Origin of the sequence: Pseudomonas caspiana (assembly GCF_040224095.2) — a bacterium.
Lineage (GTDB): Bacteria > Pseudomonadota > Gammaproteobacteria > Pseudomonadales > Pseudomonadaceae > Aquipseudomonas > Aquipseudomonas caspiana.
This window is the reverse complement of record NZ_CP167995.1, coordinates 4,078,845-4,136,515: the sequence shown is the minus strand read 5'-3', so window position 1 is coordinate 4,136,515 and position 57,671 is coordinate 4,078,845. Positions and strand designations below refer to the sequence as shown.

Sequence of the window (57,671 nt, the reverse complement as noted above, 5' to 3'; positions counted from 1 at the left end):
GTTTGCATCTGCTGGGCCTGACCCTGCTGTTCAGCGCTGTTTCCAACACTATTCAATATCAGTTTGGCGGTGCCAGCCTGTTTGGTGGCTTGTCCGGCGTGCTGTATGGACTGTTGGGTCACTGCTGGATCTTTCAATTGCTGGCGCCCAACCCCATCTATCGTTTACCGCGCGGTGTGCTGGTGATGATGCTGGTCTGGTTGGTGCTGTGTCTGTCAGGGCTGGTCGGCATGCTGGGTTTTGGCGAAATTGCCAACGGCGCGCATGTCGGCGGACTGATCATCGGTTGTGTAACGGGTCTGATTGGTGGGGCAATTGCCCGGGTCAGAGCCTGATTTTTGAATGCTGTTTAATTGAGAGCCAGGAGTGCGCTATGTCCTCTTTTGCCGAAATGATTGAAAACATCACCCCGGACATCTACGAAAGCCTGAAGTTGGCGGTAGAAATCGGGAAGTGGTCCGATGGCCGCAAGCTGACTCAGGAGCAGCGTGAGTTGTCCTTGCAGGCGTTGATCGCCTGGGAAGTGCAGAACCTGCCGGAAGACCAGCGCATCGGTTACATGGGCCCGCAGGAATGTGCGTCCAAGTCCACCACTGTGCCGAATATCCTGTTCAAGTCGGATGCCATCCATTGATTGAGATTGGTCGCGGAGCAGTCAACAAAATGTCGGCGCGGCTTAATGCCTCGCAGGTTGAATATGCGTTTCGTCTGGGCGATACCGAAATTCCGGTCAACCCGCTGATTGGCAAAACGGTGCGTCTGGAGTTCCTGGGTGCGATCCATTGCAGCCATTGCGGGCGCAAGACCAAGTCCAGCTACAGCCAGGGTTATTGCTACCCGTGCATGCTCAAGCTGGCGCAGTGCGACATCTGCATCATGAGCCCGGAAAAATGCCACCACGAGCACGGCACTTGCCGCGACCCGGCGTGGGGCGAGCAGTTCTGCATGACCGATCACGTGGTATATCTGGCCAACTCGTCGGGCGTCAAAGTCGGTATCACCCGTGCCACCCAGTTGCCGACCCGCTGGCTGGATCAGGGTGCCAGTCAGGCGCTACCGATCATGCGCGTTGCGACCCGTCAGCAGTCCGGTTTTGTCGAGGATCTGCTGCGCAGTCAGGTTGCCGACCGCACCAACTGGCGCGCGCTGCTCAAGGGTGATGCGCAGCCGGTGGATCTGGCCGCTATTCGCCAGCAGCTGTTTGAAAGCTGCGCTGAAGGGCTGGCCGGATTGCAAGAACGATTCGGCTTGCAGGCCATCCAAATGCTGCATGACGTCGAACCGATCGAGATCCGCTACCCCGTCGAGGCGTACCCGACCAAGATCGTCAGCTTCAATCTGGACAAGAACCCGATCGCCGAAGGCACTTTAATGGGGGTCAAGGGCCAGTACCTGATCTTCGATACCGGCGTGATCAATATTCGTAAATACACGGCTTATCAGCTCGCCGTGCATCAGTAAGAGGACTCATCATGCGCACCGAACAACCGCAAATGATCTACCTGAAGGACTATCAGGCTCCTGAGTACCTCATCGACGAAACGCACCTGACGTTCGAGCTGTTCGATGACCACTCGCTGGTTCACGCGCAATTGGTGATGCGCCGCAATCCCGAGCGTGGCGCGGGTTTGCCGCCGCTGGTGCTGGACGGTCAGTTGCTGGAACTGCTGTCGGTCAAGCTGGGCGACGTCGAACTGAGCGCTGCTGATTACCAACTGACCCCGGATCACCTGACCCTGCACCCTACGGCCGAGTCGTTCACGGTCGACACCAGCGTGCGCATCCATCCGGAAACCAATACCGCACTGGAAGGGCTGTACAAGTCCAGCGGCATGTTCTGCACCCAGTGTGAGGCCGAAGGCTTCCGCAAGATCACCTATTACCTTGACCGTCCGGACGTGATGAGCAAGTTCACCACGACCCTGAGTGCCGACAAGCACAACTTCCCGGTCTTGCTCTCCAACGGCAACCCAATTGCCAGCGGCCCGGAAGATGACGGTCGGCACTGGGCGACCTGGGAAGACCCGTTCATGAAACCGGCGTACCTGTTTGCGCTGGTGGCTGGTGATTTGTGGTGTGTCGAGGACAAGTTCACCACCGTGAGCAACCGCGAGGTGACACTGCGCATTTACGTCGAGCCGGAAAACATCGACAAATGCCAGCACGCCATGACCAGCCTGAAAAAGTCCATGCGTTGGGATGAAGAAGCCTACGGCCGTGAGTACGACCTGGATATCTTCATGATCGTCGCCGTGAATGACTTCAACATGGGCGCCATGGAGAACAAGGGCCTCAACATCTTCAACTCCAGCGCGGTGCTGGCTCGCGCCGAAACCGCTACCGATGCCGCACATCAGCGGGTCGAGGCTATCGTTGCCCACGAATACTTCCACAACTGGTCGGGCAACCGTGTCACTTGCCGCGACTGGTTTCAACTGTCGTTGAAAGAAGGCTTTACGGTTTACCGCGATGCGGGTTTTTCGTCAGACATGAACTCGGCCACGGTCAAGCGCATTCAGGACGTGGCCTACCTGCGTACCCACCAGTTCGCCGAAGATGCCGGCCCGATGGCTCACGCCGTGCGCCCGGACAGCTTTATCGAGATTTCCAACTTCTACACCCTGACCGTGTACGAAAAAGGCTCGGAAGTCGTGGGCATGCTTCACACCTTGCTCGGCGCACAGGGTTTCCGCAAAGGCAGTGATCTGTACTTTGAGCGCCATGACGGCCAGGCCGTGACCTGCGATGACTTCATCAAGGCCATGGAAGATGCCAATGGTGTCGACCTGACCCAGTTCAAACGCTGGTACAGCCAGGCCGGTACGCCACGTCTGGCGGTCAGCGAGTCTTACGACAGCGCAGCAAAAACCTACAGCCTGACCTTCCGCCAGAGTTGCCCGACCACACCGGGTCAACCGGGCGATGCGAAGAAACCGTTCGTGATTCCCGTAGAGCTAGGCTTGCTGGACAAGCAGGGCGGCGAAATCCCGTTGCGCCTGCAAGGCGAAGACGCAGCCGCTGGCACCACGCGGGTGATTTCCGTCACCGAAGCCGAGCAGACATTCACCTTCGTTGATATCGCTGAACAGCCGTTGCCGTCGTTGCTGCGTGGTTTCTCGGCGCCGGTAAAACTCAGCTTCCCGTACAACCGCGACCAGTTGATGTTCCTCATGCAGCACGACAGCGACGGCTTCAATCGCTGGGATGCGGGCCAGCAATTGTCCGTGCAGGTACTGCAAGAGTTGATCGGCCAGCATCAGAAAGGCCAGCCGCTGGTCCTCGATCAGCGGCTGATTACCGCATTGGGCACCGTTCTGGCGGATACCTCGCTGGATCAGGCCATGATTGCCGAGATGCTGTCGTTACCGGGCGAAGCCTACCTGACTGAAATCAGTGAAGTGGCTGACGTCGATGCGATCCACGCTGCCCGCGAATTTGTCCGCAAGCAGCTCGCCGACAGTCTGTTCGACGGTTTGTGGGCTCGCTACACGGCCAATCGCAAGGTGTCGAAAGCCACCGAGTACCTGGCTGAAGCCGAGCATTTCGCACGTCGTGCTTTGCAAAATATTGCACTGTCGTACCTGATGCTCAGTGAAAAACCCGAAGTGTTGGCCGCGACCATTGAGCAGTTCGACACCAGCGACAACATGACCGAGCGCCTGACGGCCCTTGCCGTGCTGGTCAACTCGCCGTTCACCGCCGAGAAAGACAAGGCGCTGGCAGTGTTTGCCGAGAACTTCAAAGACAACCCGTTGGTTATGGATCAGTGGTTCAGCGTCCAGGCAGGCAGCCCGCTGCCGGGTGGGCTAGAGCGGGTCAAGGCGTTGATGCAACACCCGGCGTTCAACATCAAGAACCCGAACAAGGTCCGTGCACTGATCGGTGCTTTTGCCGGGCAGAACCTGATCAACTTCCATGCGGCGGACGGCTCGGGCTACCGCTTCCTGGCCGATCTGGTGATCCAGCTCAACGGCTTCAACCCGCAGATCGCCTCGCGCCAATTGGCGCCCCTGACTCGCTGGCGCAAATACGACAGCAAACGTCAGGCACTGATGAAGGCCGAACTGGTGCGCATCCGTGACTCGGGTGAGCTGTCCAGCGACGTGTTCGAAGTGGTGAGCAAAAGCCTCGCCGAGTAATGATGCCTGTGATGTAGGGGCCTTCCGTGCAAGCGGTAGGCCCCTTTTTATGGGCATGTAGATGAGGGCCAGGCTCTTCAGGATATTCTGCGTTGGCCTGCTCTCGCTCTTGTTGGACTGGCTTTAGCCTATCAGTTCTGACCTTCGCAGGCCGGAGCGTCAATCCCGGCCTACACTGGGATGGCCACACTTCCTACAGAGGCGTGTATTGCCAGCATCACCCCAACTGATAATCCACCAATCACGCAAGAGGCCTCGACCAAAGATAGCCATATGTCGATTGTCATGAGTTTCCAAAGCTGGATAGGATAGGTCGGCTTCCAGAAGTCCAAGGCTAGAGCGCTTCGCCAGGGTTTTCTGATAAAAGTCGCCTAATAAAAATAATGGAAAGGGGACGCTTCATGAGTGAGCCTGTTAATCGGCGCACGCAGTCCGATGGGCATCCGGCAGTCGGACGGCCATTGGCATTACGAATGGGCAAGCCCTTGGCGACAGCCTGGTCGCTGTTCGCACTAATGGCTTTATCAAGTGTTGGCGTGTCATCAATGGCGGCCACCGAAAGTGTGAGCCAAAGCCCTGACTCGACTCAGAGCACTCTTTATTCCATTGAATCTGCCAAATCCTCTCGCAGCCTGTTGCTGGACGTCGCCCATGCGGGTGCGCGCCTGGTCGTGGTGGGCGAGCGCGGACACATTTTGTATTCCGACGATCAGGGCAAGACCTGGACCCAGGCCAAAGTGCCCACCCGTCAAATGCTGACGGCGGTGTATTTCGTCGATGACAAACACGGCTGGGCCGTCGGCCACGATGCGCAGATTCTTGCCAGCAACGATGGCGGCGTCAGCTGGGTCAAGCAGTTCGAAGACCTTTCCCGAGAAGCGCCGTTACTGGATGTCTGGTTCAAGGACACCACGACCGGTTTTGCCCTCGGTGCTTACGGCATGTTGTTGACCACTCTGGATGGCGGCCAACACTGGGAAGACGTCAGTGATCGTCTCGACAATGAAGACCAGTACCACCTCAACGGTATCGCCCACGTCGCAGACAGCGGTCTGTTTGTGGTGGGTGAGGCGGGGGCAATGTTCCGTTCGGGTGACGATGGCGAATCCTGGGAAAAGCTTGAAGGGCCGTATCAGGGCTCGCTGTTTGGGGCGATCGGCACCGGCCAGCCCGGCACGCTGCTGGTTTACGGGCTGCGCGGCAATCTCTATCGCTCCAGTGATTTTGGCGATACCTGGGAGCCCATCGAATTGAAGGCCGCGCGCGGGCCGCTGGAGTTCGGGCTGTCCAACGCGACGCTGCTGGCGGACGGCTCTCTGGTCCTGGTGGGTAACGGCGGCAGCGTGATGCGCAGTACCGACAATGGTCTGAGCTTTCAGGTTTTCAACCGTCCCGACCGGATTTCGCTGTCCGGGGTGACGGCCGATGCGCAAGGCAATCTGATTCTGGTTGGACAAGGAGGCGTGCGCGTCACCTCGCCGACGGGCGCCGAGTCTAGCCAACAATAAGAACGATCAGGGCGGGGAAATTCCGGCATGAGTAATCTGCACGACACTCAGCAGCACAGCGGCGACAAGGCAACCTTTCTTGAGCGCTTGATCTTCAATAATCGACCAGCAGTGATCGTCATCTGCTTGCTGGTCAGTATCTTTCTGTTCTGGCAGGCGACCTTGGTTCGGCCGTCGACCAGCTTTGAAAAAATGATCCCGCTGGATCACCCCTTCATCCAGAAAATGATGGAGCATCGCAACGATCTGGCCAACCTGGGCAATACAGTAAGGATCTCTGTCGAAGCGCTGGATGGCGACATATTTTCGAAGCAGTACATGGAGACCTTGCGCGAAATCAACGACGAAGTCTTCTATATCTCCGGCGTCGATCGCTCTGGCCTGAAATCCTTGTGGAGCCCCAGCGTGCGCTGGACCGAAGTGACCGAGGAGGGTTTTGCCGGTGGCGAAGTCATCCCGCAGAGTTACGACGGTTCCGACGACAGCCTCGATCAACTGCGTAACAACGTACTCAAGTCAGGCCAGGTCGGGCGTCTGGTGGCCAACGACTTCAAGTCGAGCATCGTTGATGTGCCGCTGCTGGAGTCCTACCCGGACCCACAGGATCAGGGCAAGCTGATCAAGCTCGATTATCAGCAGTTTTCCCACCAGCTCGAAGAGAAAATCCGCGACAAGTACCAGGCGCAGAACCCCAACATCAAGATTCATATCGTAGGCTTCGCCAAGAAGGTCGGCGACCTGATCGACGGCCTGGTGATGGTGGTGTTGTTCTTTGGCGTCGCCTTCGTGATTACTCTGGTCCTGCTGATCTGGTTTACGCGCTGCATCCGCAGCACCGTTGCCGTATTGAGTACCACGCTGATTGCGGTTGTCTGGCAGTTGGGGCTGATGCATGTGGTCGGGTTCGGTCTGGACCCGTATTCGATGCTGGTGCCGTTTCTGATTTTTGCTATCGGCATTTCCCACGGCGTGCAGAAGATCAATGGTATTGCCTTGCAATCCAGTGACGCCGACAACGCCCTGACCGCAGCGCGGCGCACCTTCCGCCAATTGTTCCTGCCGGGCATGATCGCGATTCTTGCGGATGCGGTGGGTTTCATCACGTTGCTGATCATCGATATCGGGGTTATTCGCGAACTGGCGATTGGTGCATCGATAGGTGTAGCCGTCATCGTCTTCACCAACCTGATTCTTCTCCCTGTCGCGATTTCCTACGCCGGTATCAGTAAAAAGGCTATCAGCCGTAGCAAGGAAGACGCAGTGTCCGAGCATCCGTTCTGGCGTTTGCTGTCGAACTTTGCCAGCGCCAAAGTCGCTCCGGTGTCCATCGTGCTGGCGTTGCTGGCCTTCGGCGGCGGGCTTTGGTACAGCCAGAACCTGAAGATCGGCGACCTTGATCAGGGCGCTCCGGAACTGCGTCCCGACTCGCGCTACAACCAGGACAACAGCTTCATCATCAACCACTATTCCACCAGCTCCGACGTGTTGGTCGTGATGGTCAAGACGCCACGCGAAGGCTGTTCGGCTTACCCGACCATGTCTGCCATCAACGAACTGACCTGGAAGATGGAGAACACGCCGGGCGTACAGTCGGCGATCTCGCTGGTGACAGTTTCCAAGCAGGTCATCAAGGGCATGAACGAGGGCAACCTGAAATGGGAAGCGCTGTCGCGCAATAAAGACGTGCTCAACAGTTCCATCGCCCGGGCTGACGGCTTGTACAACAACGATTGCTCGTTAGCGCCGCTGCTGGTTTTCCTCAATGACCACAAGGCCGAAACCCTGGACCGCGCTGTGCATGCTGTGCAGGAATTCGCTGCCGAGAACAATCGTGAAGGCCTGGAGTTCCTCCTGGCTGCCGGTAACGCCGGGATTGAAGCCGCCACCAACGAGGTGATCAAGCGTTCCGAGTTGACCATCCTGATTCTGGTCTACATCTGCGTGGCGGTGATGTGCATGATCACCTTCCGCTCGTGGGCGGCGACCCTGTGCATCGTGTTGCCGCTGGTACTGACCTCGGTGCTGGGCAACGCATTGATGGCGTTTATGGGTATCGGCGTCAAAGTCGCGACTTTGCCGGTGGTGGCGCTGGGTGTAGGGATTGGTGTCGATTACGGCATTTATATCTACAGCCGTCTGGAAAGCTTCCTGCGCGCGGGCTTGCCGTTGCAAGAGGCGTACTACGAAACCCTGAAATCCACCGGTAAAGCGGTGCTGTTCACCGGCTTGTGTCTGGCGATTGGCGTGTGTACCTGGATCTTCTCGGCGATCAAGTTCCAGGCTGACATGGGCCTGATGCTGACCTTTATGCTGCTGTGGAACATGTTTGGCGCACTATGGCTGCTGCCCGCGCTGGCGCGGTTCCTGATCAAACCGGAGAAAATGGCGGGCAAGGTGGGGAATTCGTTGTTTTCACATTGAGATCAGAGGACATGCGGTTTAACTGTGGGAGCCGGGCTTGCCCGCGATAGGGTGTGAATCCAATCGCGGGCAAGCCCGGCTCCCACAATGTAACGCAATTAACAGGGTTACAAGCCCAACTCCCGCCCCAACACCACGCTCAACGCATTCCTCGCATCATCAAGCTGCACCAGCGTTGCATGCCGTGCGCCCAGTGCGTCACGGTTTTCGATGGCGGTGAGGATTGCCTTGTGACGCGGCAATGCCAACTCATGCAAATTGGGCCGCTGGTTGGAGTGCTTGAGCGCTTCACGCAATGCCAGTGAAAGCATGTTGCACAGGTGTGCGAGCAAGTCGTTGTGAGTCGCGTCGGCTATCCGGCTGTGGAAGTCCAGGTCGGGTTGCAACAGCGCCTCAGGAGTTGGCGCGGCTTCCATGCGTTGGTAAGCCTCACCAATCGAAGCGATTTCTTCATCAGTGGCATGTTGCGCGGCGAGGGCGGCAACCGCGGGTTCGATGACCGCACGGACGCTGGTCAGCAAATTGAAGAATTCATTTTGTGGGGTGCATTGCATGATCCAGTGCAATACATCCGGATCGAGCAGATGCCATTCGCGACGGGCCTTGACCACCGTTCCGACGCGCGGACGCGAGTAAACCAAACCCTTGGCCACCAGCACTCGGGTGGCTTCGCGCAACACCGGTCTACTGACAGCGTACTCCTCACAAAGCAAGGCTTCGGCAGGCAGCTTTTCATCAGGCTTGAAACGTCCGGAGACGATCTGCATGCCCAGCTCCTGAACGATGCGGGCGTGCATGCTTTTACGGTCGGAAGGCTTTCGGTAATCCATGGGGACGCAAGTCGATCCTGAGCGATGAGTGCGGGGCATCATAGCATCGGCGTTGTGTGGGAGCAGAGCTTGCTCGCGATAAGGCTGGATGCGATTCGCTGTAGATCGCATGTACCTTATCGCGAGCAAGCTCTGCTCCCACTTTAGATCGCGCCCTTCTGTTGGGGCTGGGCTTTTCTATCGATCAGTGAGAATGCCTTGGCACCTCAGCCCCGCGCATGCCCACCAGGAAGTCGAAGTCGCAACCCTGATCGGCCTGCAGCACATGCTTCACATACAATTCGCGATAGCCGCCGACCAACAGTTGCTGTTGTTGCGGTGGCTGCCAGTCGGCCAGGCGGGCGGCGAGTTCTGCTTCGGGAATGTCCAGATGCAAACGGCCGCTGGCGCAATCGAGCTCGATCCAGTCACCTTCCTGCACCACCGCCAATGGACCGCCGGCGGCTGCTTCGGGTGCCACGTGCAAAACCACCGTGCCGTAGGCCGTTCCGCTCATGCGCGCATCGGAAATCCGCACCATGTCGGTCACGCCCTGTGCCAGCAGTTTGGCAGGCAAGCCCATGTTGCCGACTTCGGCCATGCCCGGATACCCCTTGGGGCCGCAGTTTTTCATGACCATGATCGAGTTTGCGTCGATGTCCAGATCCGGATCGTTGATCCGTGCCTTGTACATGTCGAAGTTTTCGAACACCACGGCGCGACCCCGGTGTTGCATCAATGAGGCAGTAGCCGCCGAAGGCTTGAGCACTGCACCCAATGGCGCCAGGTTGCCGCGCAATACACAGATGCCGCCGTCAGCGCGGATCGGATTATCGAGGGCACGGATCACTTCGTCTTCGCCATAAATCGGCGCGCCTTGAGTATTCTCGCGAATGGATTTTCCGTTGACGGTCAACGCATCCGGGTTAGGCAGCAAGTTGGCTTCGTCCATACGGCGCAGCACGGCGGGCAGGCCACCGGCGTAGTAGAACTCCTCCATCAGGAAACGCCCGGAAGGCTGCAGGTCAACAATGGTCGGCATGCCGCGACCCATGCGGGTCCAGTCGTCCAGCTCCAGATCGACGCCGATGCGCCCGGCGATGGCTTTCAAATGGATCACCGCGTTGGTTGAGCCGCCAATCGCCGCGTTGACGCGGATCGCGTTTTCGAACGCCGCTTTGGTCAGAATCTTCGACAGGCGCAGGTCTTCTTTGACCATTTCCACGGCGCGCATGCCCGACATATGGGCCAGCACATAACGTCGTGAGTCCACGGCTGGAATCGCCGCGTTGTGGGGCAGGGAAGTGCCAAGCGCTTCAGCCATGCACGCCATGGTCGAGGCGGTGCCCATGGTGTTGCAGGTGCCTGCCGAGCGGGACATGCCGCCTTCCGCCGCGAGGAAATCGTCGAGGGTGATTTGCCCGCCTTTATAGGCTTCGTGCATTTGCCAGACCACGGTGCCGGAGCCGATGTCCTTGCCTTTGTGTTTGCCGTTGAGCATTGGCCCGCCGGTGACCACGATGGCGGGCACGTCGCAACTGGCCGCGCCCATCAGCAGGGCCGGTGTGGTTTTGTCACACCCGGTGAGCAGCACTACGCCGTCGATGGGGTTGCCGCGAATCGCCTCTTCGACATCCATGCTAGTCAGGTTGCGGGTAAACATCGCCGTGGGGCGCAGGTTGGATTCGCCGTTGGAGAACACCGGGAATTCCACAGGCCAGCCGCCTGCTTCAATCACGCCACGTTTGACGTGCTCGGCGATTTGCCGGAAATGGGCGTTGCAAGGGGTGAGTTCCGACCATGTGTTACAGATGCCGATGATGGGCTTGCCCTGAAACTGGTGATCGGCGATCCCCTGATTCTTCATCCAGCTGCGGTACATGAAGCCGTTCTTGTCGGCAGTACCAAACCATTGGGCAGAACGCAGGGGGTTTTTATCGGAATCAGACATGATCGGCTCTCTTATTGTAAGACTTAATGGCTTTTCTGATGGCTAAGTTAAGCGCAAATTCGCGTCATGGGAAGAGTTGTTAGCTAAATAGTAATACTATATAGTCGATTTTCAGTGAGGGGCCGACCCTGGCAAAAGCATCTGATTTGCTCCAGGCCAGAGGCGATCTCCACTCCATAACAAGAACAATTGGAGATCGCACACATGAGCCAGGAACTCAGGCTTATTCGCCGCATCACCCTGAAATTGATTCCCTTCCTGATCCTGCTTTACCTGATCGCTTATGTGGACCGCTCTGCCGTGGGCTTCGCCAAGTTGCACATGGGCGCGGACATCGGTATCGGCGACGCGGCCTATGGGCTGGGCGCCGGGTTGTTTTTCATCGGCTATTTCCTGTTTGAAATCCCCAGCAACCTGATGCTTGAACGCTTCGGCGCCCGCCGTTGGTTCGCGCGGATCATGATTACCTGGGGCGCTATCACCATCGGCATGGCCTTCGTGCAGGGGCCGCACAGCTTTTATGTGATGCGCTTTCTGCTAGGCGCGGCCGAGGCGGGCTTCTTTCCGGGCGTGCTGTACTACATCACGCAGTGGTTCCCGGTTCGTAATCGCGGCAAGATCCTCGGTCTGTTCATCCTTTCCCAACCTATTGCCATGATGATCACCGGGCCCGTGTCCGGTGGTTTACTGGGCATGGATGGCGTGCTGGGTCTGCACGGTTGGCAGTGGCTGTTTATCGTGATCGGCACCCCGGCCATTCTGCTGACCTGGCCGGTGCTGCGCTGGTTGCCGGACGGTCCACATCAGGTTAAATGGATGAATGAGACCGAGAAAAACTGGCTCACCGGTGAACTGAAAAAGGACCTGGAAGAGTACGGTCAAACGCGTCACGGCAATCCGTTGCACGCCCTGAAGGACAAGCGCGTTCTATTGCTGGCGCTGTTTTACCTGCCCGTGACCTTGAGCATTTATGGTCTGGGCCTCTGGCTGCCAACGCTGATCAAACAGTTCGGCGGAACGGATCTGGTCACTGGCTTTGTGTCCTCGGTGCCTTACATCTTCGGGATCATCGGCCTGCTGATCGTCCCACGCAGTTCCGACCGACTGAATGACCGTTACGGACACCTCGCGGTGCTTTATGTGCTGGGTGCCATCGGTCTTTTCCTCAGTGCCTGGCTGTCATTGCCGGTCGCGCAACTGGCGGCGTTGTGTCTGGTGGCCTTCGCGCTGTTTTCCTGCACCGCCGTGTTCTGGACCTTGCCCGGCCGTTTCTTCGCGGGGGCAAGTGCGGCGGCCGGTATCGCCCTGATCAATTCAGTGGGCAATCTCGGTGGCTACATCGGTCCGTTCGTGATCGGCGCGCTCAAGGAATACACCGGCAATCTGGCTTCGGGTTTGTACTTCCTGTCCGGGGTGATGGTCTTCGGCCTGGTATTGACCGGCGTGGTTTACCACTTGCTGGAACGCAAACATGTGCTACCCGCCAGCGACTTCGCCGCCAGCGCCCGCAGCCGCCAAGCCTGACACGGGATGGCGCGGATAAATTTCCAATGGCTTGAGTTGGAATACAGTTTTTGTGGGAGCAGAGCTCGCTCGCGATAGGGCTCGCAATTCACTTTAGATCGCGTGGACCTTATCGTCGGAATGCCGCCCAGACCAAGCTCTGCTCCCACAAGGGGCATTCGTCGCCTGCAATGAATCTGAAAGGAGAAACCCATGAACCTAGTGCAATTCGAACTCAGCAATGGCCAGCGTCGTGTCGGTCTGGTAGACGGCGATCTGATCCGTGAAGTGCAGGGCGCACGCAGCGTGCGTGATCTGGCGTTATCCGCCATCGACGCAGGTACCGGTCTGGCTCAGCAGGTCGATAAACAGGGTCTCGGCGAAAGCCATGATTACGCGCAATTGTTGCAGGACCTGCGGATTCTGCCGCCGCTGGACCATCCCGATCCTTCGCATGTGCTGGTCAGCGGAACCGGTCTGACTCATCTGGGCAGCGCCTCCGCGCGGGACAAGATGCACCAGCAGGCGGGCGACGAAGCGTCGATGACCGACACCATGCGCATCTTCAAGTGGGGCGTGGAGGGCGGTAAGCCTCAAGCCGGGCAGGCGGGCGTGCAGCCTGAATGGTTTTACAAAGGTGATGGCAGCATCGTCGTGCGCCCCGGCGCGGACTTCTCGCTGCCGCCGTTCGCCGAAGATGGCGGCGAAGAGCCTGAACTCAGCGGCCTGTATGTGATTGGCAACAACGGCAAACCGTATCGCCTGGGTTTCGCCATCGGCAACGAGTACTCCGACCACATCATGGAGCGTCGTAATTACCTGTATCTGGCCCACTCGAAATTACGCGCCTGTTCCTTTGGCCCGGAACTGCGGATTGGCGAGTTGCCACAGAACCTGTCCGGAACCAGCCGCGTGCTGCGCGGCGGTGAAGTGATCTGGGAGAAGGAGTTCCTCAGTGGCGAGGCCAACATGTGCCACAGCCTGGAAAACCTCGAATACCACCACTTCAAATACAGCCAGTTCCTGCGTCCTGGGGACGTGCATGTGCATTTCTTTGGCACCGCGACTTTGTCCTTTGCCGATGGCGTGCGCACCCAGCCGGGGGATCAGTTCCAGATCAGCCAGGCGGAGTTCGGCAAGCCTTTGGTGAACGGGATCGAGAAGACCGAAGCCGCGTTTTTGCCGGGCGGGATTGGGCAATTGTGAGGGGCTTGACCCGTTGGAATGCGATTTAACCTGTGGGAGCTGAGCTTGCTCGCGATAAGAGCACTGCAGATATCAGGTCAATTTGCGTCCAGCCTTGTCGCGAGCAAGCTCAGCTCCCACAGATAAATCGCGTTTTAGTTCAAGTCAGTACCAACATCCGACACTCCAATAACAACAAGGAGGTGCGCACATGACCACCCACACTTCGCCAATCGAAGCGTTCGACGAGGACGCTTTCGAAGACAAGATCTATCGCAAGGTTAATTGGCGGATCATCCCGCTGTTTATCCTCTGCTTCCTGTTTGCCTATCTGGATCGGGTCAATATCAGTTTCGCCAAGCTGCAGATGCAAAGCGATCTGGGTTTCAGCGAGACGGTCTATGGTCTTGGTGCCAGCCTGTTTTTCGTTGGTTACTTTCTGTTCGAAGTGCCGAGCAACATGCTCCTGCACAAGATCGGTGCCCGGGTTTGGATTGCGCGGATCATGGTCACGTGGGGCATCACCTCGGCGTGCATGATGTTTGTGCAGACCGAGTTCTGGTTCTACACCCTGCGTTTTCTGATCGGGGTCATGGAAGCCGGATTCGTGCCTGGCGTGTTGTACTTTTTCACTCAGTGGTACCCGAGCAATCGTCGTGCCCGGGTCAATTCCTATTTCAAAAGTTCTATTTGCCTGTGCGGCATTGTCGGCGGGCCCATCGCCGGTCTGATCCTCGGCCATTTCGACGGCGTGCTGGGCATGCCCGGCTGGCGTTGGCTATTTCTGCTTGAAGGCCTTCCTTCGGTCCTGCTCGGCATCGTGGTGTTCTGGTTCGTCTGCGATCGCATCGAAGACGCCAAGTGGCTCAACGACGCCGAGAAGAAAGTGGTGCTGGCGCGCATGGCCCGGGAAGTACAGCCCGAGACACCGCAAAGCTTCAAGGACATCTGGAAACACCCGACTACCTACGTGATGTCGGTGATTTACCTGTGTCTGGTCATGGCCCTGACCGGTTTGCTGTTCTGGATGCCGCAGCTGATCAAAAGCGCCGGTGTTGCTGACACCATGACCATCGGCTGGCTGACGGTGATTCCCTACGTGGGCGCAGTGGTCGGCAATTTGCTGATCGGTGCGAGCTCCGACCGACGCGGTGAGCGGCGTTGGCACATGGCGGGCTGTGCGTTATTCACGGCGGCGGGGTATCTGGTGTGTGCCGTCTTCCCCGGTCAGTTGCTGCCCTTGATGGTCGGCATGACCATGATCATGACCGGCATCATCGCCTGGATGCCGATTTTCTGGACCATCCCGCCACGCTTCCTCAGCGGTCTTGCGGCGGCGGCAGGTATTGCGCTGATCAACTCCATTGGACAACTGGGCGGGATCATCGCGCCGTTCATGGTCGGGCGGGTCAAAGATCTGACCGGTGCAGCGACTCCGGCGTTGTACGTGCTGTGCGCAGTCTGCGTGCTGGCCATGGCACTGATTATCTGGGGGATTCCGAACCGTTATTACGTGCGCGAAACCACTCACGACAAACCCTCGGCGGGCGCAGTTGAAGCGACTGCCTGAAATTTACGGTGGTTCTGTCCAAGGTGGTTTTGGCCTATCATTCGCGCTTTTACACAGACGAAGACTGCCATGACCACCACCCCGACGACGATGAGCGCAGCCCTGAAAGACGCCACGATGCTGGAAATTGACGGGCTGCATGCCTGGGATTTCTTTCTGGGCGACTTTCTGACCCTCGAGTGCATGGATGGTCGCGAGCGCAAGACCTGGCGTTTCACGATGGAGCAGGTCAATGCTGCGACGTTCGATGAAGTTCAGGACTGCTGGCTGATCACCGACGGTACCCATGATTACCGCATGAAATGCCTTGAAGCGTTCACCCCGACCAAGGATGACGAGGACGACGCGCAGGAGGACTGACCCCCGATAAAACCAATCAGCGGCAAGCCTGTCTTAACGTTGTTCGCGCGTCGATGGCGCCCAATAACAACCTGAAAAAAGAAGGCTCTGCCCATGACTCGTACATTTCTGCCTTGGCTGGCACTGGCCGGCGCAATGAGCGCTTTTCCCATACAGGCGCAAAGCATGACTGAATACGACGTACTGATTGGCTCTTACACCCAGGCTTCCAGCGAAGGTATCTATCGATACCGCTTTAACAGCCAGACCGGCCAGCTGGATGCCAAACCCCTGCAAGTGATCAAGACTGACAACCCGTCCTGGCTGACCCTTTCCAAGGATCAGCGCCATCTGTTTGTGGTCAACGAGAACGGCCCCGGTGGTAAGGATGTAGTCGGCAAGGTCAGCAGTTTTGCGATTGATGCCAAGACCCATCAGGTCACGCCGATCAATCAGGTCAAGAGCCGGGGTGACGAGCCGACGCATTCCAGCCTCAGCCCGGACCAGCGCTTCCTGTTCGTGTCCAACTATGCCGTGCAGCCTGATCCGGGTGGTGCGCTGGCGGTGATCCCGGTGGGCAAGGACGGCAAGCTGTCCGAGGTTGTTCAGGTCAGCAATGATCATGGCGCGAGCAAGGTCAATCCTGAGCGTCAGGCATCATCCCACGTGCACTCCGCGATCCCGACGCCGGATGACAAGTATGTGGTGACCAGTGATCTTGGTGCCGACAAAATGCTGGTGTTCAGCTATGACGGCAATCGCGCCAAGCCTTTGCAACCGGCCAAAACGCCGACCGTGCAATTGCCTGCTGGCAGTGGTCCGCGTCACCTGCTGTTCAGCGAGGACGGCAAGCACGCCTGGCTGACCCTGGAAATGGTCGCGCAAGTCGCGGTGTTTGATTATCACGATGGTGTGTTCAAGCAAACCCAACTGGTGGACTTGAAGAACAAGGATGCGCAGCAGAAAGTCGGCGCGGGTGGCTTGCACTCCTCGCCGGACGGTAAATTCCTCTATGTGGCCAACCGCGGCGAAGCCAACCAGGTGCTGGTATTTGCCATTGATGCCAAAGGGCAGCTCAAGGAAGTGCAACGTCGTTCCGTTGAAGGTGTGGAGCCGCGTGAATTCCGCATCGATCCGAGCGGGCAGTTCATGCTGATTGCCAATCAGAAGAGCAATCAGATCGTTACGGTGAAGGTTGATCCGAAAACCGGCCTGCTGGGTGATACGGTGCAAAAGCTCGACTTTGACTCGCCTTCGGATTTCCGTTTCCTGACCGGCAAGTGATCCTGAAGAACCTCAAGCCCTTGATTTACGCGGGCCTGGGGTTCTATCAATTCAAGTGATATGAGCTAGTGCTACAAAACATTTCGACTGAAGCGCTCTCGGGGGTAAGTTTGAGTCACGGCCAAGACGGTCAAGACTTGAAACCTAGTTCCACTTAGCATCCGAGGGTTAACGCCATGAACTTCAATATCTTCTCCATCATTGCCGCGTCTGCCATTTCCGCCACTGTTGCATTGCCCGCTCAGGCCAGTGTTGATGTGACAGACAAAAAGAATCACGCGACTCAGACTTACACCCCTAAATACTTGCAGCAAAGTGCTAATTTCTACGCAGCACTGGATCACAAGACTCAACAATGAATAAGCGATTGAATCCATTCCCGGTTAACGAATGTATCGCTACCCGGGAATGGATTCGCAAAAAACACTGTTGTTGATGGTTGTTTGTTAATAGATCACGCCGCTTTCGCGAGCATGTTCGCTTACCCAGGTTTTTGCGACCGTCTGATCATCGCGTATCAGAGCCATGCAAATTCTGCCAGTGAGCCTGCTCGCGAAAGCGCCGAATGAGTCCCTCTTGGCCCGCGTCTCTCATAGGATGCGGGCTTTTTTTATGCGAATTTTTTGTGGCGTTCATATGTGGGAGCGATGCTTGCCCGCGATTCGGTTCAAACTCTATCGCGGGCAAGCACCGCTCCCACAAAGGATCGGGTTTCAAGGCTGGATGTTTAATAGGGCTAATTAAGGCGCTCAATAATCAACCCAACTGATATTCGCTATCTCCAGCCATCGTTTTTCAATACTCCGGTTTTCCGCGATCCTGTCGGCCTGGAAACACAACACTGGAAATTACGGAGTTACACCCATGGCCACTGCCATTCTTCATTCAATCAAACAAGGCGCTTACATCGCCATTTCGCTTTATGTGGTTTTTATTGCAGTGGTCACTGTTACCAGTATGAATCCGCAACTGACAACACCCTCAACTCAAACCCTGGTTGATCGCGCAGCGCTGACTACTCAGGAGCGTGCGTCGTGAGTGGCGGCAAAATGTGGGTCACTGCGGGCCTTGCAGTCATGATAAATGGCAGCACGTTGTTGGGCATTGGTCAGAACTCGGTAGGCGGGGTGGCGCGCAATATCGAATGCCGTTATGAGATTGCGCAGGCTATCGAGTTATCAAGGGCGCAGAAAGTGCAGGCGGGGAACCGGCCGGAGAAGGTTGGGGTGGTTGTTTGATGGACGGGACGATGGATTTCTCTGTGGGAGCGAGGCTTGCCCGCGATAAGGCTGAATACGATAGTCCTGATATCTGCGGTGCCCTTATCGCGGGCAAGCCTCGCTCCCACAGGGACAGTGTGCTCCTGAAATCCGTTTTTACTTCACCATCACCGCTTTAAACAATGCTGACTGAATGAACCGATCCAGCCAGCCACGCAACTTCGGATACGGACTCGTCGCGAACCAATCCGGATCCACCGCGCTGAACTGCCGTATGAACGGCGCTAGCGCGATGTCGGCCAATGTCACCTGATCCGTTATCAGAAAATCCCGGTGCTGCAAGCGCGCTTCCAGTTTCTGCAAGAAAACCTCGCCCAGTTGCCGGTAATGTCCCTGGGGATATTCCGGGTGGCGCACGAAGTATTTGTAGCGATCCAAGTGTTGCTTGAACGCCTGATCGTTCTCTTCGATCAGCGCCTGAATGTCCCGGCGGCCGTCGCCGTCGTCGATCAATAGCCAGTTGTCCGTGTCGTTTTGCGCCAGTGCCCAATGCATGATGTCCAGACTCTGCTCCAGCACCTGGTCTTCAAGCACCAGTACTGGCACCGTACCTTTCGGCGAGCGCTCAATCATCTCCGGCGGTTTGGCCTTTAGGCTGACTTCGTGGATCTGCACTGTGCAGCCTGCGTAGCGCAAAGCCATGCGAGCGCGCATGGCGTAAGGGCAGCGACGGAATGAGTAAAGCACGGCCGTCATCAGTGGCTGACCTCGACCGTACTCAAGCCATTGCCCTGACGCTTAACCTGAATCTGCACTGGAATCCGTTCGTGCATCTCCTGTACGTGAGAGATCACGCCAACCTTACGACCTTGAGCCTGCAAACCATCCAGCGCATCCATGGCCAATTGCAGGGATTCCGGGTCAAGGCTACCGAAGCCTTCGTCGATAAATAACGATTCGATTTTCAGTGTGCTCGACGCCATTGAGGCCAGACCCAGGGCCAGTGCCAGTGACACCAGGAAGGTTTCGCCGCCAGACAACGAATGCACCGAGCGCAGTTCGTCGCCCATCTCCGTGTCCATGACCAGCAAGCCAAGCATGCTGCCACCGCGCTTCAAGCGATAACGCCGTACCAGTTGCTTGAGCTGGGCGTTGGCGTGATGCACCAGCAAATCAAGGTTGTAGGCCTGGGCGATCTTGCGAAACTTGTCGCCTTCGGCCGAGCCGATCAGCGCCGCCAGTCTTGCCCAGCGCAGGTATTCACTGTGGGCATTGGCGATCTTTTCCTGCAATTCGCGGCTGGCGTTGTTGCGGCGTTCGTCTTCGCTCAGTTGGGCGCGCAGATCAGCACATTGCTGTTCCTGTTCAGCGCACAGCTTTTGCGCCTCCAGCAAGGCGGCGTTCAATTGTTCGACATCCGTCACATCGCTGTGATGGGCCTGATGCTGTTGCAGTTGTTTGTCCCGTTCCTGAAGCAGGATGCGGGTTTGCTCCAGGGTCTTTTCGCTCTGCTGCAATTGTTGGCGCAGCTGGCTGACACCTTCGTCGCTGTAACCGAGCAGCACTTCCAGGGCGGCATCATCCAGTTCGGGATGAGCGCTGCGCCATTGAGTGATTTGTTGATCGAGTTCGGCCAACTCTTGCTGCAATGCCTGCAAACGCGACTGTTCGCTTTCCAGCCCGGTGGCCAGTTTGATCAACTCGCTGCGTGCCTGTTGCAGCTCATCGCTGGCGGCAGTTTGAGCGCGGCGCGCATGTTCCAGCGCGGTCTCGAGTTGCTGTTGCCATTGTTCGGCACTGGCGTGGCCATCCAGCATTTCAGTCAGGCGTTGCTGGCTGGCGTGTTGCTGGGCTTGCAGGTCGGCGAGGCGTTGTTGCTGCTTCACGCGCTCCTGTTCCAGATTGTGCTGGCTGTCCTGTTCGCGTTCGATCCGGCGTGCGCGCTCGGTGTGCTCCTGTTGCTCTTCCTGCTGGCGGTCCAGTTGTTCCAGACGCTGAGCAATGTCGTTGTCCAGTTGCATGAAACTGTCGGTGGCCGCTTCACGCCAACGTTGCAAGCTTTCGGCGGGCAGCAGCGGTTCGAACTCTTGCAGTGCGGCCTCAAAGGCTTGATTGTCCAGCGCGATATTGCGTTGCTGATCGTCAAGCATTTTCATCGCGTGCTGGCTGGCATCACGGGCGCTTTGTACGTTTTGCTGCAACTGTTCGGCGTCTTGCTGCACTTTGAGCAACACTCGCTGGCGTTGCTCGCTGGTGGCGATTTCTTCCGTCAGCGCATGCAGCCGCTCGCTCAACCAGTCACCGCGAATCGGCTCGGGTTGTTCCAGCAAGCGCGCGTAAAGCGGATGCGCTTCAAGTTCAGGCGCGAGCTTTTGCAACTGCTCTGTAAGTTGTTCCAGTTGCGGCCGGGCCTGTTTGAGACGGGCATTGAGTTCGGTGACTTCGGCACGCAACTCGGCGAGTTTTTCGCTGAGCTGACTGACCTTCAACCGCGCACTGTTTTCCTCGCTGTCGTCATGGCCGGACAGCGCCTGGAGCAGGGCGTCGGACTGATGATAAGGATGGTCTTCGCTGCCACACACCGGGCACGGTTGTTGATCAACTAACTGACCGCGTAGCTCTTCAACGCTGGCGCTGCGGGCCAGACGCTGACGTTGCAGCAACTCGACGGTGACTTTCAGCGCCTGCTCGGCAGCTTCGTGTTCGGTCTTCAGTTGCAGGCCGCTGGCAATGCTTTTATTGCGCTGCTCGTTAGCTTGCTGTTGCAGCAACTCGACATCCTGCAGACGTTTCTCGATGTCCTGATGGCGTTGCCAGATGCGCTCTAGTGAATCGATCGCGATGTGTTGCTGACGATTGTCGTGGAGCAACTGACCCAGGCGCTGGATCTCGGCATTGACCGCTTCGGCCTTGACCTGCGCTTCGCTGTACAGCGCTTGCAGGGCGTTGCGCCGGTCCGTCAGTTCCTGCTCGGCACGGGTCGAATTCTTTTCCAGCTCCGGCAGTTCTTCACGGCCTTTATTCAATCGGGCGCTGAGTTTCACGGCTTCCTGCAAGCGCGGCCGATAGGCCGTCCACGCTTTGCTCAACGGGGCGAGTACGGCGCTTTTTTCCAGTTGCTCGGCAATGGTTTGCAGGCGCTCATCCAGCAAGCGCTGCTGATCGAGCAACTGATTCAACGCCGCATGGCTGTCGGCCTTTGTCCGCTCGGCTGCTTCGGCATGGAGCGTTGCGTCCTGCACTTCTTTGTTCAGGTGGGTGAGGTTGCCTTGCTGCTCGAACGCCTGACCAATGATCGGTGCGGCGGTTTTTTTCTGTTGCTCGGCCTGTTCGAGCGCGCCATTGGCGCTGAGCAGCTTTTCTTCAAGGCCGGTTTGTATCGCATGCAGGTCATTCTGGCGTTGCGCGTGTTCAGCGATTTGCGCACTGAGCGGGCTTAACTGTGCTTCGAGTCGATGGCGCTGGGCGAACAGGTGCCGTTGCGGGGCGAGACGTTCCAACTGGCCGAGCAACTGACGCTGGCTGTTCTGGTTTTCCCAGTCTTGCTGGGCGCTGGCCAGTTGTTCACTGGCGCTCTGGTGTTCGTCACGCAAGCGTTGTAGCTCGGTCAGCCACTGCTGTTTGAGTTCCAGCTGACGCTGTTGCGCTTGCTGGGTCTTGAGCTGTTGCTGGGCTTCGCTGAAGTGTTGCTCCAGTTCTGCGCGCTGCTCCGGCGGCATGGGCGCGATGCCCGTCGCCATTAGCTTGAGATCCTCGTGGATCTTTTCTGCCTCTTTGCTCTTGCTGAAAGCCCGGCGTCCCAACTGACTGTAGATCGCCGTGTCGGTGAGCTTTTCCAGCAGTTCACTGCGCTCTTTGTCATCCGCCTTTAGGAAGGCGCTGAATTCGCTCTGGGCGAGCATGACCGCCCGGGTGAACTGCTCGAAGTTAAGGCCCAGACGGGCTTCGAGCATGGTTTTGTATTCGCTCTTGTTCTGCGTGCTGAGGATCTGCTCGCTGTCCAGATCAGTCAGGGTCTGGCGGCTGGCCTGGAGTTTTTTCGTCGCGTTGTCCCGTGCGCGGTTGGTTTCCCAGCGAGCGCGGTAGCGGCGTTTGTCGATGCCGACGAAATCCACCTCGGCATAACCGCTGCCGGTGCCACGCCGTAGCAAGGTGCGCGGATCGTTGGTGCTGATGTCGCCGTCGATTTCCGGAACCCGCGACTGGCCGATGTTGCTCAGGCGTGGAATCGCCCCGAACAGTGCCAGGCACAACGCGTCGAGCAAGGTGCTTTTGCCCGCGCCGGTAGGACCGGTGATCGCGAACAAGCCAGCGCTGGCCAGTGGTTCTGCGGTGAAATCCAGTTCAAACGGGCCAGCCAGTGAGGCAAGGTTTTTCAGGCGGATGGCGAGAATTTTCATGGTTGTTCGCTCTCCAGCTGGACTTCCTGCAGCAGCGTGGCGAAGTCGCTCAGGGTTTGTTCGTCGACCTCGCTGCCATAGTTATCCAGCCATGCGCGGCTGAACAATTCTTGCGGGCTGAGCTGATCCAGTTCGATCAGGTCTTCGTCGTTGTCGCCACCGTCACTGCTGCCTTTACCGGCATATTCCGCACCGATGCGCACCAGTCGCACGGCTTTGCCTTGCAGGGCCTCTTCGATCTGGTTACGCAGGTCCGGCTGTGGCTCGTCCAGGCGCACCCGAACTTCCAGCCATGGCTGACGATCAACGTCGGCCAGCAGGTCGATGTCCGGTAAGTCCTTAAGCTGCAACAGCAACTCGGCCAACGGTGCCGGACCGATTCGTTGCAAGTTGACGGCGCGGGGGATCAGCAGGGTTTCGACGCTGCGCAGTTGTTCGCCGTCGCAGTCGATCTCGAGAATCTGGTGCTGATAGCCAATCTCCGAAAATGACAAGGGGATCGGCGAGCCGCTGTAACGAATACGCTCTTCGCCATTGACCCGCTGCGGCTTGTGCAAATGGCCAAGGGCGACGTAAGTGATGCTCGGACCGAACAGGCTGGCGGGCAGGGCTTCGGCGTTGCCGATGATCAGGCTGCGTTCGGAGTCTTCTGAGACCGAACCACCGGCCATGTGCGCGTGGCTGATGGCGATCAGGGCCTGACCTGGCTGACGCTTGAGGTTGGCCGCCTCGATCAGCAGTTCATGCACGCGGCCAATACCGCGCAAGTAGTCGTCGCCCAGGGTTGCGCCGGTGACTTCAGCGGGGCGCAAGAAAGGCAGGGCCAGGCACCATGCGCCGATTTCGCCTTTGGCGTCCGGCAGTGGCAGCAGCAGGCGCTCGACATCCAGGGTGCCGTCATCGAGCCACAGCACGCGACCCAATGCATGGGTACGCAAGCGGCGCATCAAGGGCGCGGGCAGTTCGATTCGCGAACCGGAATCGTGGTTGCCAGCGATCATCACGATGGTCAGCAGCGGTTGCTGCTCGTGGGCGCTGACGATGAAATCGTACAGCCGCTCCTGGGATTTAACCGGCGGGTTGACCGTGTCGAAGATGTCGCCAGCGATCAACAGCACATCGGGCTGCCGCTCTTTCAGTCGGGCCAGCAGCCAGGTCAGAAAGCTGGCGTGTTCGAAGTCCCGCTCCTGGCCATGAAGGTTCTGGCCGAGGTGCCAGTCGGAGGTGTGGAACAGTCGCATGGGTAATCTCAATCCTGAAATGGTGACTTGGCGGGGTGAATGCGCTTTTGAACCTGTGCAATTTTTATGTGGTAGCGAGGCTTGCCCGCGATAAACGATAACGCGGAGTCTCTACCACCTGCGTCTCATGTATCGCGGGCAAGCACCGCTCCCACATGGAACCGGGTTTGCCGCGAGTTAGCGCGGTACCACAGGCCATGCGCAGTCGGCCAAGGTTTTCTATTTTGGATACAACGGCGGCAAGCTCTGCTCGGTCGTCGGGTCCTGAATGTTTTCGGCGGCGGGCAGTGTACGTACTGCTCGCCAGAGTTGTTCGCCCAGCCACAGTTGGCCGGTTTCGCTGTACAGCGCGCCATTGAGACCATCCAGTGCGTCGGACAGCGGCACGAAGCGGGCGGCCATGTCGGCCAGGGTTTCCGGTTGCTGCCGCGCCCAGGCATCGAGTGCCTGACGAGTCGCCTGCGGATCATTGGCCAGGCTGGCGCGCTTGAGGTCATCGAGCACCGTACGCGGGCTTGGCCCGGTTTGCACGGCGCGGGCGACGGCGGGCTGACTACGTGCACGCCACCAGAGAACAAAGCCGATCAGCGTGGTCAGGGCAAAAAACAGCGTGCTCATCTGCCATGGCCATACCGGCGGGCCAATAACGGTAACGCCGTTCAAATCGCTGCTGACCGGCGTGTCTATCGCCAGGCTGGGGTTGATGCTGACCTGCAAGGCTCGGGCGGGCAGGCTGGTATGTTCCAGATGGTCTTCAAGGGTGTTCCACCAGACCACGTCCACGCTTGGCAAATCAATGGCACCGGGACGAGTTGGCACCAGTGCCTCGCGCTCTTCGCGGGTGCCGGTCAGGCCTCGGTCGCTGGTCACGTTGGCCAGCTTCGGCTGATCCGGATAACGTCGCAGAGCGCTGACTTCAGTGGCAGGCAAGGGCGGCAGTTGTGCACCGGACAAGCCTTCGACCTTGAGGGTAATGGTGCGTGTCAGGGAGTCGCCCACCTGACTGCGGCCCGGCTCCGGGCTCCAGCTTTCGCTCAGGTTGACGCTGCGCGCGGGCAACCAAGGCGCATCGGCAGGGTAGTTGGCGGGTTTGGCTTTGACCGTCAAAGGCAACTGCGCAGAGCTGACGCGCATGACTTTGCCCGGCTGCGGCCCGAACGGTGTGCCTGGCTCATTGTTGGATGGTCCGTCACTGTTAGGCTGGACCAGCGTGGCGCTGAACGTCTGCGGCGGGATTACCAGCGTGCCGCTCTGTTGCGGATAAATCGCGTAGCGCATCTCGATCACGCCGTGACGGATGCCATTGATGAGCTTTTCATAGGTGCGCGATTCGCCGAGCTTTTCGACCCGCGCTTCGGGCACTTCCAGCGGGCTCAGGTTGCTGTCATCGAACAGCGACACCGAGTGATAGACGCGCAGGGTCAATACAGCCTGGGCCTGAACGTAAACGTTGTCTTTATCCAGGGTCGCTTCGACGAACACTGGAGCCTGTTGGCTGGCGTGATCCGGGTTTTCGCTTTGCACGACTTGCAGGATGATCGGCTGGCTTTTCAGTGCGCCCAATTGCAGTGAAGGCACCTCGACTGAGCCGGTCTGTTTCGGTAACAGGGTAATGATCCAGCGCGTAGTGGCCTGATTTCCGCCGTCCAGCGTGTTGAGCCGGTTGATCTGGCGGGTGCCGCCTACGTCAAAGCTGCCTTCAAGAGCGCTCAGGTCAGGTTTGCCGAACTGGGTGACGTCGCTGGTTTCCAGCGTCAGCTCCACCGTTTCCCCGGAGTTGAGGCGCGTGCGGTCGACACTGGCCACCAGTTCCGCAGCCTGATTGGGCAGCGCAACGAGGCTGAGCATCAAGCCGAACAATAGGGGATAGGCACGACTCATTGGGTGTTTTCCTGACGCTGTTGCTGTTCGTACCAGAATTTACGCCTTAGCAGCTCGCCGGGATCGTCCGGAATCTGCCGCAGCCATTGTTCAAGTGCCTGACGCCGTTCGCCATTGATGGTGCCGTCGGCTGGCCGGATCGGTGGTCGGGTGGTTTCCTCGTCATCCATGGGCGAGCCGGATTGTGGATTGCTTTTCGTTTGCGCAGACGATTCACCCGGGGACGGTTCCACGTCAGCACTGTTTGCCTCGGTGGGCTCAGTGGCTTGCTGGTCTTCGGAGCGTTGACTGGCAGCGGCTTGATTTTGCGGGTTCTCACCATCGTTATCATCGTCGCGGGTTTGAGCCTGATCAGCGTCATCGGGTTCCGCAGCTTTCTTCTGTTCCAGTGCTTCTTCCACCAGCGCCTTGTTTTGCAGCGCAGCCTGCAAGTCTGGCTGGCTTTCCAGCGCCTGTTCATAAGCGTCCAGCGCGGCTTCCAGGTCTCCGTTGCGTGCCAGCGCATTGCCGCGATTGTAATGGTCGGCGGCGCTGTTGCCTTCGGCGAAGCGCTGGGCGGCGCTGGCGTAATCCCCGGCTTGATAGAGAGCGATGCCTTTCCACTGTGGGTTTTCGAAATGTTGTGCGGCCTGGGCAGGGCGTTGCTGTTCAAGCAGTCGCTGGCCCTGTTGGTCGGGACGCAACCACAGATCGGCAAACTCGAAGGCATAGCTGTTTTGCGGCAGCACCATCAGCAACGGCAGGCAGAGCAACCAGCCACGACGCCCGGCGCAGGCGGCCAACAGCAACAGTGGCAGCAGGAACCAGTAGCCCTGATCGGTCCAGCTGTCGAGCTGGATCAGTTGTCCGTCGTTTTGCACTTGTTTCGGGCTGTCGAGCAGGCCCAACTCACGCAGGTCGTGATCGTCCATGCGCAGTTGTCGATACTGGCCGCCGACTTGCCCAGCGAAGTCCGTGAGGCTGGCACTGTCCAGACGCGGCAGCAGAATCGCGCCCTGATCGTCTTTGAGCAGACCGCCTTTTTCCTGCTCGACCGGGGCGCCTTCTGCGGTGCCGACACCGAGAATCAACAACGGAGGCGACTGGCCGGTCAGCGCCTGACGGATGCCCTGACGTTCCTGCTCGCTCAATGACGAACCGATCAACAGCAAGCGCCCGCGCCCCAGTTCGCCTTGCTTGAGCAGAGCCAGTGCCTTGTGTACCGCCAGATCGGCACGATGCCCGGTCTGCGGCATGATCGACGGTTTGACCGCGTCCAGCAGGTTGCGAATGGTGATCTGGTCATCGGACAGCGGCACCAGCGTGTGGGCGCTGCCGGAGTAGACGATGATCGCCGTTTGCGAGTCGCTACGCGCCTGCAACAAGTCCAGCAGTTTGCGTCGGGCTTGTTCCAGGCGGGTCGGCGGGGCGTCGGTGGCCAGCATTTCCGGGGTCAGTTCCAGCAGCACCACCAATGGATCAACCGGCTTCTGGCTCAGTTGTTCAACCCGCTGCCAGCCAGGGCCGAGCAATGCGAGCAGCGCCAGCAGCCAGGCGATGCCGAGCACCATCCACGGTTTTTTACTGTCGCGTCCACGGCCGCCGCTGAGCAGTACGGAATGGAACGCTGCGGGCAAAATCATCTGCCAGCGCCCGGCACGTTTCTGTCGGTGCCAGAGTTGCCAGAGCAGCCAGCCCAGTAACGGCAGAAGCAGCAACCACCAAGGGCGGAACCAGTGCGGCCAGAGCGCGATCATTGGCGGCGTCCCAGACGTTTGACTTGTCGCTCGACCCGCTGACGCCAGTGCTGGCCGTCGCGGATGAAGCGTTGGCGATTGAGCAGCCGATGCACGGGGTTGTTTGGCCAGCGTTCATGCACCACCAGTAACACGCTGCATAGCATCGCCAGCGCCAACGGCCAGTGATAAAGCGCGTGGGCCGGACGTGCCTGAGTCTGTTGTTGGGCGACAGGCTCCAGCGCATCGAGGGTCTGGCGAATTTTTTCCAGCTGGTCGCCATCCCGTGCGCGGAAGTATTGGCCACCGGTCAATTGCGCGATTTCCTTGAGGGTCGGCTCATCCAGATCCAGGCTGGGGTTCAGCCCGAGCATGCCCAGCGAGCCTTCTTTGTTCGGGTCCGAGCCGATGCCGATGGTGTAAATCTTCACCTGTTGCTCAGCCGCCAGACGCGCAGCAGTAACCGGATCAATCTGCCCGCCGTTGTTGGCGCCATCGGTGACCAGTACCAGCACGCGGCTCTGTGCCGGGCGCTGTCGCAGGCGTTTCAGGGCCAGACCAATGGCGTCGCCGATCGCGGTGTTTTTACCGGCGATGCCGATTCGCGCTTCATCCAGCCAGACGCGCACGGTGTGGCGGTCAAACGTCAGCGGAGCCTGCACGAACGCCTGGCTGCCAAACAGGATCAGCCCGACGCGATCACCTTTGCGGCCTTGCAGAAAGTCGCCCAGCAGATGCTGAACCAGCACCAGACGGCTAACGTCGTCGTTCTTCCACTCCATGTCCGGATAATCCATGGAGCCGGAAACATCCACCGCCACCAGCAGATCCCGGCCACTGGACGGAAGGGGCAGAGGTTCACCCAGCCATTGCGGACGGGCAGCGGCCACCAGCAGCAACAGCCAGATCAGAATGAACGGTAATTGCTGACGCCAGCCGGGCAGGGCGACTTTGGCCCTTCTTCCGACCAACTCTTCGAGATCACCGAGGAAGCTGACCTTGAGCGCCGCTTCGCCACTGTCGGCGGTCGGCAGCACCAAGCGCATCAGCCAAGGCAACGGCAGCAGGGCGAAAATCCACGGCCAGGCGAACTCAAACATGTTTGCGAATCCAGGTTTCAACAGATTGCGTCAGGCCATTGATGGCCTTGTCGTCGAGTTTGCATTCGGGTTTGTACGCGCCTTCCACCAGCACCATCCAGCGGGTCAGGCCTGCGGCGGGGCAGCGGTTGTCGAGAAATGCCAGCCATTTACGGCCATTCAGCGTATGGCTCTGGCTGTACGGATAATGGTTGCGGCACAGTCTTTTCAGCAGGCCATTGATTTGCTGCAGCCATGCGCCTGCGGGAGCCCCATCGTACGGTTTTGGCATGTTGGCCAGTTCGGCCAGCGCAGCGATGCGCACCGGGTCCAGTGGTTGTTCGGCGCGACGAACCCGGGTCTTCACCGGCAACAGATGCCGCATCCGCCACAACCCCCAACCGGCCAACGGAATCAACAGCAGCAATAGCCACCAGCCCGGCGCCAGCGGCCAGAAGCCCACGGCTGGCGGGGGGATCAGCGGTTGCAGTTGGTCCAGCGGGTTCATTTGCGTTTCACCGGACGCTGGGCGTTGAGGTATTCACGCAGCTGCTCGACCATCTCCTGCTGGGTGCTCAAGGGCATCAACAGCACGCGCAGTTTCTTCGCAAGCATTTCCCAGCGGTCTTTACGTGCTTCACCCTGGGAGCGGTAGGCCTGACGAAGTTCAGGGTTCAGGGTGTCCATCTCCAACTGCGCGCCACGCTCGGCAAAGCGCAAGAGGCCGGAGGCGGGCAGGGCGTGATCCAGCGGGTCGGATAACGGTAATAGCAGCAGGTCGCAATGCCGGGACAGCAGGCTGAGCTGTTGTTCAGCGGCATCGGACAGCGCGCGCTCGTCACACAGCACGATCACCAGACTGCCCGGCCGCAGCACTTCCCGGGCGCGGCGCAAGGCAATGCCGAACGCATCGCGGTCGGCAGCGGTTTCCGTGTGCAGTGACTGGTTGACCCGCACCAAGCGGTTGAGCAATTGCAGCAGGCTTTGCTTGCTGCGCCGTGGTTTGATTTCGTAATGCTCGTTGTCGCCAAACACCAGGCCGCCGACCCGGTCGTTATGGATCAGCGCGGCCCAGCCGATCAGTGCCGCAGCCTGGGCGGCGAGCACTGACTTGAACATCAGGCCGGAGCCGAAAAACAGCCTGCGGCTTTGCTCGACCAGAATGAAAATCGGACGTTCGCGTTCTTCGTGGAACAGCTTGGTGTGTGGCTCTTGAGTGCGGGCCGTCACTCGCCAGTCAATGCTGCGCACGTCGTCGCCGGCCTGATAAACCCGGACCTGATCAAAATCCACACCCCGACCGCGCAGCTTGGAGTGGTGCAGGCCAATCAACGGGCTGCGCTGGCTCGGGGTGGAGAACAGCTGGACTTCGCGGACGCGATGACGCATCTCGATCAGCTCCGTGAGGCTGACGCGAATACCCGGCTGGGGGATCAGGAAGGGTTGCATGGCTTCAGGCAACAGCCACGACGTCAAGAATGCGCTGAATTACCCGATCCTGATCGATCCCGGCGGCTTCGGCTTCGAACGACAGGATGATTCGGTGACGCAATACGTCGAACAGGACCGCCTGAATGTCTTCCGGGCTGACGAAATCGCGTCCTGCTAACCAGGCGTGTGCTCGGGCGCAGCGATCCAGCGCAATAGAGCCGCGCGGGCTGGCGCCGTAAGAAATCCATTCGGCCATTTCCGCATCGAACTTGGCTGGAGTGCGAGTCGCCATGACCAATTGAACGAGGTATTCCTCCACCGCATCGGCCATGTACAGGCCGAGAATTTCCTTGCGGGCGGCGAAAATCGCCTGCTGGCTGACGCGGCGCTCCGGCTTGGTCTCGCCATTCAGGGCTTCGCCGCGGGCCTGGGCCAGAATCTTGCGTTCCACCGAGGCGTCCGGGAAACCGATCTTGACGTGCATCAGGAAACGGTCGAGCTGGGCTTCAGGCAGCGGGTAGGTGCCTTCCTGCTCGATGGGGTTCTGGGTGGCCATGACCAGGAACAGTGGCGACAGGTCGTAAGTGCTGCGACCCACGCTGACCTGACGCTCGGCCATGGCTTCAAGCAGTGCCGACTGAACCTTGGCGGGCGCACGGTTGATTTCGTCTGCCAGCACCAGATTGTGGAAGATCGGCCCCTGTTGGAAGACGAAGCTGCCGGTTTCCGGACGGTAGATCTCGGTGCCGGTGATGTCGGCAGGCAGCAGGTCAGGGGTGAACTGAATTCGGTGGAACTGTGCTTCGATGCCTTCTGCCAGTTCTTTGATCGCTTTGGTCTTGGCCAGACCGGGAGCCCCTTCGACCAACATGTGGCCGTCGGCGAGCAGGGCGATCAGGAGACGTTCGATCAGTTTTTCCTGGCCGAGAATCTGCGTGGAAAGAAAGGTTCGCAGCGCTATCAGCGCTTCACGATGTTCCATCGGTGACTGTTCCTGGCAGGTAATCAGCGGCGTCAATCAACGCCGAAGCTGGGGGCGATACTTTAATCCATTAGGGGGGCCGGAGACTAACGTGGATAGGGGAATTTTCCGCAAAACATGACGGTGTACCGTTTATCAGCAAAAGCTCAGGGTGTCAGGGCGGGTACAGCTGCCTTGGAAGCCTCTAGGTCCTGCTCTCGTCAGCGATAACGTTTGAGAGTGAGTCGAGCGATGCACGGGATATGGATGCCGCCGGTCATTTGCGGCTGTCAGGTGGGGCGGCGTTTGCTTAACTGAAGTATGTCGAGTCGTTTGCTGTGGCTCAGAGAGCAACATTCTCAGGATGAGTCTTCAACCATGGCAAGCAAGAAAGCTAACGCCGTCAAACCGCTTTCAGCAATGGATGTGCTGCTGAGTAGCACCGCCAGGTACCGTACCGCCCCTTTCACCTTGTCTGATAAATACCCCACGGTGCTGAGCGTGGCGCGCAGTGATGTGGTCGGGCTGCTAAAAAATAACCCCGGTCTGCACATCACTGACGCTCGTGAACTGGTGCAACGTGCTCGAGCGATGTCGGTGGTGATTGCCCGGCAATTTCGGGAGCAACGGCTGACAGCATCAGTGCGCCATGCCAATCGTCCGCCGACGGGGGTAAAGGGTCTGGTCGACGGCCCGACCTATACCGACATGTTCAACCCGGACTGGGTGAATCAGTGCCCACCTGACGCCATTGAGGCGACCACCTCACCCGTTGCGTACCTGGCTGACCTCTATCGCTATAGCCAGGAATTGGAGAAGGACACCGCAACGCCCGAAGACGTCATCACCCTTGATTCTCGTCGTCCGGATCTTAAGGACATGGTGTTGGATCACACCGCGCTGAATCGCATTGAGCCAACCATCGTACTGGTCAATGAAATTCTGGAATCATCGATTCGCAAACATCTGGACGACCAAAACCTTGCAAGCACAACCGTTGACGATGCGCTGCTTGAGGCCCGTTATCCCAATGCGTTGCCGTTCGAGCGCTACACCAGTCAGATCAACTTTGTGCTGCAGCGTAAAGGCTATTCACTGGGCGACGTGATTCGCCTGGCTGACCCGGCTTATCCGTACTTCAAGGAGTCGGGGGCGCATTCTGCAATGTCCGATGTCGCGTTGATCCAGGACACCGGTTTTGGGCCACAGCAGCAGTCGCTGCTGCTGGAGGCGCCTTACTTTCCGAAAAGTGAAACACCGGCGAGTTCTTCTATTGCGGGAAAATGGCAGATCGACCCACGCACCCGCTTGCTGGTGGAGGCAAAAGAGGGTGAAAGCCAGCTCAGCACTTTTTACGAAGATAACTTCGGCGTGAGTGGTTCCAGTGAGTTGCAAGACGCCCAGACCTTCTGCCTGCGCACGGGGCTGAAAACCGAGGAGCTTGAAGCCTTGCTGTCGGTTGGGGCTTTTGCCCCCAGCCGCTCAGCCAATGTGACCGCCGATGCCGAAGTCGATGGCAGTAAGGCCGGTTCGGTGTATATCAATGCGGGCCAGGCGCCGGCCATGACGATCGAAACATCGCCGGGTGAAAGCGTCGACAACGTACTGGTTGAAGGGCCCAGTCATCAGATTCTCAATGCCAGCCCCGACCGTTTCGACCGAATGAACCGCATGATACGGCTGGCGCGCTGGCTCGCTCTGCCATTTGATGAAGTGGATCAGATCATCGTCGCCTGCATGCGGGCGGAAGTGCAGTCAGAGTCGGTATTCCCGGTTATCACTGCGAACACCCTGCGTGCCCTCGGGCTGTTTCAGGCATTACGGCGTCAATACAAGGTGACCGCCGAGGATTTCGCAGCGCTGATCCAGGGTATTGGTATTTATGGGCGCGGCAAGGAAACGTCGCATTTTGATCGGATCTTTAACAGCCAGGCGCTGTTTTCCGAGCCGCTGAAACTCGATAACACACCCATGGTGGTGGCGCCGACCAGCGAGACGGAGCGACGCAAAGTCGATCATTTGTGCGCATCCCTGGGGATGACCTACGAAAGCTTTCGTTATCTGGCGCGCATCGTTATGCAGTCGCGGGGCGAGACCACTCTGTCGTGGTCGGTGGAAGTGGTGTCGACGTTTTATCGGCTGACAAAGCTGCCGCGGTATATGGGGGTTACCACGATTGAAGCCTTGGCGCTGATTGAGCTTCTTGATAGCGGCGCAAACCAGCTGACGTCGAAAGTCGCCGGGGTCGTGCGCATTCAATCCCACGCAGCGAGCGCTGAAACCGACACGTTGAGCGTCCTCCATGCCTGGGTGGATTGCGTGACCTGGATGCAGGAGACCGGTTGGCAAGTCGCGCAGATGTACCCGCTATTGGGGGCGAGGTTTACAGACATCGTTGCCTCGGATGCGGAGCTTGGTTTGGTTGATCAAATCAACCAGCGGCTGCAGGCGGCCTTGATCTCGGACAACAGCTTTGCAGAAATCGGCGCGCCCAGTTCTGAGGTGTTCTCGATGGTCGACAATCAGGGGCAGGAGCGCGAGACGCTGCAGGCAATTGACTGGTTTGCAAAGCTTGAGGCCTTTATTGACAACGGTGATGTGACCAAAGGCTTGATCAAGCATTTGGGTGACAACGAGTCTGATTTTGAAAACATTCTGGTGTCGAGCGTTAAAGAAGTCGTGTCGGCCTCGAAGCTGGATGATGAAGCCTTGGCTGACAAGATAATCAACCGGGTGATGCGTGCGCGGGCAGAGCAAAGCGCTTTATTGATGGAGGGGCTCGCTGGGTATCTGGATGTTTCAGCCGACCAGGCCGATGCGCTTTTGGCCTGGGCGCAGGGCACTCATTATGAGCTGTTGAAGGAGGTATGTCGGGTACGTGGCGGGGGGAACACCATAAAGGTGGCGATGGGCGATGACATATTGTGGCTGCTGGTGAAACTGTCACAGCGCGCAACCATTACCCGCCATCTGCACATGAGCTCGGCACTGATTCGACAATTTGTAAGGCAACCGGACTGGTTTGGTCTGCCCGATGCCAGCCTTTCATTTCACGCCGTTTATATCCTGACTCAATACGCCACGGTAGTTCGGCGTAGTGAGCAGAGTGAAGACACGTTGCTGGACTATATACGCTTGGTGAATACCCATACCGGGGAAAGCCCAGGGGATAAGCGACTTGTTCGCGAGAGCGCGGCACAGCGGTTAGGGGCTTACTTGCGCTGGGGTATTCGCGAAATATTGGCGGTTGCGATGTACCTGGACAGCGATGGCGGTGTAAGTCGCACCATGCCGAGCATTGATGTCATCAGCCGCCTGGCGCTCATGGCCCATCAGTCGAGCCTGGACGCCAAGTCAGTTTTGGCTTTGGCCACGCTGCTGCCGACGAGCCGGGTAACGGAATATCGACACGCTGCAGGACAGGCACTCAGCACCATCAATAGCTTGCGGTCCCAAGTGCCGGAAAGCGAAGTGGGTCAGAGTCGGGCGCATACCATCACGGTGTCCAGGGATTATCTGGTTGCCAACAAACTGGAAGAGCGAGCTTTCTTCACCCTCACCCTGCGATCGTTAACGGATGAGCCACTGGCGGATATAACCCTTGTCTGGGAGACAAGCCTGGGTCAGTTAAGTGGTGGTGGTAACTCCGATGAGCAGGGCATAGCCACGGTGACGCTGGATGCTGGCGACGCATCGGGGGTTGCGATAGTGCAGGTGCATTTTGGCCTGGGTGAAACTCAAAAGGCCCCTGCTGTCACGATCGGTTATGACAAGGTCACCATGGGTTTCGTTGACCAACGCGGCGAACGAGAGCCCAACTCTGCTCTCGCGAACAGGCTTGAACCCATTTTCTTCAGACATTGCCTGCAAGATGATTATGGCAATTTGGGGATCGACTACCCCGTGACGTGGGAAACAACGCTGGGGGAGTTTCGGCGTCATATAACGTTTGGAGACAACACTGGCAAGGTCGAGGCTGAGCTCAGAAGCCTCTCTCCAAGCACTAGTCCGGTTGCAGTCGTGGCCGTATGTGAGAACGGCAACACTGATCAATTCGTCGGTGTAGAGTTCACCGATAAACCGTATTTCCAATACATTCGCTTTGCCGATGCAGCCACTGTTGGTTGTCAAGTCAGGGTTGAGTGTCGAGTGGTGAGGATTGATGGTAATCCTGTTGAGACTGGGACCGATGTTAGCTGGACGGCCAATAACGGTGAGTTTGACGATGTTACCAGCGAGACGGATGAAAATGGGGTGGCCCTCGCATTTATCACGCCAGCAACGGTTGGCAATGTTATCGTCACTGTCAGTTCTGATCGCGTTGAAACTGATAAACAGAGTGAAGACACTCTGGTTTATCCCATTACGACCTTGGCGCTCTCAGTGTCCGATAAGACTTACCTTATAGGCACTGCTCCACTGGTATTTGCCAGTGAATTGAAAGTGGGCAGCGACCCTGCAGTGAACCGATGTGTCAATTGGTATGTGGGTAATGTAAGGAAGTCTGACTCTTATACCAATGAAAGAGGCGTTGCCATATTTTCATCGGTATTTGTTCGCGGTGATCATGTGGTTCGATCTGTCGTCTCGGGAACTGATACAGCTGAGTCAGTCACTGTTAAAGCGTTGTCTTATGTATTTGAAGGTGTCATTACCGGGCTTTTACTCCCAGAAGCGCCTGGCCTATTGTCGCGGTATGAGTCTTACACACTGACTGTCAAGGTCTATCAAGAAGGCAGTGAGGAGCCTGTGGCAGGTGCGCCGTTCGTAGTCAAAGCAAAAGGCGCTGCGGAGTTGGCGATGAATGTCACCGGTTTGAATGATACTAAGATGTCGACGGCTGAGGGTGTGGTTTTTCCAATAAGTTTCAATGCTGTTGCTCTTGCCGGATCGGTTGCTCTTGAGGTTGAAAGTGGTGCGATAGTTAAGTGGAGTGGTGCATTCAAGGTGGGTTATTTTTATAAGTTGGGCCTTGTTAGTTTTACCTCCTTCAGACATTTTGCCTTGCTTGTTCCTTACTCGGAAGGAACAGTCACTCCCCTGCCTGGAGTATTGAAGGGTGAGACGGTGATGTCTCAGCTTTCTACTCCTGGTGTATGGCATAAAGGCGCTGTATTCAGAAATCCTCCTGAGGCGCCTGATAACGTGACCGCTGAGCTCTATGGCGGAAGTCCGGAGTCTGGTGAGTTGGCAACTATAGAACCCCAGCTTACATTGGATGGCTGCTTTTATATAGTCGAAAGTCAGGTTCAAGTACAAATGCCTTGACGTATGTCAGGTGCGCGCTTGCGTTGGGTGAACGTTTTTTAGGGTATGCGGCCGCTCGAGTCTGAATATCGATTGTGAAATTTAATTTTATTGGCGGCGCGTCGGGATATTGCGATGAACACTGTTTTTACTTCACTGGAAGAACACCGCCGAGACGCACTGGTCGCCTATTACCTGGGGCAACTAGCCACGTCCGCTGAAACAGTCGTGCCTGAACAAGTCACCACACCCGAAGACCTGTACGAATATCTGCTCATCGACAACCAGGTCAGTGCCCAGATCGAGACCAGTCGGGTCGCCCAAGGCATTGCCAGTGTTCAGCAGCATATCCATGCCATTTATAACGGAATGGAGCCGGGCTTTGATGAACTTCCTGATGTCGTGCAACGTCGCGAATCGCTCCAGTTCTGGCAGGACGCTATGAGCCAGTACCGCACCTGGGCGGCGTATCAAATGCTGGCCGACTACCCGGAAAACTATCTCGTCCCGTCGTTGCGTACCGGCAAGACCGACGCTTTCAAGGCCTTCGAAAGCGAGTTGGCCCAGGCGCGGCTAACGCCCGACAACCTGCAGAAAGCCTTGGGGAACTACCTGACCCGTTTCGAGGAAGTGAGCAATCTTGCCACGCTCTGCTGCTACATCGACGGAGTGGATTTTCGCCGCGCAGATTACTACTTCGTCGGCCGCCAGCCTGTGGAACCGTTCGATTATTACTGGCGCAAGGCAGCGATTGATTTGAACCAGACCAGCACGCATGTACCGCCTGCGGCCTGGAGCGAATGGCAGCAGATCGATGCGCCACTTGGCGCCATCACTACGCACGTACGCGCGGTAGTGGTGGAGGGACGCTTGCATCTGGTATGGCTGGAGCAGGTGCGCGAGGCGTTGGACGAGAAGGACGTGCCTATCGCGGACAGATATTTGTATCGCTTGAACACCAGCTATTTGCAGAGTAACGGTCAATGGAGTGTGCCCATAGCCCTGCTGGAATGCTCCATGCCATCGCTGGACACTCTGGAAACAGATCACTACACCCTCGTCGCCACCCTGGATAACCGTCTGGCAAACGAGCCTCGGCTGGTGGTGGGCTTTATCACTCGCACCATCACACCGTTGGATTTCGCCTTCATCCATGTGCGAGACAAACGCTGGCAGGCGGTCACGTTGGGTCATGAGTCGAAGCTTTCACTGGTGGTTGCATTGGTCAAGCAAATGGGCACCCACCCAGGTCGAGCCCAGCACGCTATAGAGGGAGCCGACATCGATCAAAAGGTGTGGACTCTCGAAAGTGTGGTCTGGAATAAGAGCGGCGATAACCATAAAGGACCACTTAGCGATTATCTCGAACTGGACGCACGCATCAAAACCATCGATGGCGTTTGCAAACTGGAGACGGTCGGCTTTTGCAGCAAACCATGCTATCGAGGCGCTGACTCCACGGCGCCATTGCGGGGCCAGTTCGGTCTGTGGAAAAGCGAGCCGCGATCACCCTATGCCCTGCTTCTCAATGGCTCTGCGCGCACGGCTGTGCAGGTTGATCCTTGGGGAACCGGAGATACCTTTTCAATGCGCTTTGGTATGTCCGACACCGAGACTGGCCTCGGTTTTAACGAATTCACGATTACCCGCAAGGAGCGCTCCAATGAGGTGCCCACGCTGGTTGTCACCGGCGATGGCGGGCAGTTTCTTGATTTGCAGGCGCTGGGGCTAGAGCCCCTGCGCTATGTGCGCCTTAATACCACCTTTGCCGGTGAGCTGGTGCGCAAAGCCGAGCGTTCACTGCAGGGCGCACTGGGCTGGGAAGCGCAGCACACCCCCGAGAGCCCGGCACCGGATGGCAACACAGCAACTCCGGTGGATTTCAACGGTGCCAACGGGCGGTACTTCTGGGAGTTGTTCTTCCATGCGCCGTATCTGGCCGCATCACGGCTGCATCAGTCGTTCGACTATGCCGGCGCTGAGCAATGGCTGCATTACCTGTTCAACCCGCAGGTGCGGGTTGCCCCTTTGTATCCGCCACCCGAGCAAGTGAACTGGCTGCCTTATTGGACCAGTCGACCATTGGGGTTTGTCGACGACCCTTCGCGTGACCTTGCTGCTCCACAGGATCCGGACACGATTGCTTATGGCGCGCCTTCGCATTACCGCAAGGCGATCTTCATGCTGTACGTGGATAACCTGATCGCCTGGGGCGACAGCCTCTATCGTCAGGTGACCCGCGACGCGCTGACCGAAGCCAAACTGCTTTACGTGCGTGCGCTGTCCCTGCTGGGGCCACTTTCCAAGGGCCGCAGCATCAGCCAATGGGCGCCGCAGTCATTGGCAGCTGCCGCCCGCCACCAGACGGCATCTTTCGCGGCGTTCGAAACTTCGGTAGTCGACTCGCTACTGCACGACACCTCTTACGCAACGGGCGATCAGCCTTGCTTGCGGTTGATCGATGCGCCCTGGTTCCGCTTGCCGGTCAATACCCGGCTGCTGGACCTGTGGGAACAGCTTGATTTGCGGTTGTACAACCTGCGCCACAACTTGACGCTGGATGGCAAACCCATGTTGCTGGCGCTGTACGAAGCCCCGGCCAATCCGCTGGACTTGCTGCGCGCGCAACTGGCCGGTAACAGCGTGTCGCTGCGGCGCCTGGGCTCGATGTCGATCATCCCGCCGTATCGATTCGCTGCCATGCTGCCTCGCGCCAGGGAGGCCGTGGACACACTGATTCTTTTTGGCGAGCAGGTACGCGTGCACATGGCTGCACGTGATCGTGCGGCGCAGGACCGTTTGCAGCAGCGTCATGTGCTGGAGTTGTCCGGTTTCGTCGAAACGCTCGATGACCTGGCCATTGAGCAGGGCGACCTTGCTATCAAGGCGTTGCATGCCAGTCTTTTACAGGTGAACAGCCAGATCACGACCTATCAAACGTGGCTGGAACAGGATGTGAGTGAAGCTGAGTTGCGTGCTGAAGAGCGGTTCGCCACGGCGAGAGATGCTCGATGCGCGGCCGCAAGTGATTATCGTGCCAGAGGGCACGGTATTACTCTGGCGCCCAATCTCATCACACTTGAGCCATTTCCTCCTTTCCTCATCCCTATCCCCGGCGGATTTAACTGGGCGGGGCCCGTGTTTCAGCAAGCATCCAAGGCGGAAGGCGGTCAAATCTACTACACCGAGAATGCCGAGACGCAATTGCGGGCGGATGCGTATATTCGTAGGCGCCAGGATTGGACATTTCTCAAGGATCATGCACAGGCACAGCTGCACTCCCTGGGCGCCCAGACCGACCAACAAGAGCTGATAAACAACTCGGCGAAGCGCAAACGACTCCGCTCGAAAAACGCCCGGGAACAGGCGCAGGCGCTTTGTGAATTCATCGAGACGCGCGACACCAACACGGCTTTGTATCAGTGGCTCCTCGGGCAGATGTCCACTCTTTACTTCCAGGCCTACGACGCAGTGCTTTCCTTATGCCTGGCTACCGAGGCCTGTTGGCAGTACGAGATTGGTGATGGCGATACGCGCTCTATCCCGGTCAGTGCATGGGTCGATAACCGTCATGGTCTGAGCTCTGGGGAAAGCCTGAAGCTGGGCTTGCTACAGATGGAGTCGTCCTTCTTGGTGCGCCATGAGCGGCGCCTGGAACTGGTAAAAACCGTGTCGTTGCGCCAACTGCTGAAGAGTTATTCAGGGCTCAGTGGCGAAACAGGCTGGCCAGCGGTGCTTGCCAGCCTGCGCAACACAGGCACCCTCGAGTTCGCGCTGAAACCTTCGCTATTCGATCAGGATTATCCCGGCCACTATCTGCGCCAACTGGTACGGGTTTCGCTGTCGTTACCCGGCGTGCTCGGCCCTTATGAAAACAGCCGCGTGATACTTGGCCAGCTTGCCAGCAGCTATTTGCTCAAGCCCGATCTCGGTGGCTGCAAGCACATGTACCGACAGGCCAATGAGTTATCAGGCGAGCACGACGACATCAGCCCGCGATATGTCATCGCCAATCCACGTCCCGGTCAGCAGATCGCGGTGTCGGCGGGCAGCGATGACTCCGGTCTGCACTTTGCACAGATGGAGGATGCGCGCTATCTGCCCTTCGAGGGGACCGGCGCCGTTTCGACCTGGACGTTGAGTTTCCCCCGGTATGCCAGTGCCCGACAGCAGGAAATACTCGACGCCCTGGAGGACATCGTTGTGCAGGTACGTTATCGCGCCATGGACGGCGGCAAACCCTTCGCCGCGCAAGTGAAAGCCTTGCAGCAAGACGCTGACAAAGCACGCACATCGCAAATCTGGCCACGCATACGCGACGGGATTTTGCCCAGCGCGTGAGTCTGTTCAAACGCATCAATGGATGATGAGGTCACGATCATGAGCCAGGCAGTCATCGGCACTCTGGAGCAGCAGCGCAGAGACGCGCTGGTCGCCTACTACCTTGGGAAACTGGTAGGGCAAGGCGGTACGTCAAACCGGGTTGCCACCGAGAACGACTTGTACGAATACCTGTTGATCGACAACCAGGTCAGTGCGCAGGTCGACACCAGCCGTGTCGCCCAAGGCATCGCCAGCGTTCAGCAACACATTCATGCGATCTACAACGGCATGGAGCCCGGCTTCAGCGGCGTCAGTGAGGAGCAACTGACTCTGTGGCGCGAGGGCATGGCGCAATACAGCTTATGGTCCGGTTACCAGATGCTGCAAGACTACCCGGAAAACTACCTGGACCCGAGCTTGCGTCTGGATAGAACCATGATGTTCAAGACGTTCGAATCGGAACTCGCTCAGGCCCGGCTATCCAAGGATGCGGTGCAGAGAGCATTGGGCAATTATCTGCAAGCCTTTGAAACGGTCAGTAACTTGCAGATCACCGGTTGTTATGTAGATAGCCCGAATTTTCTCGACGCGGATTATTACTTTATTGGCCGCCAGAGTATTGAACCGTTTGCCTTTTATTGGCGTAAATCGCGTCTCTACAAAGGTGAGCATGCAGGAAAGTCGCAAATGCTGGGCTGGACCGAATGGCTGGCGATTGAGTCCATTGGTGGCGCGCAAATCAAATATTGTCGGCCCGTGGTCATGGATGGTCGCCTGTATGCGGTGTGGGTGGAAACCGGTAAGCCCTTGCTCAATGCAGAGGGGAACAAAACCGGTCACTTCGAATATCACATGAAGTTGAGCTATCGGCGACTGGATGGCAGTTGGACGGCACCGATCCTGCTGCATTCGGGGGAGGTTTATGACGATGTACTGGAGAGTGTGGTAGGGGCGGACGGGGTGATCAGCAAAGGGTATCGGCTGGTGGTTTCTACTGATAATGACGATGATCAAAAATCAAGGCTACTCGTGCGTTTTATATCCATCGGTATCAGTTCGTCTCTTTCTGAACTTAATGATCTGGTGGTGCGTAATAGTATGTTGAACCCACTAAGCCTCAGCCAGAGCGAACGAGATAATGTTCATGAAACGTTAATATTTATGTCGGGGACAGACAGCCGACGGGCTCAGTTCTGTGCGAGGCAATTACAGGGGGGGGGGGATTCTCGGTGGAAAATAACGTCCGTGAAGCGGGATGAGAGGGCGCCGCCATCTGTTATATCCACCTCAAGGTTTTCCATTAATGACAGTCTTGAGTTGATCGCTGTTTGGTCAAACGGACGTTTGTCTTTGCAAGGAGTGTGTACGAAGATCGTCGACGTCATTAAAGATTTGAAGTTCCACTATAGCAAGTCCGTTGACTTTAGCTCCTGGGGTTATTCAGCTTCTTTTTCTGGGGGCATGGGAAGCTCGATATTTACTGCCGATCAATACGAATACAAGCCTTGGTCGAGCCAGGTTCCTGCAGGCGTTGAACTACTGTACAAAAATAATGAGCCCTGTGTCGTTTTGCTGCCAGAGGAGCACTTTCACCTGATCGAGGAAACGCCTGATAGGCAGACATGGAAAGCCACGACACACGTTTTTAGTGAGCCAGAATCTTTTGAGTACGAAGGCCATAGTGGTGGCTTCAAGATGCATGTTTTACACTCGGCGACTTGGGAACTCGATTCGCCAGAAAACTATTTAATAAAAGAATATGAAAGTGCGCAAATGACGTGGGGCATTGCACATTACCTCCATCAATGGATCGCGTGCGAGGGGAAAGTGACATTGAACGGCGCAGCCAAGACCCCAGTTTATTATGATGAGTGGCCAGCCGATGACCCAAATGAAAGAACGTATCTATGGGGGGAGTATCAAGGCAATTCCGATGGTTTTGGATTAAACGGCTTCACCGTTACACGAGAACCCCTATCTGATCCTGTCCCTTACATCTCCATCACAGCCACAGGTGCGCAATATCTGGACCTCACTGCTGCTGGCGTAGAAGCCAGCAGCAGTGAGGTCCGCCTCAACACCTTATTCGCCAAAGAGCTGACCCGCATGGCGAGTCTGTCCCTGGAAAGCGCCTTGTCCTGGGAAACCCAGCACACCGAAGAGCCGCCGTTACCCGGGCAAACGGCGCCCGTGTATGTGGATTTCGCCGGGGCCAACGGGCTGTACTTTTGGGAGTTGTTCTTTCATGTGGCGCATCTGGTGGCTTGGCGCCTGCAGAAGGAGTTTGACTACTCAGGTGCTCAGCGCTGGTTGCATTATCTGTTCAACCCGCAAATGCGCGTAGCGCCTCAGTATCCGCCACCCGCGGAGATCGAATGGCTACCGTATTGGAACTGTCGACCGCTGGGCATGGCGGATAACGTCATGCCTGAACTGGAAGGCCTCACCAACCCGGATGCCATTGCCCGTGGGGCGCCATCGCATTACCGTAAAGCGATCTTCGTGCTTTATCTGAATAACCTGATTGAATGGGGCGACATGCTCTACCGTCAGGTCTCCCGCGACACGTTGAACGAGGCCAAGCTGCATTACGTTCGCGCGCTATCGTTATTGGGGCCATCCTCCAAAGGCCGCAGCATCAGTCGCTGGACGCCCGTAACGTTGACGCAGGCGAGCAATGGCGGCGGCAGTGCCTTTGCCACCGCAGAGTCTGCCCACATCGACTTGTTGCAAACGCTGGTGCCTATGAGCACCAATACCCTGCCATGGCTGCGCTTGCTGGATACGCAGGTGTTCCGCCTGCCGGTCAACAGCCAGTTGCTCGATGTGTGGGATCGCCTTGAACAGCGCTTGTACAACCTGCGTAATAACCTGACCCTGGATGGCAAGCCTCTGCAATTGGCGCTGTATGAAGCCCCGGCCAATCCGCTGGATCTGTTGCGCGCACAACTCAGTGGCAGCAGCCTCAGTCAGCGCCGCTTGGGTTCGTTGGCAATCATCCCGCCTTATCGTTTTCGCGCCATGCTGCCCAGGGTGCTAAACGCCGTAGACACCCTGACTTGCTTTGGCCAGCAGGTACTCAATTACATGGAACTCAGGGATCGGGCGCAGCAGGAGGAATTGCAGCAGGGCCACGTGCTGGACGATCTGGTCACCTTTGCCGAACAACTTCAGCAGGATGCTTTTGATCAGGCGAATAAAGGACTTGAGGTGTTGGTCGACAACAAAGCGACTATCCAGACTCGCAAAGACTATTACGACAGACTGGTAGCGGTTGATGTCAGCGATCTTGAAAAAGAAGCCCAAACCGCTCGCGGGATAGCAAAGAACAAAATGGGGGCAGTTCGGAGCTGGTCGAAGGCAGGGCATTACGCGTCCTATGCACCTAATCTGTTTGGCATGACCTTCGGCGGAATCAACTGGGGCGGATTGTTATTCGCACGGGCAGAAGAAAATGAACGCACAGCTGCGGATACCCTGGACGCGGCACAACGAGAGTTGATCAGCGACACTCAGAAGCGCCGCCGTGACGAGTGGGAATATCAGGCGAAGCAGGCTGAACTGGAAATGGGGGTAGTCGATTGGCAAATCAGCGCTCAAAAGGTCGCTCTCCAGGCCGCCACTACGAGTAGAGATCAAGCCATCAAAGCCCGCGAGCAAGCGCAAGCGCTATATGCCTTCATCAAGAATCGGGCGAGCGGGGCGGGGCTGTATCAATGGCTGTCGAGCCAGATGTCCACTTTGTACTTCCAGGCCTACGATGCTGTGCTCGGGATGTGCCTGGGCGCCGAGGCATGTTGGCAATACGAAATCGGCGACCGCGACACGCGCTTTATCTCCACCACGGCGTGGGCGGAGAACCGATTTGGTTTGGCGGCAGGAGAAACCCTCAAGCTCGGTCTCTTGCAGATGGAGTCGGCGTTTCTGGCGCGCAATGAGCGGCGTCTGGAATTGACAAAAACCATCTCCCTCAAAGCTTTGCTCAGTGATTACGACCCCAACGTACGGGTAAATGGCACTCTCTCCACCGGGTGGGCTGGTGTGGTTGAAACGATCCGTGAAAGCGGCGAGATCATTTTTCAACTAAAGGCTTCAACCTTTGATAAAGACCATCCGGGCCATTACCTGCGCCAGTTGACCCGCGTGTCGATCTCATTACCGGTAGTTCGCGCAGCCTATGAGGATATCCATGCGACGCTGAGCCAGCAGAGCAGCAGTTACCTATTGCAGCCGCAGATCGACAATGTGAGATATCTATACGTGCAGGCTGGCGACCTGCCTGAAGAGGAAGGTATTCGCCAGGACCAGATCGTCTTCAACCCGCGGCCCAATCAGCAGATCGGTATATCGACCGGAATCGATGATGACGGCATGTTCGTGCTCGATTTCAATGATGAGCGTTATTTCCCGTTTGAAGGCACCGGGGCGGTGTCTAGCTGGACGCTGAGTTTCCCCAGCTATACGAGTGCTGAGCAACAAGCGATGTTTGAGACCCTCAGCGACATCATCCTCCACGTTCGCTATCTGGCTGTGGACGGCGGCAAGGTTTTTGCCAGCGAGGTCGAGGAGCTGGTTACTGCCGTCGAAGAGAGCGAGGCCGAGCGTCGACAGCTACTGGGGGCGGTTTCAGCTCAGACACGCCTCAACTGATTTCGCTGACGTAACTGCCGACCTCCTTGAGGATGAGGCGCAGCGTCGCGTCCAGTTCGGGCAACTCGTTAGCGGGCGTGCTGTGGCGTATTTCATAGCAGGTATCGCCACCCAGCGGCCGGGCATCGGCCGCATCGATCTCCACCAGCAGCCGTTCAGCACTGAAGGTTACTTTCAGGTTTGAACTGACGTGAATGGTGTCGTCGACGAAGGTTATGTCGACTTCGTCTTCATCCGGAAAACGCGCCAGCAGAAACAAATCTCCGTTGCTGCCATGGCAGCAGACCAGCGCCATGTTGTCTTCTTCCTCATCGCAGGGGTTGAAGATGAAGTTGTCGGTGGTCATTTGCATGGTCGTGATTCTCGAGGAAAGAGGACGGAGAGGGATTTTGCCAGCCCGGCCCCACTTTGCCGAAGCAATTATTTACAACGGCAGTTGCCTCGGGTTTTGCAGGCATGCCGATGACCGAATATGTCGCAGCACGACAAGTAACTGCCCGTCAGCTCTCGTTAAGCTGGACGGCAGATGAACGGTAGTGGGAGAAGTCCTACCCTGCGTGTTGTTTTTTCCGGCACCGGTTGCAGAAAGCAAATGTGACGAGTCGTTCGCGGCAAGCGTTAGTTCTTTGGCTTATGCTGTGCCTCTGCCGTTTCATCCAGGCACAGCATGTGCAGGCAACACTTCCTTCAAGCTTCCTTCTAAAAAAGCACAAGCGGAGTACCTCAGATGGCGTTCTTCACCGCAGCCAGCAAGTCTGACTTCCAGCATCAACTGCAAGCAGCACTGGCGCAGCACATCAGTGAACAGGCACTGCCACAAGTGGCGCTGTTCGCTGAGCAATTCTTCGGCATCATTTCCCTCGATGAACTCACCCAGCGTCGGTTGTCCGACCTGGCGGGCTGCACCTTGTCAGCCTGGCGTCTGCTTGAACGTTTTGAACATGCCACCCCGCAGGTCCGCGTCTACAACCCCGATTACGAACGCCACGGCTGGCAATCCACGCACACCGCCGTTGAAGTGCTGCACCACGATCTACCGTTTCTGGTGGACTCGGTGCGCACCGAGCTGAACCGTCGCGGTTACAGCATTCATACGCTGCAAACCACCGTGCTGAGCGTGCGTCGCGACAGCAAGGGCGAACTGCTGGAGTTGCTGCCTAAAGGCACCAGCGGCGAAGACGTACTGCAAGAATCCCTGATGTATCTGGAAATCGACCGTTGCGCCAACGCCAGCGAGTTGAACGTGCTGGCCCGTGAGCTGGAGCAAGTGCTCGGCGAAGTACGGGTGGCCGTAGAAGATTTCGAACCGATGAAGGCCAAGCTGAATGAGCTGCTGGCGGGTATCGATTCTGTGCAGTACGCCGTCGACGAGGGCGAGAAGTCCGAGGTCAAGGCGTTCCTGCACTGGCTGGTGGATAACCATTTCACCTTCCTGGGTTACGAAGAGTTTCAAGTCAGCAACGAAGCCGAGGGCGGCCAGTTGGTGTACGACGAATCGTCTTTCCTCGGCCTGACCAAGCGTCTGCGTGCTGGCCTGAGTCACGAAGACCTGCACATTGAAGACTATGCTGTGAGCTACCTGCACGAGCCGATGCTGCTGTCGTTCGCCAAGGCTGCGCACCCGAGCCGTGTACACCGTCCGGCGTACCCGGATTACGTGTCGATCCGCCAGATTGATGCATCGGGCAAGGTCATCAAGGAATGCCGCTTCATGGGCCTCTACACCTCCTCGGTGTATGGCGAAAGCGTTCGCGAGATTCCGTACATCCGCCGCAAGGTGGCTGAAATCGAGCACCGTTCCGGTTTCCATCCCAAGGCTCACCTGGGTAAAGAGCTGGCGCAAGTCGTCGAAGTTCTGCCTCGTGACGACCTGTTCCAGACCCCGGTGGACGAGCTGTTCAACACCGTGATGTCCATCGTGCAGATTCAGGAGCGCAACAAGATTCGCGTGTTCCTGCGCAAAGACCCTTACGGTCGCTTCTGCTATTGCCTGGCCTACGTGCCGCGTGACATCTATTCCACGGAAGTACGCCAGAAGATCCAGCAAGTCCTGATGGAACGCCTCAAGGCCAGCGACTGCGAGTTCTGGACCTTCTTCTCTGAATCGGTTCTGGCGCGCGTGCAGTTGATTCTGCGGGTGGACCCGAAGGTCAATCTGAACATTGACCCGGTTCAGCTTGAGAACGAAGTGATTCAGGCTTGCCGTTCGTGGAAAGACGATTACGCCAGTCTGGTGGTGGAAAGCTTCGGCGAGGCCCACGGCACCAACGTGCTGGCGGATTTCCCGAAAGGCTTCCCGGCGGGTTATCGCGAGCGCTTCGCGGCGCATTCGGCTGTGGTCGACATGCAGCATCTGCTCAACCTGAGCGAAGCCAAACCACTGGTGATGAGCTTCTATCAGCCGCTTTCCGGCGACAAGGCTCAGCTGCATTGCAAGCTGTACCACGCCGATACGCCGCTGGCCCTGTCCGACGTATTACCGATTCTGGAAAACTTAGGCCTGCGTGTATTGGGTGAATTCCCGTATCGCCTGCGCCACACCAACGGCCGCGAGTTCTGGATTCATGACTTCGCGTTCACCGCGGCTGAAGGCCTGGAAATCGACATCCAGCAACTCAACGACACTTTGCAGGATGCGTTCGTCCACATCGTGCGTGGTGATGCCGAGAACGACGCGTTCAACCGTCTTGTTCTGACTGCGGGTCTGCCGTGGCGCGATGTGGCACTGCTGCGTGCCTACGCCCGTTACCTGAAACAGATTCGTCTGGGCTTCGACCTTGGTTACATCGCCAGCACCCTGAACAACCACACGGACATTGCCCGTGAGCTGACCCGGTTGTTCAAAACCCGCTTCTATCTGGCGCGCAAACTGACCACTGAAGATCTGGACGACAAGCAATTGCGTCTGGAACAGGCGATTCTTTCCGCTCTGGACGATGTTCAGGTCCTCAACGAAGACCGCATCCTGCGTCGTTATCTGGACCTGATCAAAGCCACCCAGCGCACCAACTTCTATCAGCCGGACGCCAACGGTCAGAACAAGAGCTACTTCAGCTTCAAGTTCAACCCGCGTCTGATTCCCGAGCTGCCAAAGCCGGTGCCGAAGTTTGAAATCTTCGTCTACTCGCCGCGTGTCGAAGGTGTGCATCTGCGCTTCGGTAACGTGGCCCGTGGTGGCCTGCGCTGGTCGGATCGCGAAGAAGACTTCCGTACTGAAGTCCTCGGTCTGGTGAAAGCCCAGCACGTGAAGAACTCGGTGATCGTGCCAGTGGGTGCCAAAGGCGGATTCCTGCCGCGTCGCCTGCCACTGGGCGGCAGCCGCGATGATATTCAGGCCGAAGGTATCGCCTGCTATCGCATCTTCATCTCCGGCTTGCTGGACATCACCGACAACCTGAAAGAGGGCGGTCTGGTTCCGCCTGCCAACGTCGTGCGTCATGACGACGATGACCCGTACCTGGTGGTAGCGGCGGACAAAGGCACTGCAACCTTCTCCGACATCGCCAACGGCATCGCCATCGATTACGGCTTCTGGCTGGGTGATGCGTTTGCTTCCGGTGGTTCGGCCGGTTATGACCACAAGAAAATGGGCATTACCGCCAAGGGCGCGTGGGTCGGTGTCCAGCGTCACTTCCGTGAGCGCAACATCAACGTTCAGCAGGACAGCATCAGCGTCATCGGCATCGGTGACATGGCAGGCGACGTGTTCGGCAACGGCTTGCTGATGTCCGACAAACTGCAACTGGTGGCGGCGTTCAACCACCTGCATATCTTCATCGATCCAAACCCGGACCCGGCCAGCAGCTTCATCGAGCGCAAGCGTCTGTATGACCTGCCGCGTTCGGCCTGGACCGATTACGACACCAGCATCATGTCGGCAGGCGGCGGGATCTTCCCGCGCAGCGCAAAAAGCATCGCCATCACGCCGCAAATGAAAGAACGCTTCGACATCAAGGCTGACAAGCTGACCCCGACCGAGCTGCTCAACGCGCTGCTCAAGGCACCGGTTGATCTGTTGTGGAACGGCGGCATCGGTACTTACGTCAAGTCCAGCGAAGAAAGCCACGCCGATGTAGGCGATAAAGCCAACGACGCGCACCGGGTCAACGGCGACGAGCTGCGCTGCAAGGTGGTGGGCGAGGGTGGCAACCTTGGCATGACCCAACTGGGCCGTGTCGAGTTCGCGCTCAATGGTGGCAGCTCCAATACGGACTTCATCGACAACGCCGCTGGCGTGGATTGCTCCGACCACGAAGTGAACATCAAGATCCTGCTCAACGAAGTGGTGCAGGCCGGTGACATGACTGAAAAGCAGCGTAATCAGCTGCTGGAAAGCATGACCGACGAAGTCGGCAATCTGGTGTTGGGCAACAACTACAAGCAAACCCAGGCCCTGTCCCTGGCAACGCGTCGTGCTTACGAGCGGATTGCCGAGTACAAGCGCCTGATGGCGGATCTGGAAGCCCGTGGCAAGCTGGACCGCGCCATCGAGTTCCTGCCTGCTGAAGAGCAGATCAGCGAGCGCGTAGCGGCCGGTCATGGCCTGACGCGTCCGGAGCTGTCGGTATTGATCTCCTACAGCAAGATCGACCTGAACGAAGCATTGCTGGAATCCCGCGTACCGGATGATGACTATCTGGCTCGCGACATGGAAACCGCGTTCCCGCCATCGCTGGGTGCCAAGTACTCCGGCGCCATGCGTCAGCATCGTCTCAAGCGCGAAATCGTCAGCACCCAGATCGCCAACGATCTGGTCAACCACATGGGCATCACCTTCGTGCAGCGACTCAAAGAGTCCACTGGCATGAGTGCGGCCAACGTGGCGGGCGCTTACGTGATCGTGCGTGACATCTTCCACCTGCCGCACTGGTTCCGTCAGATCGAGGCGCTGGACTACAAGGTGCCTGCCGAGATTCAACTGGCATTGATGGACGAGTTGATGCGTCTGGGCCGCCGCGCGACGCGCTGGTTCCTGCGTAGCCGTCGCAACGAGCTGGACGCGGCGCGTGATGTTGCGCACTTCGGTCCGCACCTCGCTGCGCTGGGTCTTAAACTCGATGAACTGCTGGAAGGCCCGACTCGTGAAGTCTGGCAGACCCGCTATCAGGCCTATGTCGAAGCTGGCGTGCCGGAGCTATTGGCGCGCATGGTCGCAGGCACTAGCCACCTGTACACGCTTTTGCCGATCATCGAAGCGTCTGACGTCACCGGGCAGAATGCTGCCGATGTGGCCAAGGCTTACTTCGCCGTGGGCAGCGCGCTGGACGTGACCTGGTACTTGCAACAGATCAGTAGCCTGCCGGTGGAAAACAACTGGCAAGCCCTGGCTCGCGAAGCGTTCCGTGATGACATCGACTGGCAGCAACGGGCGATCACCATCTCGGTTCTGCAAATGGCCGATGGCCCTGCGGATATCGAGGAGCGCCTGAACCTGTGGCTTGAACAGCACAGCGCCATGGTCGACCGCTGGCGCGCCATGCTGGTGGACATCCGCGCAGCAAGCGGCACGGACTACGCGATGTATGCCGTAGCCAACCGCGAACTGCTGGACCTGGCCATGAGTGGGCAGGCTATTACCATTTGATGGTTTAGCTGGTTGTAATGAAAAGCCCCGCATCGAGAGATGTGGGGCTTTTTTGTATAGCGAGTTCGCGGCTTGCGCAGTACCTGAGGGAGTTGGGCTCGCCAGCGATACATCAGACGCAGTTAGAAGTCATGCCGCGTTATCGTTTATCGCGAGCAAGCTCGGCTCCCACAAGAAGAACCAGGTTAGCCACGCAATGTAGTGATCCAGGCCAATAAAAAACCCCGTCACATGGACGGGGTTTTTTAACGCGGTGTTGCGTTTTTTACGCTTGAACAACCGGGATCTTGGCGTTCGCTGCGACTTCACGGAACTCGGCGATCTGGTCGAAGCTCAGGTAGCGGTATACGTCCGCCGCCATGGTATCGATCTGTTTCGCGTATTCCATGTACTCCTCGACGGTCGGCAGGCGACCCAGGATCGAAGCAACGGAAGCCAGCTCGGCCGAGGCCAGGTAGACGTTCGCGCCATCGCCCAGACGGTTCGGGAAGTTACGGGTCGAAGTCGACACAACCGTCGAGTTCGGCTCTACACGTGCCTGGTTACCCATGCACAGCGAGCAGCCCGGCATTTCCATGCGCGCGCCAGCCTTGCCGTAGATACCGTAGTAGCCTTCTTCCGTCAGCTGATGAGCATCCATTTTGGTCGGCGGCGACAGCCACAGACGCGTTGGCAGTTGGCCTTTGACCTTGTCCAGCAACTTGCCCGCAGCGCGGAAGTGCCCGATGTTGGTCATGCACGAACCGATGAACACTTCGTCGATCTTCTCGCCAGCAACGCTGGACAGCAGACGGGCGTCGTCCGGATCGTTCGGTGCACAGAGCACTGGCTCATTGATGTCGTTCAGGTCGATTTCGATGATTTCAGCGTATTCCGCGTCAGCATCGGCAACCATCAGCTCAGGGTTGGCAACCCAGGCTTCCATCGCTTGAGCACGACGTTCCAGCGTACGAACATCGCCGTAACCTTCGCCGATCATCCAGCGCAGCAGGGTGATGTTGGAGTTCAGGTACTCGGTGATCGACTCTTTCGACAGCTTGATGGTGCAACCGGCGGCAGAACGTTCGGCCGAGGCGTCGGACAGCTCGAAAGCCTGTTCGATGCTCAGGTCATCAAGGCCTTCGATCTCCAGAATGCGACCGGAGAAGGCGTTCTTCTTGCCTTTCTTCTCAACCGTCAGCAAGCCCGACTGAATGGCGAAGTAAGGAATCGCGTGAACCAGGTCACGCAGGGTGATGCCAGGCTTCATCTTGCCTTTGAAGCGCACCAGAATCGATTCCGGCATGTCCAGCGGCATAACGCCGGTGGCCGCAGCAAACGCCACCAGACCGGAACCGGCCGGGAACGAGATGCCCATCGGGAAACGGGTGTGGGAGTCACCACCGGTACCGACGGTATCCGGCAGCAGCATACGGTTCAGCCAGCTGTGGATGATGCCGTCGCCCGGACGCAGGGAAACGCCGCCACGGGTCATGATGAAGTCAGGCAGCGTGTGGTGCGTGGTGACGTCGATCGGCTTCGGATAAGCAGCGGTGTGGCAGAAGGACTGCATGACCAGATCAGCGGAGAAGCCCAGGCACGCCAGGTCTTTCAGCTCGTCGCGAGTCATCGGGCCGGTGGTGTCTTGCGAGCCCACGGTAGTCATCTTCGGCTCGCAATACGTGCCTGGACGAACGCCTTTGCCTTCCGGCAGGCCGCATGCCTTGCCGACCATCTTCTGCGCCAGGGTGTAGCCCTTGCCAGTGTCGACTGGTGCTTCCGGCAGTTTGAACAGGTCGGTAGGACCCAGACCCAGCTCGGCACGAGCCTTGTCAGTCAGGCCACGGCCGATGATCAGCGGGATACGACCGCCAGCACGGACTTCGTCCAACAGAACCGGGGTCTTCATTTCGAAGGTGGTCAGGACTTCGTCAGTACCGTGTTTGCAGACTTTGCCAGCATGCGGATACAGGTCGATCACGTCGCCCATGTTCATATTGCTGACGTCGAATTCGATTGGCAGGGCGCCGGCATCTTCCATGGTGTTGTAGAAGATCGGAGCGATTTTGCTGCCGAAGCAGAAACCGCCAGCGCGCTTGTTCGGCACATAAGGAACGTCGTCACCGAAGAACCACAGAACCGAGTTGGTCGCGGACTTACGCGAAGAACCGGTACCGACCACGTCGCCAACATAGGCAATCGGGAAACCCTGACCGCGCATTTCTTCGATCTGCTTCATCGGACCGATGGAGCCTTGTACGTCCGGCACGATGCCTTCACGGGCCATTTTCAGCATGGCCAGGGCGTGCAGCGGGATATCAGGACGCGACCAGGCGTCAGGTGCAGGGGAGAGGTCGTCGGTGTTGGTTTCGCCAGTCACCTTGAAGACGCGCAGGCTGATCTTGTCGGCCAGTACAGGGCGCTTCTTGAACCACTCGCCGTCAGCCCAGGACTGAATCACAGCCTTGGCGTGAGGGTTACCGTTCTTGGCTTTTTCAGCCACGTCGTGGAAGGCATCGAACATCAGCAGCGTGTGCTTGAGTTCCTGAGCGGCCACCGGGGCCAGCTCTGCGTCATCCAGCAGGTCAACCAGCGTGACGATGTTGTAGCCGCCCTGCATGGTGCCAAGCAGTTCAACGGCGCGCTTTTTGTCGATCAGGGGAGAAGTGGCTTCGCCCTTGGCCAGGGCAGACAGGAAACCGGCTTTGACGTAGGCAGCTTCGTCAACGCCAGGTGGAATGCGATTGGTGATCAGGTCGACAAGGAAAGTTTCTTCACCAGCCGGGGGATTCTTCAGCAGCTCGATCAAGCCAGCAGTTTGTTCGGCGTTAAGCGGCTGGGGCACGATACCCTGGGCGGCACGCTCTTCGATGTGTTTACGGTAGGCTTCAAGCACAGTATTACCCTCATCAGTGGTCCCAAATGGGTGTCCGGGACGCTCATCCAGGAATTGCCCGAAAAACCTGCGCGACGAAACTTTTTGAGTTCCTTGGCCAGGGTTTTCGGCAATTCCTTACAGAAGCTGTTTTCAAAGTTTTACGCCTGCAGGACGGCTGATGAGTGTTGACGAGGGCTTGAATCCTGCGTCAACACCGGACTGCTGGGTTACTTTGACTGTGCTCGTGACGCTTTGAAAACAGCTTCCAACGGACATTGGCGCCTTAAAAGGCTCGCTGATTCTACGGCAAATCTTCCGTAAAGGTAAGTTAGCCCTACACGTTCGGGGGTGAAGCTCGTTAGACAAAGGGCTAATATGCGCGCTTGTTCTTGCCTGTCGTTGCCCTGTCCGCCATGCCCAATCAAATCATCAAAACGCCCTGCGTCGGCCTTTGTTCCACTGTTTACGGGGACTTGGTGTGCCGTGGCTGCAAGCGTTTCCACCATGAAGTGATCCACTGGAACGGTTATGACGAAGACCAGAAGCGGGCAGTGTGGCTACGGCTCGAACAACTGCTGGTTCAGGTGATGACCGCCAAGCTGGAAGTATTTGATGCGGGCAAGCTGCGTGCGCAACTGGAACAGCGCAAAATCCGCTTCGTGCCTGCCCAGTCAGAGTATTGCTGGGCTTATCAACTGATTGCGCGCGGCGCGCGGGTGATCACCAATATCGAAGCCTACGGTATGGCGCTGATGCCGGAGTTCCGCGACTGGGCCTTGCCTGACTTGCGCGATGCCATTGATCGGGAATTTTTCCTGCTGTCCGAAGCACACTACGAACGCTATATCGCACCGGGCTTTCTCAAGGATGCGTTTGGCAGCTAGCGACCTGCCCGCATACGCGGGATAATGCCCGCCAGTTTCTGGAGTGCTTATGTCTGAACCCATCCAAAGCCAGCCCGTGGACGCCATTCTCGATGCCACCGGTCTCAATTGCCCTGAACCGGTGATGATGCTGCATCAGAAAGTCCGTGACCTGCCTGCTGGCGGCCTGCTCAAGGTTATCGCCACCGACCCGTCCACACGCCGCGACATTCCCAAGTTCTGTGTATTCCTGGGCCATGATCTGGTTGATCAAGAGGTTGCAGACGGAACGTTTCTGTACTGGATTCGCAAGAAGCTGGATTGAGCCGAAGGATTAGCATCTGGCACAGGACTTTTGTGGGAGCAGAGCTTGCTCGCGATAAGGCCGGATGCGATTCAAATCAAACCGCATCCGGCCTTATCGCGAGCAAGCTCTGCTCCCACAACGACTGCATTCCACATCAACTTGCTCGTTGACCTTCCTATCCCTCCCGATCAATGCCTACACTGCCGCCGACCTCTGGGAGTACACCATGCGAATTGTTGCTGACGAAAATATTCCGTTGCTCGACGCGTTCTTTGCCGGTTTTGGCGAGATCCGGCGTTTGCCCGGCCGTTCCATTGATCGCGCCGCCGTGGCCGATGCCGACATTCTGTTGGTGCGCTCGGTGACGCCGGTGATCCGCGAACTGCTTGAAGGCAGCCCGGTACGTTTTGTCGGCACCTGCACCATCGGCACAGACCATCTGGATCTGGAACACTTCCAGCAAGCAGGCATTCAGTGGTCCAGCGCGCCGGGCTGTAATGCCCGTGGTGTGGTGGATTACGTGCTCGGCAGTTTGCTGACCCTGGCGGAAATCGAAGGCGTAGACCTGGCGCAGCGCACTTATGGCGTGGTCGGCGCGGGTCAGGTCGGCGGGCGGTTAATCAAGGTGCTGAAGGCGCTGGGCTGGAATGTGCTGGTCTGCGATCCTCCCCGGCAAGCGGTCGAGGGCGGTGACTTCGTCAGCCTGGAAGAAATCCTCCAGCGCTGTGACGTGATCAGCCTGCACACCCCGCTGGACAAGAGTGGTGAACATCCGACCTGGCATCTGCTCGATCAGACACGCTTGCAGCAGCTCAAACACGGCAGTTGGTTGATCAACGCCAGTCGTGGCCCCGTCGTCGACAATACCGCCCTGCACGACACACTGCTGGATCGTGAAGACCTGCAAGCCGTGCTGGACGTCTGGGAAGGCGAGCCCAGGGTGAATACCGAACTGGCTGACCTGTGCGTGATCGGCACGCCGCATATCGCGGGCTACAGCCTCGACGGACGGCAGCGGGGCACTGCGCAGATTTATCAGGCTTTGTGTGCATTTCTGGGGCAGGAAGCTCGCATCAGCCTTGCCGATCTGTTGCCCAAACCGTGGCTGGCTGAAGTCACCCTGGATGAGCGCACCGATCCGGTCTGGGCGTTGAACACGCTGTGTCGTGGCGTCTATGACCCACGCCGTGATGATGCCGACTTCCGGCGTAGTCTTGTCGGCTCGATCAGCCAGCCAGTAGCGTTCGACCTGCTGCGCAAAAATTATCCGCCGCGTCGCGAGATCGAGGGCTTGAAGGTGCGAATCAATGGCCAATCGGCTGCGTTGCAGCAGTTGGTGGTGGCGCTGGGTGCGGTAGTCGTTCCGGCTGTCTGAGCTCGATGAGTTAAATTTCAGGCAGAAAAAACCCGACGTTGACGTCGGGTTCTAAATTTGGGGCATTGCTCAATCTTGTTTTTCAGGTTTAACCCAGTTCTTGTCGCATTCCTGACAAGCAGCCTGAACCATCTCTTCAGTAATCACGACTTCGCGCCCGTCCTTGTCCAGGATTGCGCCGCCCACGGGCAGCTGCGGGTTGGCTCGTACGACCGGAACTTCATTACTGTTTGCTTGCAAGCTCATGGCCTGTCTCCTTTCATCAGGTGTTGTGCCTAGACTAATCGCGTCCGATGACTCTGCCGTGACATCCCTCGGCAACATCGGGCACGGGTTAAGTCCACCAGAAACCGCACATAACCGCCAGCGTTCGCTTAGATCAATCCTCTCTAGGGGACTGTATCAGCGGTCATAAATATCCAGACTAAGGCTAATCGCGAGAGTTCATCAGCACCTGCCCGGTGGTAAAAGCAGAGAAAAGCCTTCTGCACCGGTGTAGGCTCTGGCTTCAGCCTTTCATGCGGGTTCAGTTTTCATGGCTTCATTGCTTTCCAGCCGTCAGCGTCAGGCGATTCGCCTGGCGGCGCAGTTCATGGCTCCCTACCGTTGGCAGGCCGCGGGAGCGCTGGTTGCGCTTATCGTGACGGCCGGGATTACCTTGTCGATCGGGCAAGGTATCAAGATGCTGGTCGATCAAGGCTTCATGACTAGGTCACCGCACCTGCTTAACCAGTCCATCGGCCTGTTCATGTTGCTGGTGCTGGGTTTGGCGGCGGGTACCTTTGTGCGTTTTTATCTGGTTTCCTGGATTGGCGAACGAGTCGTGGCGGACTTGCGCAAGAAGGTCTTCGATCACCTGATCAATCTGCATCCGGGCTTCTACGAAAATAATCGCAGTTCGGAAATCCAGTCACGCCTGACCGCCGATACAACCTTGCTGCAATCGGTCATTGGTTCGTCATTGTCGATGTTCCTGCGCAACGCTTTGATGGTGATAGGCGGGATCGTCCTGCTGTTCATCACCAATCCCAAACTCACCAGCATTGTCGTCGTGGCGCTGCCAATGGTGGTCGCGCCGATCCTGATCTTTGGCCGTCGGGTGCGCAGCCTGTCCCGGGAAAGCCAGGACCGTGTTGCTGATGTCGGCAGCTACGTGTCCGAAGCGCTGGGGCAGATCAAGACGGTTCAGGCCTACAACCATCAGCAGCAAGACAAGGCGCGTTTTGCCAAAACCGCCGAAGACGCGTTTCAGACCGCTCGCAAGCGCATCCTGCAACGCTCATGGCTGATCACGCTGGTGATCGTGCTGGTGCTGGGGGCGGTCGCCGTGATGTTGTGGGTCGGCGGCATGGATGTCATCGAAGGCACTATTTCCAGCGGTGAATTGGCGGCATTCGTGTTTTATGCGCTGATCGTGGGCAGTGCTTTCGGCACCCTGAGCGAAGTTATCGGCGAGCTGCAGCGGGCGGCGGGTGCTGCCGAGCGAATCTCCGAACTGCTGCGGGCGAAAAGCGAGATTACGCCCCCGACCAGCGATCTTCTGCAATTGCCAGAGCGGATCAGTGGTCGTCTGGCGTTGGAGGCAGTTAGCTTCAGCTATCCGTCACGCCCGGAACACAAGGCCGTGGACAACCTGACCCTGACCATTGAACCGGGGGAAACCCTGGCGCTGGTTGGTCCTTCAGGTGCGGGTAAATCGACCCTGTTTGATTTGCTGCTGCGTTTCTATGATCCACAGCACGGGCAAATCCTTGTCGAAGGCACACCGATCACGCGACTGGATCCGCTGGACTTGCGTCGCAACTTTGCACTGGTCTCGCAGACGCCA

Annotated in this window: 36 protein-coding genes (2 of these 36 cut by a window edge); 22 read left to right on the top strand and 14 right to left on the bottom strand. The window is 57.8% G+C overall.

Going from position 1 to position 57,671, the window contains the following annotated elements; genetic code table 11:
* From ABRP31_RS18795 to ABRP31_RS18770, 6 genes are all read left to right on the top strand, one after another.
* A protein-coding gene (locus ABRP31_RS18795) for a rhomboid family intramembrane serine protease (RefSeq protein WP_349972722.1) crosses the window boundary here: on the top strand, positions 1–335 show its final stretch. It extends 538 nt beyond the left edge of the window; 335 of the gene's 873 nt are visible here — the last part of the coding sequence; its start codon lies beyond the left edge, outside the window; it ends in the stop codon at positions 333–335.
* A gap of 38 nt (positions 336–373) precedes the next feature.
* On the top strand, positions 374–634 hold the full coding sequence (locus ABRP31_RS18790; protein ID WP_027902009.1) for a YeaC family protein: 261 nt from the start codon (positions 374–376) through the stop codon (positions 632–634).
* Positions 631–1,461 carry a DUF2797 domain-containing protein gene (locus ABRP31_RS18785; protein ID WP_193441851.1) on the top strand — a complete coding sequence of 277 codons (831 nt, stop codon included), beginning with the start codon at positions 631–633 and terminating at the stop codon, positions 1,459–1,461. The genes ABRP31_RS18790 and ABRP31_RS18785 overlap by 4 nt, the downstream gene beginning before the upstream one ends.
* A gap of 11 nt (positions 1,462–1,472) precedes the next feature.
* Entirely contained in the window at positions 1,473–4,139 is a 2,667-nt protein-coding gene (gene pepN, locus ABRP31_RS18780) for an aminopeptidase N (RefSeq protein WP_349972723.1), read from the top strand.
* A 401-nt stretch (positions 4,140–4,540) separates the two neighbouring features.
* Positions 4,541–5,647 carry a YCF48-related protein gene (locus ABRP31_RS18775; protein ID WP_349972724.1) on the top strand — a complete coding sequence of 369 codons (1,107 nt, stop codon included), beginning with the start codon at positions 4,541–4,543 and terminating at the stop codon, positions 5,645–5,647.
* Positions 5,648–5,683: 36 nt separating this feature from the next.
* Complete coding sequence (locus ABRP31_RS18770; RefSeq protein WP_372489451.1) at positions 5,684–8,068, top strand: RND family transporter; 2,385 nt, start codon at positions 5,684–5,686, stop codon at positions 8,066–8,068.
* 107 nt (positions 8,069–8,175) lie between these two features.
* Here the strand turns inward: ABRP31_RS18770 and ABRP31_RS18765 are convergent, their stop codons facing one another.
* Entirely contained in the window at positions 8,176–8,898 is a 723-nt protein-coding gene (locus tag ABRP31_RS18765; RefSeq protein WP_087265582.1) for a FadR/GntR family transcriptional regulator, read from the bottom strand.
* 184 nt (positions 8,899–9,082) lie between these two features.
* Positions 9,083–10,828, bottom strand: coding sequence for an IlvD/Edd family dehydratase (locus ABRP31_RS18760; RefSeq protein WP_349972725.1), 1,746 nt, complete (start codon positions 10,826–10,828; stop codon positions 9,083–9,085).
* 204 nt (positions 10,829–11,032) lie between these two features.
* On the opposite strand from ABRP31_RS18760, the gene ABRP31_RS18755 reads away from it, so the two are divergent.
* The 8 genes from ABRP31_RS18755 to ABRP31_RS18720 all read left to right on the top strand — a co-directional run bounded on the left by ABRP31_RS18755 (position 11,033) and on the right by ABRP31_RS18720 (position 17,947).
* Positions 11,033–12,352 (top strand): MFS transporter, encoded by a 1,320-nt coding sequence (locus ABRP31_RS18755; RefSeq protein WP_349972726.1) that lies wholly within the window; start codon positions 11,033–11,035, stop codon positions 12,350–12,352.
* Positions 12,353–12,544: 192 nt separating this feature from the next.
* Positions 12,545–13,537, top strand: a complete 993-nt coding sequence (araD1, locus tag ABRP31_RS18750) for an AraD1 family protein (protein ID WP_349972727.1) — start codon at positions 12,545–12,547, stop codon at positions 13,535–13,537.
* A 190-nt stretch (positions 13,538–13,727) separates the two neighbouring features.
* Entirely contained in the window at positions 13,728–15,086 is a 1,359-nt protein-coding gene (locus ABRP31_RS18745; RefSeq protein WP_349972728.1) for an MFS transporter, read from the top strand.
* A gap of 69 nt (positions 15,087–15,155) precedes the next feature.
* On the top strand, positions 15,156–15,446 hold the full coding sequence (locus tag ABRP31_RS18740) for a DUF5629 family protein (RefSeq protein WP_087265593.1): 291 nt from the start codon (positions 15,156–15,158) through the stop codon (positions 15,444–15,446).
* Positions 15,447–15,539: 93 nt separating this feature from the next.
* On the top strand, positions 15,540–16,709 hold the full coding sequence (locus tag ABRP31_RS18735) for a lactonase family protein (protein WP_349972730.1): 1,170 nt from the start codon (positions 15,540–15,542) through the stop codon (positions 16,707–16,709).
* A 176-nt stretch (positions 16,710–16,885) separates the two neighbouring features.
* Complete coding sequence (locus ABRP31_RS18730; protein ID WP_087265596.1) at positions 16,886–17,068, top strand: hypothetical protein; 183 nt, start codon at positions 16,886–16,888, stop codon at positions 17,066–17,068.
* A gap of 505 nt (positions 17,069–17,573) precedes the next feature.
* A complete protein-coding gene (locus ABRP31_RS18725; protein WP_349972731.1) occupies positions 17,574–17,747 on the top strand; it encodes a hypothetical protein in 174 nt (57 codons plus the stop codon).
* Positions 17,744–17,947: a hypothetical protein gene (locus ABRP31_RS18720; RefSeq protein WP_122397792.1), complete on the top strand. Its 204-nt coding sequence runs from the start codon at positions 17,744–17,746 to the stop codon at positions 17,945–17,947. Before ABRP31_RS18725 ends, ABRP31_RS18720 begins: the two co-directional genes overlap by 4 nt.
* Before the next feature lie 138 nt (positions 17,948–18,085).
* Here ABRP31_RS18720 and ABRP31_RS18715 read toward each other — a convergent pair whose 3' ends face one another.
* From ABRP31_RS18715 to ABRP31_RS18675, 9 genes are all read right to left on the bottom strand, one after another.
* A complete protein-coding gene (locus tag ABRP31_RS18715; RefSeq protein WP_349972732.1) occupies positions 18,086–18,685 on the bottom strand; it encodes a glutathione S-transferase in 600 nt (199 codons plus the stop codon).
* Positions 18,685–22,329: an AAA family ATPase gene (locus ABRP31_RS18710; RefSeq protein ID WP_372488893.1), complete on the bottom strand. Its 3,645-nt coding sequence runs from the start codon at positions 22,327–22,329 to the stop codon at positions 18,685–18,687. The genes ABRP31_RS18715 and ABRP31_RS18710 overlap by 1 nt, the downstream gene beginning before the upstream one ends.
* Complete coding sequence (locus ABRP31_RS18705) at positions 22,326–23,570, bottom strand: exonuclease SbcCD subunit D C-terminal domain-containing protein (RefSeq protein ID WP_349972980.1); 1,245 nt, start codon at positions 23,568–23,570, stop codon at positions 22,326–22,328. The genes ABRP31_RS18710 and ABRP31_RS18705 overlap by 4 nt, the downstream gene beginning before the upstream one ends.
* Positions 23,571–23,789: 219 nt before the next feature.
* A complete protein-coding gene (locus ABRP31_RS18700) occupies positions 23,790–25,451 on the bottom strand; it encodes a BatD family protein (protein WP_349972983.1) in 1,662 nt (553 codons plus the stop codon).
* The gene (locus ABRP31_RS18695; RefSeq protein WP_349972986.1) at positions 25,448–27,187 is read right to left on the bottom strand and encodes a VWA domain-containing protein; all 1,740 of its coding nucleotides are present in this window, start codon (positions 27,185–27,187) and stop codon (positions 25,448–25,450) included. The genes ABRP31_RS18700 and ABRP31_RS18695 overlap by 4 nt, the downstream gene beginning before the upstream one ends.
* On the bottom strand, positions 27,184–28,266 hold the full coding sequence (locus ABRP31_RS18690) for a VWA domain-containing protein (RefSeq protein WP_349972989.1): 1,083 nt from the start codon (positions 28,264–28,266) through the stop codon (positions 27,184–27,186). The genes ABRP31_RS18695 and ABRP31_RS18690 overlap by 4 nt, the downstream gene beginning before the upstream one ends.
* Positions 28,259–28,753, bottom strand: a complete 495-nt coding sequence (locus ABRP31_RS18685; protein WP_087265608.1) for a DUF4381 domain-containing protein — start codon at positions 28,751–28,753, stop codon at positions 28,259–28,261. Before ABRP31_RS18685 ends, ABRP31_RS18690 begins: the two co-directional genes overlap by 8 nt.
* Positions 28,750–29,694, bottom strand: a complete 945-nt coding sequence (locus ABRP31_RS18680) for a DUF58 domain-containing protein (RefSeq protein ID WP_087265641.1) — start codon at positions 29,692–29,694, stop codon at positions 28,750–28,752. Before ABRP31_RS18680 ends, ABRP31_RS18685 begins: the two co-directional genes overlap by 4 nt.
* 4 nt (positions 29,695–29,698) lie before the next feature.
* Entirely contained in the window at positions 29,699–30,658 is a 960-nt protein-coding gene (locus ABRP31_RS18675) for a MoxR family ATPase (RefSeq protein ID WP_027900522.1), read from the bottom strand.
* Between the two features lie 357 nt (positions 30,659–31,015).
* Between ABRP31_RS18675 and ABRP31_RS18670 the strand changes: the two genes are divergently transcribed.
* The 3 genes from ABRP31_RS18670 to ABRP31_RS18660 all read left to right on the top strand — a co-directional run bounded on the left by ABRP31_RS18670 (position 31,016) and on the right by ABRP31_RS18660 (position 44,857).
* Entirely contained in the window at positions 31,016–35,905 is a 4,890-nt protein-coding gene (locus ABRP31_RS18670) for a Tc toxin subunit A (RefSeq protein ID WP_349972992.1), read from the top strand.
* 114 nt (positions 35,906–36,019) lie between these two features.
* On the top strand, positions 36,020–40,225 hold the full coding sequence (locus ABRP31_RS18665; RefSeq protein ID WP_349972994.1) for a neuraminidase-like domain-containing protein: 4,206 nt from the start codon (positions 36,020–36,022) through the stop codon (positions 40,223–40,225).
* Positions 40,226–40,243: 18 nt separating this feature from the next.
* Positions 40,244–44,857 carry a neuraminidase-like domain-containing protein gene (locus ABRP31_RS18660; RefSeq protein WP_372488889.1) on the top strand — a complete coding sequence of 1,538 codons (4,614 nt, stop codon included), beginning with the start codon at positions 40,244–40,246 and terminating at the stop codon, positions 44,855–44,857.
* Here ABRP31_RS18660 and ABRP31_RS18655 read toward each other — a convergent pair.
* The gene (locus ABRP31_RS18655; RefSeq protein WP_349972999.1) at positions 44,850–45,209 is read right to left on the bottom strand and encodes a hypothetical protein; all 360 of its coding nucleotides are present in this window, start codon (positions 45,207–45,209) and stop codon (positions 44,850–44,852) included. The two genes, ABRP31_RS18660 and ABRP31_RS18655, sit on opposite strands and share 8 nt — an antisense overlap.
* 375 nt (positions 45,210–45,584) lie before the next feature.
* On the opposite strand from ABRP31_RS18655, the gene ABRP31_RS18650 reads away from it, so the two are divergent.
* Positions 45,585–50,441 carry an NAD-glutamate dehydrogenase gene (locus ABRP31_RS18650; protein WP_349973001.1) on the top strand — a complete coding sequence of 1,619 codons (4,857 nt, stop codon included), beginning with the start codon at positions 45,585–45,587 and terminating at the stop codon, positions 50,439–50,441.
* Positions 50,442–50,706: 265 nt separating this feature from the next.
* On the opposite strand, the gene acnB is transcribed toward ABRP31_RS18650, so the two are convergent.
* Positions 50,707–53,316, bottom strand: a complete 2,610-nt coding sequence (gene acnB, locus ABRP31_RS18645; protein WP_087274489.1) for a bifunctional aconitate hydratase 2/2-methylisocitrate dehydratase — start codon at positions 53,314–53,316, stop codon at positions 50,707–50,709.
* A 395-nt stretch (positions 53,317–53,711) separates the two neighbouring features.
* Here acnB and ABRP31_RS18640 point away from each other — a divergent pair, with 395 nt between their 5' ends.
* The 3 genes from ABRP31_RS18640 (at position 53,712) to pdxB (ending at position 55,843) form a co-directional block, all read left to right on the top strand.
* A complete protein-coding gene (locus ABRP31_RS18640) occupies positions 53,712–54,182 on the top strand; it encodes a DUF1289 domain-containing protein (protein WP_087274496.1) in 471 nt (156 codons plus the stop codon).
* Positions 54,183–54,231: 49 nt separating this feature from the next.
* Complete coding sequence (tusA, locus tag ABRP31_RS18635) at positions 54,232–54,486, top strand: sulfurtransferase TusA (protein WP_349973004.1); 255 nt, start codon at positions 54,232–54,234, stop codon at positions 54,484–54,486.
* A gap of 208 nt (positions 54,487–54,694) precedes the next feature.
* Complete coding sequence (pdxB, locus tag ABRP31_RS18630; RefSeq protein ID WP_349973006.1) at positions 54,695–55,843, top strand: 4-phosphoerythronate dehydrogenase PdxB; 1,149 nt, start codon at positions 54,695–54,697, stop codon at positions 55,841–55,843.
* Between the two features lie 69 nt (positions 55,844–55,912).
* On the opposite strand, the gene ABRP31_RS18625 is transcribed toward pdxB, so the two are convergent.
* Positions 55,913–56,089 carry a PA1571 family protein gene (locus ABRP31_RS18625; protein ID WP_349973007.1) on the bottom strand — a complete coding sequence of 59 codons (177 nt, stop codon included), beginning with the start codon at positions 56,087–56,089 and terminating at the stop codon, positions 55,913–55,915.
* A 289-nt stretch (positions 56,090–56,378) separates the two neighbouring features.
* Here ABRP31_RS18625 and ABRP31_RS18620 point away from each other — a divergent pair, with 289 nt between their 5' ends.
* Positions 56,379–57,671, top strand: the 5' portion of a protein-coding gene (locus ABRP31_RS18620; RefSeq protein ID WP_349973009.1) for an ABC transporter transmembrane domain-containing protein. Its footprint extends 486 nt past the window's final position; the window shows 1,293 of its 1,779 coding nt (coding positions 1–1,293); the start codon lies at positions 56,379–56,381; its stop codon lies beyond the right edge, outside the window.

Excerpts from the sequence above, each read along its gene's own strand:
- ABRP31_RS18675 (WP_027900522.1), bottom strand. The coding sequence starts at position 30,658 with ATGGAACATCGTGAAGCGCTGATAGCGCTGCGAACCTTTCTTTCCACG.
- ABRP31_RS18685 (WP_087265608.1), bottom strand. The coding sequence starts at position 28,753 with ATGAACCCGCTGGACCAACTGCAACCGCTGATCCCCCCGCCAGCCGTG.
- ABRP31_RS18625 (WP_349973007.1), bottom strand. The coding sequence starts at position 56,089 with ATGAGCTTGCAAGCAAACAGTAATGAAGTTCCGGTCGTACGAGCCAAC.
- ABRP31_RS18705 (WP_349972980.1), bottom strand. The coding sequence starts at position 23,570 with ATGCGACTGTTCCACACCTCCGACTGGCACCTCGGCCAGAACCTTCAT.
- ABRP31_RS18755 (WP_349972726.1), top strand. The coding sequence starts at position 11,033 with ATGAGCCAGGAACTCAGGCTTATTCGCCGCATCACCCTGAAATTGATT.
- ABRP31_RS18735 (WP_349972730.1), top strand. The coding sequence starts at position 15,540 with ATGACTCGTACATTTCTGCCTTGGCTGGCACTGGCCGGCGCAATGAGC.
- ABRP31_RS18660 (WP_372488889.1), top strand. The coding sequence starts at position 40,244 with ATGGATGATGAGGTCACGATCATGAGCCAGGCAGTCATCGGCACTCTG.
- ABRP31_RS18695 (WP_349972986.1), bottom strand. The coding sequence starts at position 27,187 with ATGATCGCGCTCTGGCCGCACTGGTTCCGCCCTTGGTGGTTGCTGCTT.
- ABRP31_RS18650 (WP_349973001.1), top strand. The coding sequence starts at position 45,585 with ATGGCGTTCTTCACCGCAGCCAGCAAGTCTGACTTCCAGCATCAACTG.
- ABRP31_RS18715 (WP_349972732.1), bottom strand. The coding sequence starts at position 18,685 with ATGACGGCCGTGCTTTACTCATTCCGTCGCTGCCCTTACGCCATGCGC.
- tusA (WP_349973004.1), top strand. The coding sequence starts at position 54,232 with ATGTCTGAACCCATCCAAAGCCAGCCCGTGGACGCCATTCTCGATGCC.
- ABRP31_RS18730 (WP_087265596.1), top strand. The coding sequence starts at position 16,886 with ATGAACTTCAATATCTTCTCCATCATTGCCGCGTCTGCCATTTCCGCC.
- ABRP31_RS18745 (WP_349972728.1), top strand. The coding sequence starts at position 13,728 with ATGACCACCCACACTTCGCCAATCGAAGCGTTCGACGAGGACGCTTTC.
- ABRP31_RS18725 (WP_349972731.1), top strand. The coding sequence starts at position 17,574 with ATGGCCACTGCCATTCTTCATTCAATCAAACAAGGCGCTTACATCGCC.
- pdxB (WP_349973006.1), top strand. The coding sequence starts at position 54,695 with ATGCGAATTGTTGCTGACGAAAATATTCCGTTGCTCGACGCGTTCTTT.
- ABRP31_RS18690 (WP_349972989.1), bottom strand. The coding sequence starts at position 28,266 with ATGTTTGAGTTCGCCTGGCCGTGGATTTTCGCCCTGCTGCCGTTGCCT.
- ABRP31_RS18765 (WP_087265582.1), bottom strand. The coding sequence starts at position 8,898 with ATGGATTACCGAAAGCCTTCCGACCGTAAAAGCATGCACGCCCGCATC.
- ABRP31_RS18640 (WP_087274496.1), top strand. The coding sequence starts at position 53,712 with ATGCCCAATCAAATCATCAAAACGCCCTGCGTCGGCCTTTGTTCCACT.
- ABRP31_RS18790 (WP_027902009.1), top strand. The coding sequence starts at position 374 with ATGTCCTCTTTTGCCGAAATGATTGAAAACATCACCCCGGACATCTAC.
- ABRP31_RS18775 (WP_349972724.1), top strand. The coding sequence starts at position 4,541 with ATGAGTGAGCCTGTTAATCGGCGCACGCAGTCCGATGGGCATCCGGCA.
- ABRP31_RS18740 (WP_087265593.1), top strand. The coding sequence starts at position 15,156 with ATGACCACCACCCCGACGACGATGAGCGCAGCCCTGAAAGACGCCACG.
- ABRP31_RS18655 (WP_349972999.1), bottom strand. The coding sequence starts at position 45,209 with ATGCAAATGACCACCGACAACTTCATCTTCAACCCCTGCGATGAGGAA.
- ABRP31_RS18670 (WP_349972992.1), top strand. The coding sequence starts at position 31,016 with ATGGCAAGCAAGAAAGCTAACGCCGTCAAACCGCTTTCAGCAATGGAT.
- araD1 (WP_349972727.1), top strand. The coding sequence starts at position 12,545 with ATGAACCTAGTGCAATTCGAACTCAGCAATGGCCAGCGTCGTGTCGGT.
- ABRP31_RS18760 (WP_349972725.1), bottom strand. The coding sequence starts at position 10,828 with ATGTCTGATTCCGATAAAAACCCCCTGCGTTCTGCCCAATGGTTTGGT.
- ABRP31_RS18710 (WP_372488893.1), bottom strand. The coding sequence starts at position 22,329 with ATGAAAATTCTCGCCATCCGCCTGAAAAACCTTGCCTCACTGGCTGGC.
- ABRP31_RS18700 (WP_349972983.1), bottom strand. The coding sequence starts at position 25,451 with ATGAGTCGTGCCTATCCCCTATTGTTCGGCTTGATGCTCAGCCTCGTT.
- pepN (WP_349972723.1), top strand. The coding sequence starts at position 1,473 with ATGCGCACCGAACAACCGCAAATGATCTACCTGAAGGACTATCAGGCT.
- ABRP31_RS18680 (WP_087265641.1), bottom strand. The coding sequence starts at position 29,694 with ATGCAACCCTTCCTGATCCCCCAGCCGGGTATTCGCGTCAGCCTCACG.
- ABRP31_RS18665 (WP_349972994.1), top strand. The coding sequence starts at position 36,020 with ATGAACACTGTTTTTACTTCACTGGAAGAACACCGCCGAGACGCACTG.